Annotated in this window: 56 protein-coding genes (2 of these 56 only partly in view); 29 read left to right on the top strand and 27 right to left on the bottom strand. The window is 53.4% G+C overall.

Annotation, left to right across the window (positions count from 1 at the left end; translation table 11 throughout):
* From pdxR to IE054_RS13460, 4 genes are all read left to right on the top strand, one after another.
* Window positions 1-461, top strand: the final stretch of a protein-coding gene (pdxR, locus tag IE054_RS13475) for a MocR-like pyridoxine biosynthesis transcription factor PdxR (RefSeq protein WP_189407253.1). Its footprint begins 1,333 nt before the window's first position; 461 of the gene's 1,794 nt are visible here — the last part of the coding sequence; its start codon lies off the left edge, out of view; its stop codon occupies window positions 459-461.
* 160 nt (window positions 462-621) lie between these two features.
* Window positions 622-1,476, top strand: a complete 855-nt coding sequence (locus tag IE054_RS13470; RefSeq protein ID WP_189407251.1) for a carbon-nitrogen hydrolase family protein — start codon at window positions 622-624, stop codon at window positions 1,474-1,476.
* 91 nt (window positions 1,477-1,567) lie between these two features.
* Window positions 1,568-3,982 carry a TonB-dependent receptor gene (locus IE054_RS13465; protein WP_189407250.1) on the top strand — a complete coding sequence of 805 codons (2,415 nt, stop codon included), beginning with the start codon at window positions 1,568-1,570 and terminating at the stop codon, window positions 3,980-3,982.
* Between the two features lie 11 nt (window positions 3,983-3,993).
* The gene (locus tag IE054_RS13460) at window positions 3,994-5,340 is read left to right on the top strand and encodes a tetratricopeptide repeat-containing sulfotransferase family protein (protein WP_189407246.1); all 1,347 of its coding nucleotides are present in this window, start codon (window positions 3,994-3,996) and stop codon (window positions 5,338-5,340) included.
* On the opposite strand, the gene IE054_RS13455 is transcribed toward IE054_RS13460, so the two are convergent.
* The gene (locus IE054_RS13455; RefSeq protein ID WP_189407244.1) at window positions 5,337-6,275 is read right to left on the bottom strand and encodes a LysR family transcriptional regulator; all 939 of its coding nucleotides are present in this window, start codon (window positions 6,273-6,275) and stop codon (window positions 5,337-5,339) included. The genes IE054_RS13460 and IE054_RS13455 overlap by 4 nt on opposite strands.
* A gap of 97 nt (window positions 6,276-6,372) precedes the next feature.
* On the opposite strand from IE054_RS13455, the gene IE054_RS13450 reads away from it, so the two are divergent.
* Both IE054_RS13450 and gabT read left to right on the top strand, forming a co-directional pair.
* Window positions 6,373-7,812: an NAD-dependent succinate-semialdehyde dehydrogenase gene (locus tag IE054_RS13450; RefSeq protein WP_189407242.1), complete on the top strand. Its 1,440-nt coding sequence runs from the start codon at window positions 6,373-6,375 to the stop codon at window positions 7,810-7,812.
* Between the two features lies 1 nt (window position 7,813).
* Window positions 7,814-9,100, top strand: a complete 1,287-nt coding sequence (gene gabT / locus IE054_RS13445; RefSeq protein ID WP_189407239.1) for a 4-aminobutyrate--2-oxoglutarate transaminase — start codon at window positions 7,814-7,816, stop codon at window positions 9,098-9,100.
* Window positions 9,101-9,183: 83 nt separating this feature from the next.
* Here gabT and IE054_RS13440 read toward each other — a convergent pair whose 3' ends face one another.
* Window positions 9,184-10,065 (bottom strand): LysR substrate-binding domain-containing protein, encoded by an 882-nt coding sequence (locus tag IE054_RS13440; protein ID WP_189407238.1) that lies wholly within the window; start codon window positions 10,063-10,065, stop codon window positions 9,184-9,186.
* A 100-nt stretch (window positions 10,066-10,165) separates the two neighbouring features.
* On the opposite strand from IE054_RS13440, the gene IE054_RS13435 reads away from it, so the two are divergent.
* Window positions 10,166-11,293: an S-(hydroxymethyl)glutathione dehydrogenase/class III alcohol dehydrogenase gene (locus tag IE054_RS13435; protein WP_308428284.1), complete on the top strand. Its 1,128-nt coding sequence runs from the start codon at window positions 10,166-10,168 to the stop codon at window positions 11,291-11,293.
* Window positions 11,294-11,338: 45 nt separating this feature from the next.
* Here IE054_RS13435 and IE054_RS13430 read toward each other — a convergent pair whose 3' ends face one another.
* A complete protein-coding gene (locus IE054_RS13430) occupies window positions 11,339-12,421 on the bottom strand; it encodes a polysaccharide deacetylase family protein (RefSeq protein ID WP_229805154.1) in 1,083 nt (360 codons plus the stop codon).
* Between the two features lie 66 nt (window positions 12,422-12,487).
* Between IE054_RS13430 and IE054_RS13425 the strand changes: the two genes are divergently transcribed.
* Window positions 12,488-13,825 carry an MATE family efflux transporter gene (locus tag IE054_RS13425; RefSeq protein WP_229805152.1) on the top strand — a complete coding sequence of 446 codons (1,338 nt, stop codon included), beginning with the start codon at window positions 12,488-12,490 and terminating at the stop codon, window positions 13,823-13,825.
* Window positions 13,826-13,953: 128 nt separating this feature from the next.
* Here the strand turns inward: IE054_RS13425 and IE054_RS13420 are convergent, their stop codons facing one another.
* Window positions 13,954-15,291, bottom strand: coding sequence for a serine hydrolase domain-containing protein (locus IE054_RS13420; protein WP_189407234.1), 1,338 nt, complete (start codon window positions 15,289-15,291; stop codon window positions 13,954-13,956).
* A gap of 151 nt (window positions 15,292-15,442) precedes the next feature.
* Here IE054_RS13420 and IE054_RS13415 point away from each other — a divergent pair, with 151 nt between their 5' ends.
* From IE054_RS13415 to IE054_RS13405, 3 genes are all read left to right on the top strand, one after another.
* The gene (locus tag IE054_RS13415; RefSeq protein WP_189407232.1) at window positions 15,443-16,015 is read left to right on the top strand and encodes a DUF502 domain-containing protein; all 573 of its coding nucleotides are present in this window, start codon (window positions 15,443-15,445) and stop codon (window positions 16,013-16,015) included.
* A gap of 100 nt (window positions 16,016-16,115) precedes the next feature.
* A complete protein-coding gene (locus IE054_RS13410) occupies window positions 16,116-17,132 on the top strand; it encodes a cupin-like domain-containing protein (protein WP_189407229.1) in 1,017 nt (338 codons plus the stop codon).
* Between the two features lie 217 nt (window positions 17,133-17,349).
* Window positions 17,350-17,697, top strand: coding sequence for a DUF1428 domain-containing protein (locus IE054_RS13405; RefSeq protein ID WP_189407227.1), 348 nt, complete (start codon window positions 17,350-17,352; stop codon window positions 17,695-17,697).
* 51 nt (window positions 17,698-17,748) lie between these two features.
* Here the strand turns inward: IE054_RS13405 and IE054_RS13400 are convergent, their stop codons facing one another.
* Complete coding sequence (locus tag IE054_RS13400) at window positions 17,749-17,970, bottom strand: hypothetical protein (protein WP_189407225.1); 222 nt, start codon at window positions 17,968-17,970, stop codon at window positions 17,749-17,751.
* Between the two features lie 3 nt (window positions 17,971-17,973).
* Complete coding sequence (gene nfuA, locus IE054_RS13395; RefSeq protein WP_189407224.1) at window positions 17,974-18,552, bottom strand: Fe-S biogenesis protein NfuA; 579 nt, start codon at window positions 18,550-18,552, stop codon at window positions 17,974-17,976.
* A 123-nt stretch (window positions 18,553-18,675) separates the two neighbouring features.
* On the opposite strand from nfuA, the gene IE054_RS13390 reads away from it, so the two are divergent.
* The gene (locus IE054_RS13390; RefSeq protein ID WP_189407221.1) at window positions 18,676-21,288 is read left to right on the top strand and encodes a M14 metallopeptidase family protein; all 2,613 of its coding nucleotides are present in this window, start codon (window positions 18,676-18,678) and stop codon (window positions 21,286-21,288) included.
* Between the two features lie 4 nt (window positions 21,289-21,292).
* Here the strand turns inward: IE054_RS13390 and IE054_RS13385 are convergent, their stop codons facing one another.
* Window positions 21,293-22,084: a ComF family protein gene (locus tag IE054_RS13385; RefSeq protein ID WP_189407219.1), complete on the bottom strand. Its 792-nt coding sequence runs from the start codon at window positions 22,082-22,084 to the stop codon at window positions 21,293-21,295.
* A 25-nt stretch (window positions 22,085-22,109) separates the two neighbouring features.
* Here IE054_RS13385 and bioH point away from each other — a divergent pair, with 25 nt between their 5' ends.
* The 3 genes from bioH (at window position 22,110) to IE054_RS13370 (ending at window position 24,332) form a co-directional block, all read left to right on the top strand.
* The gene (gene bioH / locus IE054_RS13380; RefSeq protein WP_229805150.1) at window positions 22,110-22,916 is read left to right on the top strand and encodes a pimeloyl-ACP methyl ester esterase BioH; all 807 of its coding nucleotides are present in this window, start codon (window positions 22,110-22,112) and stop codon (window positions 22,914-22,916) included.
* Window positions 22,917-23,036: 120 nt separating this feature from the next.
* Window positions 23,037-23,369: a hypothetical protein gene (locus tag IE054_RS13375; RefSeq protein ID WP_189407217.1), complete on the top strand. Its 333-nt coding sequence runs from the start codon at window positions 23,037-23,039 to the stop codon at window positions 23,367-23,369.
* 18 nt (window positions 23,370-23,387) lie between these two features.
* Window positions 23,388-24,332 (top strand): putative metalloprotease CJM1_0395 family protein, encoded by a 945-nt coding sequence (locus IE054_RS13370; protein WP_189407215.1) that lies wholly within the window; start codon window positions 23,388-23,390, stop codon window positions 24,330-24,332.
* Between the two features lie 20 nt (window positions 24,333-24,352).
* Here the strand turns inward: IE054_RS13370 and IE054_RS13365 are convergent, their stop codons facing one another.
* Both IE054_RS13365 and greB read right to left on the bottom strand, forming a co-directional pair.
* Window positions 24,353-26,680: a Tex family protein gene (locus tag IE054_RS13365; protein WP_189407214.1), complete on the bottom strand. Its 2,328-nt coding sequence runs from the start codon at window positions 26,678-26,680 to the stop codon at window positions 24,353-24,355.
* A gap of 219 nt (window positions 26,681-26,899) precedes the next feature.
* The gene (greB, locus tag IE054_RS13360) at window positions 26,900-27,388 is read right to left on the bottom strand and encodes a transcription elongation factor GreB (protein WP_189407211.1); all 489 of its coding nucleotides are present in this window, start codon (window positions 27,386-27,388) and stop codon (window positions 26,900-26,902) included.
* A 296-nt stretch (window positions 27,389-27,684) separates the two neighbouring features.
* On the opposite strand from greB, the gene IE054_RS13355 reads away from it, so the two are divergent.
* Entirely contained in the window at window positions 27,685-27,954 is a 270-nt protein-coding gene (locus tag IE054_RS13355; protein ID WP_189407209.1) for a hypothetical protein, read from the top strand.
* A gap of 262 nt (window positions 27,955-28,216) precedes the next feature.
* Here the strand turns inward: IE054_RS13355 and fkpA are convergent, their stop codons facing one another.
* Window positions 28,217-29,026 (bottom strand): FKBP-type peptidyl-prolyl cis-trans isomerase, encoded by an 810-nt coding sequence (gene fkpA / locus IE054_RS13350; RefSeq protein ID WP_189407207.1) that lies wholly within the window; start codon window positions 29,024-29,026, stop codon window positions 28,217-28,219.
* A gap of 139 nt (window positions 29,027-29,165) precedes the next feature.
* Here fkpA and IE054_RS13345 point away from each other — a divergent pair, with 139 nt between their 5' ends.
* Both IE054_RS13345 and IE054_RS13340 read left to right on the top strand, forming a co-directional pair.
* The gene (locus IE054_RS13345; RefSeq protein WP_189407376.1) at window positions 29,166-30,161 is read left to right on the top strand and encodes a WD40 repeat domain-containing protein; all 996 of its coding nucleotides are present in this window, start codon (window positions 29,166-29,168) and stop codon (window positions 30,159-30,161) included.
* A complete protein-coding gene (locus IE054_RS13340) occupies window positions 30,154-30,390 on the top strand; it encodes a SlyX family protein (RefSeq protein WP_189407206.1) in 237 nt (78 codons plus the stop codon). The genes IE054_RS13345 and IE054_RS13340 overlap by 8 nt, the downstream gene beginning before the upstream one ends.
* A gap of 85 nt (window positions 30,391-30,475) precedes the next feature.
* Here the strand turns inward: IE054_RS13340 and IE054_RS13335 are convergent, their stop codons facing one another.
* The gene (locus IE054_RS13335; RefSeq protein ID WP_189407204.1) at window positions 30,476-30,682 is read right to left on the bottom strand and encodes a YheV family putative zinc ribbon protein; all 207 of its coding nucleotides are present in this window, start codon (window positions 30,680-30,682) and stop codon (window positions 30,476-30,478) included.
* Between the two features lie 125 nt (window positions 30,683-30,807).
* Here IE054_RS13335 and IE054_RS13330 point away from each other — a divergent pair, with 125 nt between their 5' ends.
* Genes IE054_RS13330 through IE054_RS13315 form a run of 4 tightly spaced genes read left to right on the top strand, consistent with a single transcriptional unit; the run spans window position 30,808 to window position 34,531 of the window.
* Entirely contained in the window at window positions 30,808-32,724 is a 1,917-nt protein-coding gene (locus IE054_RS13330) for an ATP-binding cassette domain-containing protein (protein ID WP_189407201.1), read from the top strand.
* Window positions 32,711-33,226, top strand: a complete 516-nt coding sequence (locus IE054_RS13325) for a TIGR02444 family protein (protein ID WP_189407199.1) — start codon at window positions 32,711-32,713, stop codon at window positions 33,224-33,226. The genes IE054_RS13330 and IE054_RS13325 overlap by 14 nt, the downstream gene beginning before the upstream one ends.
* Window positions 33,223-34,245 carry a hydrolase gene (locus IE054_RS13320; RefSeq protein WP_189407197.1) on the top strand — a complete coding sequence of 341 codons (1,023 nt, stop codon included), beginning with the start codon at window positions 33,223-33,225 and terminating at the stop codon, window positions 34,243-34,245. The genes IE054_RS13325 and IE054_RS13320 overlap by 4 nt, the downstream gene beginning before the upstream one ends.
* Window positions 34,246-34,303: 58 nt before the next feature.
* On the top strand, window positions 34,304-34,531 hold the full coding sequence (locus IE054_RS13315) for a YheU family protein (protein WP_189407195.1): 228 nt from the start codon (window positions 34,304-34,306) through the stop codon (window positions 34,529-34,531).
* Between the two features lie 213 nt (window positions 34,532-34,744).
* Here IE054_RS13315 and IE054_RS13310 read toward each other — a convergent pair whose 3' ends face one another.
* Window positions 34,745-35,296, bottom strand: coding sequence for an outer membrane beta-barrel protein (locus IE054_RS13310; protein WP_189407194.1), 552 nt, complete (start codon window positions 35,294-35,296; stop codon window positions 34,745-34,747).
* Between the two features lie 430 nt (window positions 35,297-35,726).
* Between IE054_RS13310 and IE054_RS13305 the strand changes: the two genes are divergently transcribed.
* Both IE054_RS13305 and mdoH read left to right on the top strand, forming a co-directional pair.
* Window positions 35,727-37,361, top strand: a complete 1,635-nt coding sequence (locus IE054_RS13305) for an OpgD/OpgG family glucan biosynthesis protein (RefSeq protein WP_229805148.1) — start codon at window positions 35,727-35,729, stop codon at window positions 37,359-37,361.
* A complete protein-coding gene (gene mdoH, locus IE054_RS13300; RefSeq protein WP_189407192.1) occupies window positions 37,342-39,291 on the top strand; it encodes a glucans biosynthesis glucosyltransferase MdoH in 1,950 nt (649 codons plus the stop codon). Before IE054_RS13305 ends, mdoH begins: the two co-directional genes overlap by 20 nt.
* Before the next feature lie 158 nt (window positions 39,292-39,449).
* On the opposite strand, the gene IE054_RS13295 is transcribed toward mdoH, so the two are convergent.
* The 3 genes from IE054_RS13295 to nudE are packed head-to-tail and all read right to left on the bottom strand — an operon-like array spanning window position 39,450 to window position 41,478.
* Window positions 39,450-40,034, bottom strand: a complete 585-nt coding sequence (locus IE054_RS13295; RefSeq protein WP_189407189.1) for a YceI family protein — start codon at window positions 40,032-40,034, stop codon at window positions 39,450-39,452.
* 55 nt (window positions 40,035-40,089) lie between these two features.
* Complete coding sequence (gene cysQ / locus IE054_RS13290; protein ID WP_189407187.1) at window positions 40,090-40,911, bottom strand: 3'(2'),5'-bisphosphate nucleotidase CysQ; 822 nt, start codon at window positions 40,909-40,911, stop codon at window positions 40,090-40,092.
* A gap of 3 nt (window positions 40,912-40,914) precedes the next feature.
* Window positions 40,915-41,478, bottom strand: a complete 564-nt coding sequence (nudE, locus tag IE054_RS13285; RefSeq protein ID WP_189407185.1) for an ADP compounds hydrolase NudE — start codon at window positions 41,476-41,478, stop codon at window positions 40,915-40,917.
* Window positions 41,479-41,546: 68 nt separating this feature from the next.
* Between nudE and yrfG the strand changes: the two genes are divergently transcribed.
* Both yrfG and yjjX read left to right on the top strand, forming a co-directional pair.
* Window positions 41,547-42,236 (top strand): GMP/IMP nucleotidase, encoded by a 690-nt coding sequence (gene yrfG / locus IE054_RS13280; protein WP_189407182.1) that lies wholly within the window; start codon window positions 41,547-41,549, stop codon window positions 42,234-42,236.
* 1 nt (window position 42,237) lies between these two features.
* Window positions 42,238-42,777 carry an inosine/xanthosine triphosphatase gene (yjjX, locus tag IE054_RS13275; protein ID WP_189407179.1) on the top strand — a complete coding sequence of 180 codons (540 nt, stop codon included), beginning with the start codon at window positions 42,238-42,240 and terminating at the stop codon, window positions 42,775-42,777.
* Window positions 42,778-42,850: 73 nt separating this feature from the next.
* Here the strand turns inward: yjjX and IE054_RS13270 are convergent, their stop codons facing one another.
* From IE054_RS13270 to gspC, 12 genes are read right to left on the bottom strand one after another with little or no spacing between them, the layout of a single operon-like run.
* A complete protein-coding gene (locus tag IE054_RS13270) occupies window positions 42,851-43,609 on the bottom strand; it encodes a type II secretion system protein N (protein ID WP_189407177.1) in 759 nt (252 codons plus the stop codon).
* On the bottom strand, window positions 43,606-44,085 hold the full coding sequence (locus IE054_RS13265) for a type II secretion system protein M (RefSeq protein ID WP_189407175.1): 480 nt from the start codon (window positions 44,083-44,085) through the stop codon (window positions 43,606-43,608). Before IE054_RS13265 ends, IE054_RS13270 begins: the two co-directional genes overlap by 4 nt.
* The gene (gene gspL, locus IE054_RS13260; protein ID WP_189407173.1) at window positions 44,082-45,281 is read right to left on the bottom strand and encodes a type II secretion system protein GspL; all 1,200 of its coding nucleotides are present in this window, start codon (window positions 45,279-45,281) and stop codon (window positions 44,082-44,084) included. The genes IE054_RS13265 and gspL overlap by 4 nt, the downstream gene beginning before the upstream one ends.
* Window positions 45,281-46,267 (bottom strand): type II secretion system minor pseudopilin GspK, encoded by a 987-nt coding sequence (gene gspK / locus IE054_RS13255; protein ID WP_189407171.1) that lies wholly within the window; start codon window positions 46,265-46,267, stop codon window positions 45,281-45,283. Before gspK ends, gspL begins: the two co-directional genes overlap by 1 nt.
* Window positions 46,264-46,881 carry a type II secretion system minor pseudopilin GspJ gene (gene gspJ, locus IE054_RS13250; protein WP_189407168.1) on the bottom strand — a complete coding sequence of 206 codons (618 nt, stop codon included), beginning with the start codon at window positions 46,879-46,881 and terminating at the stop codon, window positions 46,264-46,266. The genes gspK and gspJ overlap by 4 nt, the downstream gene beginning before the upstream one ends.
* The gene (gene gspI, locus IE054_RS13245) at window positions 46,881-47,255 is read right to left on the bottom strand and encodes a type II secretion system minor pseudopilin GspI (RefSeq protein WP_229805146.1); all 375 of its coding nucleotides are present in this window, start codon (window positions 47,253-47,255) and stop codon (window positions 46,881-46,883) included. Before gspI ends, gspJ begins: the two co-directional genes overlap by 1 nt.
* Window positions 47,252-47,875, bottom strand: coding sequence for a type II secretion system minor pseudopilin GspH (gspH, locus tag IE054_RS13240; RefSeq protein ID WP_189407166.1), 624 nt, complete (start codon window positions 47,873-47,875; stop codon window positions 47,252-47,254). Before gspH ends, gspI begins: the two co-directional genes overlap by 4 nt.
* Window positions 47,876-47,889: 14 nt before the next feature.
* The gene (gene gspG, locus IE054_RS13235; protein WP_189407164.1) at window positions 47,890-48,327 is read right to left on the bottom strand and encodes a type II secretion system major pseudopilin GspG; all 438 of its coding nucleotides are present in this window, start codon (window positions 48,325-48,327) and stop codon (window positions 47,890-47,892) included.
* On the bottom strand, window positions 48,327-49,547 hold the full coding sequence (gene gspF, locus IE054_RS13230; RefSeq protein WP_189407161.1) for a type II secretion system inner membrane protein GspF: 1,221 nt from the start codon (window positions 49,545-49,547) through the stop codon (window positions 48,327-48,329). Before gspF ends, gspG begins: the two co-directional genes overlap by 1 nt.
* A gap of 1 nt (window position 49,548) precedes the next feature.
* The gene (gspE, locus tag IE054_RS13225; RefSeq protein ID WP_189407160.1) at window positions 49,549-51,120 is read right to left on the bottom strand and encodes a type II secretion system ATPase GspE; all 1,572 of its coding nucleotides are present in this window, start codon (window positions 51,118-51,120) and stop codon (window positions 49,549-49,551) included.
* Between the two features lie 2 nt (window positions 51,121-51,122).
* Window positions 51,123-53,171, bottom strand: a complete 2,049-nt coding sequence (gspD, locus tag IE054_RS13220; RefSeq protein WP_373293895.1) for a type II secretion system secretin GspD — start codon at window positions 53,169-53,171, stop codon at window positions 51,123-51,125.
* A gap of 22 nt (window positions 53,172-53,193) precedes the next feature.
* Window positions 53,194-54,117, bottom strand: coding sequence for a type II secretion system protein GspC (gene gspC / locus IE054_RS13215; protein WP_189407158.1), 924 nt, complete (start codon window positions 54,115-54,117; stop codon window positions 53,194-53,196).
* A 125-nt stretch (window positions 54,118-54,242) separates the two neighbouring features.
* Here gspC and hslR point away from each other — a divergent pair, with 125 nt between their 5' ends.
* From hslR to IE054_RS13200, 3 genes are all read left to right on the top strand, one after another.
* Window positions 54,243-54,647, top strand: a complete 405-nt coding sequence (hslR, locus tag IE054_RS13210) for a ribosome-associated heat shock protein Hsp15 (protein WP_189407155.1) — start codon at window positions 54,243-54,245, stop codon at window positions 54,645-54,647.
* 32 nt (window positions 54,648-54,679) lie between these two features.
* Window positions 54,680-55,579 (top strand): Hsp33 family molecular chaperone HslO, encoded by a 900-nt coding sequence (gene hslO / locus IE054_RS13205; RefSeq protein WP_189407153.1) that lies wholly within the window; start codon window positions 54,680-54,682, stop codon window positions 55,577-55,579.
* A 312-nt stretch (window positions 55,580-55,891) separates the two neighbouring features.
* Window positions 55,892-57,331, top strand: the 5' portion of a protein-coding gene (locus IE054_RS13200) for a phosphoenolpyruvate carboxykinase (protein WP_189407151.1). 135 nt of this gene lie beyond the right edge of the window; only the first 1,440 of its 1,575 coding nucleotides appear in the window; the start codon lies at window positions 55,892-55,894; its stop codon lies off the right edge, out of view.

Below are 57,331 nucleotides of genomic sequence, written 5' to 3'. Positions count from 1 at the left end.
AACCGGTCGATCGCTTTTACAGCACCACTGAACGGCCGGAAAGTTATTTCCGGCTGGGAGTGCGCAGTCTGCCTAAAGACAAGATCCGGCCGGGCATAGAGCAACTGGCCAGACTGATAGATGATATTCGCGCCGATGGCGATCCGTCATTTGGTCAGCATCTGCGCGGCGACAAGCTAAAGCGTTTTCTGTCCGGCGTGACGTTCACTGGTCATACCGTGTTTGGTGATCCCTATCGCATCACTCTCTTTGCCGACGGCAACATGGAAGGGGTAGAGGGGCATAATGATGAGAAAAAAGACACGGGTACCTGGTGGCTCAAAGGAAATATCTGGTATCGCCAGTGGCAGCAGTGGTCTTACGGTGAGTTGCTGGGCTTTGATATCTATGTGACCGACAGCCGCATACACTGGGTGCGTGACGGCAAGCTGGTGGATGCGGCCAACTATACCCGGCCCTGATCGGCTTTCACTAATGCTGTTTGTTCAGCATCGATCCCTGCATAAGCAGGGGTAAGCCTGGCCCTACCTACAATACACAACTGGACCTACTCAGTCTGTCACCTGATGTTTACTCTGATATTCAGATAGTTGGATCCCCCTGATGGACAGGAGAGTGAACATGACAGTTATGAGTATCGCCGGGCTACAGCTTGCTCTGCCGGCGAACCAGGACAACTTCGATACCATTGCCCGGGAAGTGCGCAATGTCAAAAAGCGCTTCCCGCATATTGCCATGGTGGTGCTTTCTGAGCTGGCAACCTTCGGCCCGGCACCGCGTTATGCAGAGCCACTGCCGGGCAAAACGGAATCGCGTTACGCCGAACTGGCGGCAGAAACCGGGCTGTGGCTGGTTAACGGCTCCCTGTTCGAGCGGGCTGAAAACCGTGTGTACAACACCACATCCGTGCTGTCACCGGCCGGTGAGGTCGTCGCACGCTACCGTAAGATGTATCCGTTTTTACCCTATGAAGAAGGGATTTCAGCCGGCGACACGCCGTGTGTCTTTACCATTCCTGGCATGGGCACGCTGGGTGTGTCTATTTGCTACGACATGTGGTTCCCGGAGTCTATTCGCGCACTGTGCTGGCAGGGCGCTGAAGTGATAGTACATCCAACGCTTACTAATACCATTGACCGGGACGTGGAATTGTCCATCGCCCGCGCCAGCGCAGCCACAAACCAGTGCTACATGATTGATGTTAATGCGGCGTCAACGATGGGCGTCGGCCGCTCGTTGATTGTCGGGCCAGGCGGTGAAGTCATCCATCAGTCATCGGTTGAGCATGATGTGATGGTTTTTGATGTCGATTTTGACTACGTGCGCCGGGTCAGAGAGCGTGGCTGGCAGGGGCTGGGGCAGCCACTCAAAAGCTTTCGCGATCATCCGGTAGCGTGGCCGCAATACCAAAAAGATGCACATTCCGAAACGCTTGACGGACTTGGCGCATTAAAAAAGCCAGACAAACTGGCCTGACAAAAAAGCCAAACTGGCCCTAACAGGCCGATACCAAAATTCTTACAGTCAAACCGAGTAAAAAAATAACAGGTTGAAGGGGAACAGACTGATGAAACAATGCCAAACTAAACGCTTTGCACTGACACCACTGGCGGTGGCGATGGGCGCTGCGCTGTGCAGCCAGCTTGCACTGGCCCAGCAAAATGATGACGACGCGCCTGATGCCGGTGTTGTGGAACGTATCGAAGTGACGTCGTCGCGCCGCGTATCAACGGTAGAAGAAACACCGTATAACCTGTCAGTGATTAATGGCAGCGAGCTCAGTGAGCGAAATATTGTGGATACGGTCGAGATGATCCGCAGCGTCGCGGGTGTCACCGCGGTTGACCGTGGCTATCGCAACTCCGGTGTACTGAACAATATTATCATACGCGGTATGAACGTCGATTCATCCGGTAACGGTGACTTTGCCCTCAATGCGGCGCCCACGGTGTCTTCGTATGTTAACGATACGCCCCTGTTTGCTAACTTTATTCTGAAGGATATTGATGCGGTAGAAGTACTGCGCGGGCCGCAGGGGACCCTGTACGGCTCTGGCGCGCTGGCCGGAACGGTACGGTATCGGATGAAGCGCCCGGAACTGGAATATTTCAACGGCAGCGTAAAAGGCGCGATCAGCCAGACAGATGGGTCCGAGGGTATAAACCAGAATTATGACGCGCTGATCAACGTGCCTGTCAGTGACTCAGTTGCGTTTCGCGCCAATGTCGGCGTAATACGCAATGACGGCGTTGTCGATTACACCAATGTGTATGCGCTCAATGGTGAAGGTGATCCGGTGGCCGAAGGCGGTGACGTGGCTGAGGGTGATCCGGTATTCCGCAGCGTTGAAGATGCCGATACAGTGGATATCGATTATGGCCGGGCATCGTTGCTGTTTGAGCCTTCCGATACATTCAGCGCGCTGGTGTCGTATCAGTGGCAGTCAGATGATATTGGCGGACGGCGTCAGGTGACGACCGGTACAAACTGGGTGTCGGGTACCGAGCAAGCCTATGATGAGTACGAAAACGGGGCTATTCAGCTGGAACCCTCAGAGCGCAAGGTAGATCTGATGGCGCTTGAGCTGGAATGGAACCTGGGCTTCGCCACGCTCTCATCGAGCACCTCAGATTATGAGCACACCGGAAGTTCAGTCAGCGACAATACCGGCTTTTATGCCCAGAACAACTGGTTTGGCTGGTTTTATGGCGGCACACCTCGGCCTATGGCCAGTGCGCTTCGCTCCTACGAAGATGAAGGCTTCAGTCAGGAGATCCGTCTGGTCTCTGAGCCGGGCGAGACCTTTGACTGGATTGTTGGCGCATTCTACCTTGACCAGCAAACCCGCGCCACGCAGGACAGTGTAATGCCAGGCTTCAGCGAATGGGCACAGGCCAGCGGATTTGATGAAACATTGGCGAGCTGGGGTGGCACGCTGACCGATCAGGACTTCCTGTACCGTGATAATGGCGAGGTAAAAGACCTCTCAGTGTTTGGTGAGCTGACCTGGCATATTAATACAGACCTGGATCTGACCGTTGGCTTACGTCGCTTTGATAACGAAATTTCCAACGACACCCTAATTGAGCTGCCAATATATCCAGGCGCCTCTGAGGTGACAGCGTCAACCGAAGAGAGTGATACCTTGTTTAAGGCAAACCTCTCCTATGACGTCAGTGACGAAATGATGCTCTACGCAACGGTCTCCGAAGGGTATCGTCGTGGCGGAACCAGCGCGGTACCGCTGACCGGCGGCTTTGCGGAGAACCCGGAATACCTGAGCTACGACTCAGACTCGGTGACCAACTATGAGCTGGGGGTTAAAGGCAACACCGGCGAAGTCTTTTACGCCGTGACGTTGTACCGCATGGACTGGGACGACCCACAACTTAACGTGACAACGCCGAACTGGGGGTTTTATGCTGCCGTCAACGGCGAGTCAGCACGTACCCAGGGGGTAGAAATAGAAACCCGTGGTTATATCACTGACAACCTGGAATACGGGCTGCAGTACGCCTATACCGATGCCGAACTGACTGACGATCTCTACATTCCGGCGGGTACGCAGGATTCGCCCAGCGAGGTACTGCGGGCGGTTGACGGTGAGCGCCTGCCAAGCACGTCAGAGCACACCTTTAGCGCAAATCTGCAGCATTACATGGAAATGGAAGGCGAGTATTACCTGCTTTCCCGAGCCAGTGCCTATTACCAGTCTGATTCACGTAATTCACTGGGCGATAATCCGGTCTTCGACATCATGTTGCCGTCGTTCTGGATTGCTAACCTAAGTACCACTTTACATGCCACAGACTGGAGCGCTACTGTATACGTGAAAAACGTATTCAACGAAGAAGGCGTCACAGGCGTGCTGTCGGAAGGCTACATGGGTACGGATCCGGAAGAGAATTTCTACGGAAATGCGTCTAAGTCTTATATTACTCAGCCACGCACGATTGGTATTGCCTTTCAGTATCAGTTCTGAGGAGTCAGCAGGTGGAACACCTTATCCGGCCTCACCTTGAGGCCGGGCATTTTACGCAGGCGCAGCAGGCGATAAAGGCTTACCTGACATCGCTGCAATCGCCGACCCCACCTCAGGTGGCCGAGGCAGCGTTCTGGAGCTCCCAGGCCAACGACTTTGAAACCGCTGCAACCCTGTATCAACAGGCCTGTCAGGCACAACCTGATCACGCGACTCACCACTATAACCTTGCCACCGCGCTTAGAGTGTGTGGGGACATTGCCGGTGCCGAAGCGGCGCTGAATCGTCATATCGCGATAAATCCGTCGGACGCCGAAGCGCAATGGTTACGCATCAGTTTACGTACCCAGTCGCCCAGTTTGGCCCGCGAAAATGCGCTGAAGGCGCTTACCGCTGATGCACACCCGCCTAAACAGCGGGTACACGCCTGGTATGCGCTTGGCAAGCTGTATGAAGACACGCATCAGGATGATGCCTGTTTTGATGCCTATGCAACAGGAGCGGCATTGCGCCGTCGGTACCTTAAATATCAGGTCAGTCAGGATCAGGCCATTATGCAGGCCATCCAAACCACGTTCACCGCTAACTGGCAGTCGGATACTGCGTCAGGCACAAAAGGTCACAATCAGGTGTTTATAGTGGGTATGCCACGCAGCGGCACCACGCTGGTGGAAAGCCTGCTTGGAGCCCACCAGGGCGTGGCAATGGGGGGTGAGCTGAATACCTTTTCCGCTGCCATGATGGCAGAGGCGTCCCGCTTAAAAAAACCAGAGTCGGTACTTAGCGCCATCAGGCAGACGGCGCAGGCTGACTTTGCCGCAATGGGCGATGCCTACTGTCGGGAAACCGCTGAGCAACGTGGCACGCAGGCGGTGCTCACCGACAAGCTTCCGCTTAACTTTCTGTATCTTGGACTCATCCGAAAAGCCCTGCCTCATGCGCGGATCGTGCATGTAAGGCGACATCCTATGGATACCATCTGGTCGGTGTATAAACACCTGTTTACCCATGCTTATCCGTTTTCCTATTCACTCGATGAAATCACAGCGTACTATAAGGCTTACCGCACACTGATGTCGCACTGGCAGACCCTGCTGGGGGATAATCTGTACACGCTTGATTATGAGACGCTAATCCATCAGCCGGCTGAAGAAATGGCACGGCTGACGGCATTTTGCGGCATTGAGTATGATGCTGATTGTCTGGCGTTTTATCAGCGCGATGTCAGTATCACCACTGGCAGTGCCACGCAGGTCAGGCAGCCGATAAACAGCAACAGTGTGGGGACATGGCAGCGCTTTGCACCGCAACTCGCAGAGGTGTATGACAGCCTGACCGCTGACGGTTACCTTCCCTAAAGCCCGCCTGACCAGCCCTGCTCACTGTGTATATGGCGATTCAGCGCATCGCGAAACAGGGTGATTTTTTTGGGCTCGGCCGGTACCTGCTTATGCACCAGCGACTGCGCAAAATTATACTGGTAGCGCGCAGGCTGTAGCAGCCTGAAGGTGCCGTCGGTCACTTCTTTTTGCACATGGCTGCCAGGCAGATACCCGATAAACCGGCCCGATGCAATTAGCGCTTTGCGCGAATCAAACTGATAGGCATGAGCGCCGGCTTTGAGTTTTTTGAGCTGTTCCCGCCCTGCCTGACTGATTTCAACACCGGGTACCACCGCGGCGTGTGTGGCGATAAGCGAGTCGCTAATCTGTTCATCCGGCACACTGAACAGCGGGTGGTGCTGTGCGCAGCACAGGTAAATGGGTTCCTGCAGCGTGTCGCTGTAGGACAATCCCGCCATTTTGCGATAGCCCGGGAAAATGCCGACATGCGCTTTATCTTTCAGCAGTGCCTGTTCAATGTTCTCGATGCGGTCGCCATCTAAAGTGAGAGTCAGTCTGGGCGCCTGTTGAAGTAATGTATCGACAGTGCGTGCCAGCAGGGCATGACGGGCTTCATCCAGTACGTCGGCATGCAATACGACCAGCGGCCCACTGATCTCATCGCTTAACTGCGACACCGCATGTGAAAAATCACCCAGTGCAGAAAATAATGGAAGACAGGCCTGATAAACGGTCTGCCCATCCGGGGTCAGCACAAAGCCGCCACGTCCGCGGTGACACAGGGTGAGGCGCATGCGCGTTTCCAGGTTACTCATATGGACGCTGATGGTCGAGCGGGTAATCCCCAGTTCATCTTCTGCTGCGGCAAAGCCGCCGTTTTCCACCACAGACTTAAACACTTTCAGTAGCTTCAAATCATATTCAGTAATGGCGCGACCGGCAATTTTCAAAAGTTTTATCTCATCAAACTAAACGTTGAATGTTTGTTATTTAACGATCTTATGCCCGCTGATTCAATAGGTGCATACCAAAGACAGGAGAGATGTGATGACAACAAACACTACATCACTGATGATGCCAGGGTCGCTGATTAACGGCGAGTGGCACGAGAGTCAGTCGAGGTTTACCGTGCGTGACAAAGCCAGCGGCGCGGTGCTGACCGAAGTGAGTAACGCCCAGCCGCAGGACATGGCGCGCGCAGTCGATGCAGCCCATAACGCATTTGCGTCCTGGCGCCAGACTACCGGCAGTGAGCGCAGCAAGCTGCTGATGGCCTGGTACAACAAACTGGTGGCGCACCGCGATGAGCTGGCGGAATTGCTGTGCCGTGAACAGGGTAAACCGCTTGCAGAGGCAAAAGGCGAAATTGACTATGGCGCAGGCTATGTGCGCTGGTTCGCCGGAGAAGCCGAGCGCATTAATGGTGATATTCTTGATGGTCTGCATGCCCGTCAAACCGTGCAGGTAGTAAAAAAGCCGGTTGGTGTGGTAGGCGCGATCACGCCCTGGAATTTTCCCAATGCGATGATCGCCAGAAAAGCCGCTGCTGCACTGGCGGCAGGCTGCACTTTTGTTGGCCGTCCCGCATCCGAAACACCGCTAAGTGCGCTGGCGATGGCGGCCCTTGCCGAACAGGCGGGGGTGCCGCCAGGCGTACTGAATATGGTGACGGGAACCGACTCACGGGGAATGGGCGAAGTGCTCACGCAGTCGGAAAAGGTCGCCAAGTTTTCGTTTACCGGTTCGACACGGGTTGGGCAGCAGCTTATCAGGGACTGTGCCTCTACGGTTAAACGCGTGTCGATGGAGCTAGGCGGTAATGCGCCCTTTATTGTGTTCAGTGATGCAGACATCGAAGCAGCGGTGAAAGGCGCCATGCTGGCCAAGTTCCGAAATGCCGGCCAAACCTGCGTGTGTGCGAATCGCTTTCTGGTGCAGGCCGATTGTCATGATGCATTTGTTGATGCCCTGTCTGAAAAGGTAGCCGCACTGACCCAGGGTAATGGCCTTGAAGGTCCGGATTTAGGGCCGCTGATCAGCGAGCAGGCGGCAGCCAACGTGAATAACCTGGTAAGTCAGGCGCTGGAAGAAGGCGCTGACAAGCTGACACAAACAGCCTGGTCCGGCGGTGCCTTTTATCCACCCACGCTACTTACCGGGGTGACCGGGCGCATGGCGATTTTCAACGAAGAAATTTTTGGGCCGGTAGTAACGGTTACTCCGTTTACCGACGAAGATGAGGCTGTGCGTCTGGCCAACCAGACCGAATACGGCCTTGCCGCCTACCTCTATACCCAGGATTACACCCGCATGCAGCGGGTCGCAAGTCAGCTGGATTTTGGCATGGTTGGCATTAATGACGCGGCCATTTCAAACCCTGCTGCGCCCTTTGGCGGCGTTAAGCAGTCTGGCTTTGGCCGGGAAGGCTCCAGGTACGGCCTGGATGACTATCTTTCACTTCAGTATCGCTGCCTGGGAGGTTACTGACATGGCAACAAATCTATCACTTCAGCAACGTAAACAGGCAGTGTTTGCTAACGGCCAGGGCAATCTTTACCCGGTATATGTATCCCACGCGAAAAATGCGGAAGTCTGGGACGTGGAAGGCAACCGCTACCTCGACTTTGGTACGGGGATCGCGGTATGTAACACCGGACACGCACACCCTGCGCTGGTGGCGGCGGTGAACGACCAGATGGAAAAGTTCAGCCACAGTTGCGTGATGATCAACCCTTATGAAAGTGCAGTGTCACTGGCAGAAAAGCTCACTGCTCTGGCACCAGGTAACAGTGCAAAGAAAGCCATGTTCGTTACCACCGGCGCGGAAGCGGTGGAAAATGCCGTTAAAATCGCACGTGCGCACACCGGACGACGCGGCGTAATTGCATTTAACGGCGGCTTTCATGGACGTACAAACCTGACCATGGGACTGACTGGCAAAGTTACCCCGTATAAAGACCATTTCGGTCCCTTTGCCGGTGAGATCTATCATGCCCCCTACCCCAATGCACTACACGGAATTAGCGAGGAGCAAAGTCTGGCGGCACTGAATACGCTAATGAAAGTGGCGATTGCGCCCCGAGACGTGGCAGCCATTATCATCGAGCCTATTCAGGGCGAAGGCGGGTTCTATGTGGCCTCGCCTGAATTTCTTAAGGCGCTTCGCGCACTGTGCGACGAGCACGGCATTGTGCTTATCTGTGATGAAATACAGTCTGGTTTTGCGCGCACCGGCCATATGTTTTATACCGAGGCCGCAGGGATTGAACCCGATTTAATGACCATGGCAAAAGGTATCGCGGGCGGGATCCCCATTTCGGCGGTCGTTGGTAAAGCCGGGATCATGGACAGTTCACCGCCCGGGGGGCTGGGCGGTACGTACGGTGGCTCGCCACTGGGTTGCGCAGCTGGACTGGCGGTACTGAAAGTGATTGAGGATGAGCAGCTGCTGACGCGGGCAGGCATGATCGAGCGCCGGTTTAAAGAGGCACTGGGTGCACTGCAAACCCAGTTTCCAGAGGTCATTGCCGATGTGCGCGGCCACGGCGCCATGATTGCTCTGGAACTCATGTGCGACGGTGATCCGGCCAGGCCAAACCCCGCGCTGACCAAAGCCGTGATTGCAAAAGCAATGGAGTATGGGCTGATACTGCTGGCCTGTGGGTTTCACGGCAATGTGATCCGCTTCCTGCCACCGCTGACTATTCCGGAAGCACACTTACGCGAAGGTCTGGAGGCGTTCACAGAGCTGTTTCAGGAGGTCGCTGCGTCGTAAGAGTAGCGGTCAGGTCCGGTTAATTGCTTTTGACCGGACACGCCGGGTTGCCCCTGTTTCGGCAAGTCGGGGAAATAAAGTTATCATGTCTGTAACTGCGCCTGCAGATAGTCAAGCAGCAGGCTGACACCGGGCGCAACCCAGCGGGTTTGGGGGTACAGCCCCCAGATGCCTTCGCTGTCAGGCCGCTGGTCGATGAGAATCTCTACCAGTGTGCCGTCTTTAAGGCAGGGCGCGACATACTCTTCGGGCAGCTGAATAATACCTATATCCTGCAGCGCACAGTCGCGCAACGATAAGCCGCTATTACATCGCAAGCTCCCTGATACATTCAGGGTTTGCTCACGGCCGTTGTCGGCGAACCGCCAGTAGCCGAGAGAGCCAACCAGACAGTTGTGGCTGTCCAGATCGGATAAACGGGTCGGGCAGCCATGTGCAGCCAGATAGCCAGGTGACGCGCAGGTATGCACTTTACGGCTGGCGAGCTGGCGGTGGCGCAGGCGACTGTCCTGTAGTCGCCCCAGTCTTATCGCCATATCCAGACCCGCATCGACAATGTCCAGGCGCGCATTAGATAGCTCAATATCCAGATGCAGCTGCGGATAACGCTGCTGAAAGGTGATGAGCAGTGGCATCAGCACCCGTTCACCATAGTTTATGGGCGCGGTCAGTCGCAGTGTGCCGCGGGGACTGGCCTGTTGCTCCGTTAACGCCCGTTCGCAGGCATTAAAGCCATCAATTAACTGTCGGCACTGCTGGTAATAACGCTGCCCGGGTTCTGTTACCTTTACCCGACGTGTGGTGCGGTGCAACAGCTGCACGCCCAGCCGCTGTTCTAACTGACTCACCTGGCGACTGACCTGCGCATTGGACACCTGCAGCCTGCGGGAAGCCGCCGTAAAGGAGCCGCTTTCCACAACTCCGACAAACTCTGCAATACCCTGCCAGGTGTGGGTTGCTTTCATTGTTACACCACAGTAATAGTGAATTTATAATATCGATATTATCATTTTTAATGCAGTAATGTAGGCTTGCCTCATCATGGTTAACAGGAATGAGAGTTCGATGACAGCACAAACAATAACCTGCCGCGCAGCGGTAGCCTGGGGGCCTGGCGAGCCACTAAAAATAGAACAGGTTGAAGTTGCGCCTCCCAAAGCTGGCGAGGTGCGCATTAAGGTCATTGCGTCGGGTGTGTGCCACACCGATGCATTTACACTATCGGGTGATGATCCGGAAGGCATCTTTCCGGCCATTCTGGGGCATGAAGGCGGCGGCATCGTCGAAGCTGTGGGTGAAGGCGTGACCGGGCTGGAGGTTGGTGATCATGTGATCCCGCTTTATACGCCGGAATGCGGTGAATGTAAGTTCTGTAAATCCGGTAAAACGAATCTGTGTGGCAAAATTCGTGACACGCAGGGCAAAGGGCTGATGCCGGATGGCACCACCCGGTTCGCTGTTGATGGCAAGCCGGTTTATCACTACATGGGATGTTCGACATTTTCCGAGTACACGATATTACCTGAAATATCGCTGGCCAAAATCAATAAAGAGGCGCCTTTGGAAGAGGTGTGTCTGCTGGGGTGCGGCGTTACTACCGGTATGGGCGCTGTTATGAATACGGCTAAAGTGGAAAAAGGCGATACCGTGGCTGTGTTCGGCCTCGGCGGGATTGGTCTGAGTGCCATTATCGGGGCAGCGATGGCGGGCGCCTCCCGGATCATTGCCATCGACATTAATGAAAGTAAGTTCGACTTAGCGGCTAAGCTTGGTGCAACAGACTGTATTAATCCTAAAGCGTATGACAAGCCGATTCAGGAGGTGATTGTCGATCTCACAGACGGCGGCGTGGATTACTCTTTCGAGTGTATTGGCAATGTCGATGTCATGCGCTCGGCGCTGGAATGTTGTCACAAAGGCTGGGGAGAGTCTGTGATCATTGGTGTGGCAGGCGCTGGTCAGGAAATTTCAACACGACCATTTCAGTTAGTCACCGGTCGTGTATGGCGCGGCACCGCGTTCGGTGGCGTGAAGGGACGCAGTGAACTGCCCGAGTACGTCGAGCGATACCTGGACGGGGAGTTTAAGCTGAGTGACTTCATCACGCATACCATGCCACTGGATGACATTAATAAGGCGTTCGATCTGATGCATGAGGGCGAAAGTATTCGCACGGTGCTTCAGTACAACTGATAGGGATCTACAGCGCGCCGCCGGGCGCGCTGTGCAGTGACTGCTCTAGTCAGGGTATCTGCCATTCTTATCGGCGATAAAAAACGGCTGAGAGTACCAGTAGTAGCGGCCACTGTGCGCTTTTGACGGTGCCGTACAGTTAATCCGTGAACGACCCACCGGCAGCGTCATATCCAGTTCTGCTGTTAAGGTCATCCCGCTAACCTCGACCGGTAGCGCACTGCCCTGATAATAGCAGGCAGCCTGCGACAGGCGCACATCATCGCTGGTAATGTTGAGTGTCAGGGGTGTCTCTATTTCGCGACTGCTTCGCTGCGGCGGCAGACCCGAGTTTTCGTCCAGCGGCATTGCCAGGCTGTCGAGTTTAATTTTCAGCTTATCCAGGTCGGCATAAATCCCGGCGGCAGGAAAGCGCGGTAACGCAGCAAAGTTACTGTGTGGGCCCACGGCGCCGGAGTGTTGTGCAAAGCCCGTGTAGCCTTCCTGTGTGACTTTGTCTGCCAGCGCCTGATTAAACTCGCCAAACGGATAGGCCAGGTATTTCAGTGACTCGCCGGTTTTCTCTTTGAGTTTCTCTTCGGCCTGCGCCACGTTATCCCACACCCGAACCAGCCACGCATCGTCGCGTTCTTCTGCTGATTTTTCCAGCATATGCATATGGTTCAGTGTGTGATTGGCAAATATCGCACCTTCTTCCTGCATTTTCTGAACCTGTTGCCAGGTCAGCTGTGAAGGATTACTGCCAATTTCGCCCGGATTAATAAACACCGTGTAGGGAAACCCATACTCGCGTAATACCGGATGGGCATTTTCCAGAATATTCGCAAAGCCATCGTCAAAGGTGATCACTACTGTTCTGTCCGGCAGCGCCTCACCGGCTTTCAGTGATGGCATGACCTCCTTTAGCGACAGTACATTGTAGTTTTCATCAAGAAATGCCATGTGCTTTTTAAACGTGTCCGGTGTCACCGAGGTGCTCGCCGGCGTATCCTTTGCAACATGGTGATAAATCAGAATAACGGCATTCGATAGTGGCTCGGCTTTCGCCACCGTGCCGGTGCAGACAACAAATAACAGGACAAACAGCGCGGTGGCCTTGGCCTGTCCCCATCTCGTGATAGACTTCATGTTTTCTCCTGTGGCAATCAACGTAAAGGCGCGATACTGGCGCCGGGCCCGTATTTGGTAATCTGAATGACAGTACGCTCGACTGCTAAGCCTCACCCTCATCGTCAAATGCTTGCATTGGCTACGCCAATGATTCTGGCAAATATTACCACGCCATTACTTGGTCTGGTGGATACGGCAGTACTGGGGCATATGGATTCACCGGCCATGCTGGCGGGGGCGTCAGTCGGTACCCTCATTTTAACGCAGATTTACTGGGTCTGCGGCTTTTTGCGGATGTCATCGACCGGACTCAGTGCGCAGGCACGCGGCCATCAGCATGCGCAAACGCAGTCGGCGGCGGTACTCTATCAGTCACTGAGTATTGCGCTTGTACTGGGAATGAGCATTCTTCTGCTGCAATGGCCGATCCAGCAGGCAGGCATTTTTCTGGCCTCACCACCATCCGATGTCACCACTCACCTGTCGCAGTATTTTGAGGTCAGAGTCTGGGGCGCGCCGGCTGCAATGTTCAACCTTGTGCTGGTTGGCTGGCTGGTGGGGCAACAGCGTACCCGCACTGTGCTTATCATTCAGGTGGTGGGCAATGTCTTAAACGGGGCACTGGATATGGTGTTTGTCTACGGACTGGGCATGTCGGTCGGTGGTGTGGCACTGGCCAGTATCATTGCCGAGTACAGCATGGCAATTATGGCACTCACTGTCGCCTTAAAGTGCTGCTGGCAGGTTCCCATCGATCCCGCCTGGTTTAATCGTGCTGCACGCAAAGTGCTGCTGACCTTAAATGGCAATATGTTACTGCGTAATCTGGCACTGCAATTGTGCCTGGCCTTTCTTACCCTGCAAGGCGCGCGGCTGGGTGAAACACCGGCCGCCATCAATGCTATTTTAATGCAGTTTTTTGTGCTGATCGCGCTGGGTCTGGATGGCATCGCTTATGCTGTTGAGGCGCTGGTAGGGGAAGCCGCCGGAGCTAAAGATAAGGCAGAGATTAAGGCGCACACGTACCGGGGGTTATTCTGGTCGAGTGTTTTTGCCGTTGGTTATGCCCTGGTATTTGCTGTTTTTGGTGAGGAAATCATAGCGTTGTTAACCGAGCATTCGGCATTACGTCAGGCGGCGGGAGACTATCTGGGGCTGATGATCCTGCTGCCCCTGCTGGGGCATTGGTGTTTTCTTTACGATGGCGTGTTTGTTGGCCTGACCCGCTCCGGTGCAATGCGCGATACCATGATCGTCAGCGCCCTGTGTGTCTATTTTCCGGTCTGGTACTTCAGCCGCGAGGCCGGTAACCCGGCACTCTGGTATGCGCTGCTTGCGTTCTTACTTGCCCGCGGAATTACCCTTGGGGCAGTGTTTATTTTTGCAGACAAAAAACAATCGCTGGTAAAGGCTGACAGCTAGGGAGGATGCCAACAAGTCTACCATCACTCAGCGAGTCCTGAAGTGCGTAGTCGCAAGGCAGGTTTCGCAGGCAATGGCCGTCGTCCTTGGTAAGTAATACACCGACCATACACAGCCACGCTCAGCAGCTACTCTCTTGAAAACGGGTAGCTGCCTCCGGCTTGCTTCAGGGTGAACGCAGAATGATCAATGCCGTCATCATAGTCGTCGAACAGAATAACAATACCGGCCGGTTCAAAGCGGAATTCCCTCGCTGAATACGGCGTAAGCGGAATGGGTTGCTGGCCTGTCGCCTGGGCAGTGAGCTGGCCCTCTTTGACGCGCATGGTAATGTTAAGGGGTAATTGCTGCGAGGAATAGACTCCCTCATACTGGCTGAGGTCCTCCACTGATAACGAAATGGCGCTTTGGTCAAAGTCCGGGAGCTCGTAGGGGCGGCCATAATACATACTTAAGACGGCAACACTGATTTCGTTTATTGAATAGTTCATGCCATTCGCCGTGACTGCAAAAGCAACATCATCGCCGTCAATGACGGCGCTCATTGACTGAAACCCATCAATGCCGCCATTATGGCCATAGGCGACTTTATCGTAGAACGGGAATTGCAGTAAGCCATGACCAAAGCCCTGATTCATCTCTCTCATTTTAGTCAGTGATGCGCCGGACGTAAGCTTGCCATTGAGTAAGGCAGACAAAAATATTGCGACATCGGTAGGTGTAGATACGACTGCCCCCGCGCCACCCGGAATACTCAAATCGGTCACCGGAGCAGGTGACCATTGCTGGTCTTGGTAGGTGTATGATCTGGCGGCGGTGTTGCTGTCGTCCATCGCGCGGCCATAGCCGGTGTTCGCAAGGTTGAGGGGACGGGTAATGCGCTTTTTAAGCTGGCTGGCATAGGTGTCCTGCGTTATCGCTTCGATAATAAACCCCAGCAGCACATAACCACTGTTTGAATATTTAGCCTGACTGCCAGGGGAGAAGTCACTGCCGAGGCTTTCAATCAGCTTTATCATCTCACTGCGTGACTTCGCCTGCGTCATATAGTCACGGTAGTCAGGCGTATCGGTAAAGTTATGGATCCCACTGCGGTGGCTTAGCAACATGGCGACGGTTATGTCCCCGGCATTTTTTACTTCCGGATAAAATGTCGCCAGAGTGGTATCGAGTGACAGCGCTTCTTCGTCAATGAGTTGAAAGATCATCGTTGCCGTGAAGACTTTAGTAATCGAGCCAATACGGTATTGCGTGTGGATAGTCGCGTTTTGCTCTTCCCCGGCGTGCGCAACCCCCGTCGCCTTTTGGTAAACCGGTTTACCGTTTTTGACAATAGCCAGACTCAGCATGGCTTTGTCGTTTGCTTCCAGTGTCTCTAAATACTGATCCAGCCTGGCTCTGTCAAATGCCTGCGCTGAAGCCGTGCAAACAAAAAAGCAAAGCAGCGCGAACAATCTCGTTTTCATCAATTCATCCTTGTCATCATCGTAAATACAAAACGTGCAGATACCGTGTGAACAGTATACTGTTGTTTTCTTTCTGAATGTTCATTGCCAGATCGGCATGTTTCAGAGTAGCAGAGGCATGTGCACTATACGAATGGTTAAAGGAGTCACTATGAGTCAGCTGGTATCAAAAATGGTCAAAGGCTTACTGACAATATTGCCGATTGTTGTCACGCTGTATTTGCTGATCTGGCTGGGCTTAAGTACCGAAGCGCTGGTTAAGCCGCTGCTTGCGCCATATTATTACTTTCCTGGTCTGGGCATTATTACCACCATTATGCTGCTGGCCGTTACGGGGATTGCGGTCAACGCTTACCTGGTTGATGCCTTACTGAAAAAGCTGCAGTTTTATATTGAACGGCTGCCGCTGATAAAAACAGTGTACGGCGCCCTAAACGATGCCGCCGAACTGTTTAAGGCGTCAAAGGAACAGCAGCAACAGCGGGCGGTTCTGGCTGAAGTTATGCCTGACACCTTTGTGGTGGGTTTTATCACTGGCGAGAACGCCACCAGTTTGTTGTTTCCGGAAGGGAAAAAGGTAGCGGTCTACATCCCCATGAGCTACCAGATTGGCGGTTACACGCTGTATCTGGGTGAAGAGAAATTACAGCGCCTGGATATAGATGTTGAAACCGCAATGCGTATTGCCGTGACCGGCGGCAACTCGATCAATAAGCAGCGGTAGCCGCATTGCCCGCGCGCCTGTTGTGCGGGTAAACAGGCTTGTTGCAAAGTAGTCGGTGATGCTAGCCTGAGCAAACAGCAGACGAGTCAGTATACAACCTATGGCATCACAGCACTCCCTCCATCCGTCGGCGTTGCCCGAACCAGCCGAGTATCATAACGTCACGCCGGACGTGTTTGTACGTGAGATTGAGCCTGCCTACAAGCCCGCCGTGCTGAAGGGCTATGCGCAGCACTGGCCGGTGGTTGCAGAAGCAAAGCAGTCGGCGTTAATGGTGGCAGACTACCTGAAAAACGAAAACAGCCAGCAAGGTGTCAAACATATTACCCTGCCCGAGCATGGCAGGATGTTTTATTCCGATGATATGCGGGGCATGAATTTTTCGGTCGACAATACTGATATCAGTACTGCCATTTCGGCCATGCTGTCGCCTGACCAGACACGCCCATCGTGCATTCAGAGCACCGATGTAAAAACGCATTTTCCTGCGCTGCTGAAAAGCATTGATAATCCGCTGGTGCCGCAAATACCGCCGCATATCTGGATTGGCAATGCATTACGTGTCGCACCACACTTCGATGAGGCCCATAACATTGCGGTGGTCGTCGCGGGACGGCGTCGCTTTACACTTTTTCCGCCCGGGCAGATAGAAAATCTGTACGTGGGCCAGCTGGAATATACACCGGCCGGCCAGCCGATCAGTCTGGTGGATATCAATGAACCTGATTTAGCGCGCTTTCCCCGTTATGAAGAAGCCTTCCGGCATGGCCTGTCGGCTGAGCTGGAACCCGGTGATGCTATTTATATTCCCACGCCCTGGTGGCACGCGGTGGAATCGCTGTCACCGTTTAATGTGCTGGTTAACTACTGGTGGAGCAATCGCTACCTGAGCAGTATGCTGCCCTTTCCCATGCTAATGCACACCTTACAGTCGCTCAATAGTATGCCGGACAGTGAACGCGACGCATGGGTGGCGATGCTCAGCTACTATATGAATAACAATAGTAACAACGACACCAAATTTGCTCACATTCCAAAAGCCAGCAGAGGGATCCTTGATGATCCCGGCCAGACAACGCATCGATTGATTCATCGCTGGCTTGGCTCACAACTCTGAGCAAGCCTGCCTGGTCACACCTGGTTATGGAAAACCCCATGACGTTTCAGGCTCAGCCCGCCTGTACTGATGATCACAGATGCGCGTGTTTAGCCTACACTTAAGGAAGATGCGAACAAGCCTGTCATCACTGGGCAGCGACAGACCTGTTGGCACGTTCCTTACTGTATTTTTCACTGACTGACTGCGCAGTCACCAACCACTAAGCGAGGCCATCATGGACTATATTGATGCAAGCGTTGTCGCGGTTCCGACAGACAATAAAGACAAATATATTGAACACGCGAAAGCAGCTGCGGCCATTTTTAAACAGTACGGTGCCCTTCGTGTTGTTGAAAGCTGGGGCGATGATGTACCTGAAGGCAAGGTAACGTCTCTGCCTATGGCGGTGAAATGTGAGCAAAACGAGACTGTCGTGTTTTCTTTGATCGTCTGGCCTTCGAAGGCCATGCGGGATAAAGGCTGGGAGAATGTAATGAAAGACGAACGGCTAAATGATTTTTGTATGCCGTTTGATGGCAGCCGTATGATCTTTGGGGGCTTTCAGATGATTGTCGATGAATAGATGTCGTCCATGTCAGTGACGCGGTATCAACAATACCAGCGGGTGTGCAGCCTATTTCTTTGAGTTAAAGCGGTTGTTCTTCAAACCGGCAAAGCGGCTTAGGAAGATCCCGGCATAGCCCCACATAGCGATGGCAAAGCCAGTCAGTAAAATAGCGAGAGACAGGTAATACACTGCTGCAAGGTGGCCAACAGTGAGTAACAGGCCAACGCCGCAAATAAACAGGGCAAGTCCCCGTTTAAAGCGGCGCCAGCTGATGTAGAGGTCGGCCATGACTTAGTAGTACGAGTGCTCGCCAGCCTCGTGTTCGGTGGCATCTCGTACGCCGTTAAGTTCACCGGCAAACTGCTCAAGCATTTGTTTTTCAATGCCGTTTTTCAGCGTCACATCCACCATTGAACAGCCGTTGCAACCGCCGCCAAACTGCAGCACTGCATAGCCATCTTCGGTAATTTCGGTCAGCATTACTTGTCCACCGTGACTGGCCAGCTGTGGATTAATCTCTGACTGAATCAGGTAATTCACGCGCTCTACCAGCGGGGCGTCATCGGCCACTTTACGCGCTTTGGCATTCGGCGCTTTCAGGGTGAGCTGCGAGCCCATCTGGTCGGTGACAAAATCAATTTCTGCTTCTTCCAGAAAAGGCGCACTCTCGTCATCTACAACCGCGTCGAAGCCGTTGAAGTTTAGACGGGTATCGTTTTCTTCCACGGCATCAGGCGGACAGTACGATACGCCGCACTCGGCTGATGACGTACCGGGATTTACGACGAATACCCGAATATTTGTGCCAGACTCTTGTTTATCCAGCAACTTTACAAAGTGAGCTTGTGCTTCTTCTGATATAGTGATCATCAACAAGTCCTACAAATTGCGAATTTGGGACTATGATAACAAATTTACCTGAGTAAAGCAGTCAAGTATTGCAGGAAATTTACTCAGGAATCGTTTGGCACAATAAGAAAAGACAGGAATTTTATGAACTCACATGTATTCCCAGGTGCCTGCCGACAGATATGTCGGCTCGCCCTTGCGTCTCTCCTCATTTGTTTTGCCAGTGTCAGTGTGGCGTCAGGCGTCAGCGTTGATACTGGTGGACAGCCTGCTAAGGCGTATCTGCCAGATAATGTCAGCTACGATCCTGCCATTCCCACCCCTGAATCTGTGCTGGGCGCTAATGTGGGTGAGTGGCATGTGCGACACGACCAGCTGGTCAGTTACATGTACACCCTGGCAGACGCGTCTGATCGCATTACTATTGAGGAAACCGGCCGGACTCACGAGAACCGGCCGCTTCTGCTGCTGACGATCACCGCACCGGATAACCGCAGTAAACTGGATAGTATTCGCGAGCAGCATATTGCGGCCTATCAAAAAGGCGCTGAGGTCGATAGCAACGCCCCGCTTATTTTTTATATGGGCTACAGCATTCATGGTAATGAGCCCTCGGGTGCCAATGCGTCGATGCTGGTGGCCTATTACCTTGCGGCTGGTCAGGGCGAGGCCATTGATGCACTGCTGGGTAACAATGTTGTGTTACTGGACCCGTCATTTAACCCTGATGGTTTGTCGCGGTTTGCGCAGTGGGCAAATATGCATAAAGGCAAACAGCTGGTGGCCGATCCTGAGACCCGCGAGCACGAAGAAGGCTGGCCGTCAGGCCGTACCAACCACTACTGGTTCGACTTAAACCGTGACTGGCTGTTACTGACGCACCCAGAATCGCAGGCGCGCATCAAAAAATTTCAGCAGTGGCGTCCGCACGTACTGACCGACTTTCATGAAATGGGCACTAACTCGACGTATTTCTTTCAGCCGGGTGTGCGCTCACGCAAAAACCCTATCACTCCGGATGGCAACGTAACCCTTACCGAGGCACTGGCGGAATACCACGCTAAGGCGCTGGACGATGAAGGTGAATTGTATTTCTCAGAAGAGGACTTTGATGACTTTTATGTAGGTAAGGGCTCAACCTACCCGGATGTGCACGGCAGTATCGGGATCCTGTTTGAGCAGGCCAGCAGCCGGGGTCATCTGCAGGATTCAATCAATGGGCCGCTGGCATTTGCTGACACCATTCAGAATCAGGTAACGACCAGCCTTAGCACCTTTGCCGGGGCGCTGGCGAACAAGCCGGCCATACTTGGCTATCAGCGCCAGTTTGTAAAAGACACCAAGGCGCTGGCCGAAGAGGATGATATCGCCGGTTACCTGCTTGCGCGCCCGGATGATCATGGTCGCTTTAACGAGATGCTAAACCTGCTCGATCAGCATAGTATCGACTACGACGTGGTTAACAAAGACACAGATGTGGGCGGCTTGAACGTTACCGCCAATAACGGGATTTATATTCCTGTTGACCAGCCTCAGTACCGACTCGTTAAATCGCTGTTCTCCACGCAGCAAAACTTTGAAAACAATACCTTCTACGATGTGTCGACGTGGAATCTGGCCATGGCTTTTAATCTGGAATATCAGGCCGTCAGTGCGCGTAAAGCGCGCAGTATCAATACCGCTGCTAACGCTACGTTACGTAAGCCTGACACCGGCACCGTGCCGGCCGATGCGTATGCCTATGTGATTGACTGGCAGGATTACTATGCACCGGCCATGGTACAGGCGTTACTGGAAAACGACGTGACCCTGCGCAGTGCGGGTAAAGCCTTTACCGGCATGTTGTCCAGTGGTAAAGAACGCGACTTCGCGGCCGGTAGTATTGTGATCCCAACTGGCCTGTCACAGCCAGATAACCTGGCTGACATCCTCAGTGAGCAGTCGCAGGCGCTGAATATTCCGGTGCTGGCACTGCAAACCGGTATGACCTCGCGCGGGATTGATCTGGGCAGTCGCAATATGGTGCCCGTTACACTGCCTAAAGTGTTGCTGGTTGGTGGCGAAGGCACCAGTGAGTATGAAATGGGTGAAATCTGGCACTATCTGGATACCCGGGTAGGACTGCCGGCGACACTGGTCGAGCAGCACCGGCTGGAACGGGTAACGCTTGGCGATTACACGCATATCATTATGAGCAGCGGCGATTATTCAAAGCTTAGTGAGATGGTAACCGATATGATGGACAGCTGGGTCAATGAAGGTGGCGTGCTGATCGGTCAGAAGTCAGCGCTTGAGTTGTTCGCTGACAAGCAGTGGCTGGATATTGATATTGTGTCTGACGATACCATCGACGAGGCTTTTGATACGTCTGCCATGCGCTACGGTGACCGTGATGATTTGTATGCACGTAAACTGGTCGCAGGCTCGGTGTATAATGCCAGCATTGATACCTCACATCCGCTGTTTTATGGCTATCAGGGCGATACGCTGCCCATGTTTAAAACCAGCAACATGGTGGTGGAAAGTGATAACTCACCGTTTACGACCGTAGCCCGTTACACACCGTCGCCACTAATGGCAGGTTACAGTGCCAGCGAGATGCAGAAGCTGATTGGTGACACAACAGCAGTCATTGCCGAACGTCAGAAACGGGGAGTGGTGATTGGCTTTGTCGATAACACCCAGTTCCGTGGTTACTGGTATGGCACCAGCAAACTGATGGCAAACGCCATTTATCAGTCTGCCCTGCTTAAGTAATCTTTCATACTTTCTCTAACGACAACCGGCGCTGTCCTGGCGCCGGTGTCACTGCCATCACCCAGACCTCTATCGCAAGCCAGGGGTAACGCTGTCTGAGCTTAGCGGCTAATACATCCACAGTCACCCCGGTGGTGAGCACATCATCAACAATAGCAACACACTGACCGGCCGCCCCCTTCTCAAGGACGCTATCGAGACACGCGTTTGACAGTACAAATGCATCGCGGGCCGCGAGCAACCGCTCGTGACGGTTTCGGGTATGCTGTGCACCTTTGCCGCAACGCCTCGCCCAGCTTTCGATGACGGGCACGGCCATGTTCCTGCCTATAGGGTATGCGATTTCTGCGGACTGATTATACAGGCGCTGCTGCAGTCGTCTGAAATGCAGAGGCACCGGCAAAATACATTGAGGCGCGGGGCGATCCCTGTGCCTGAGCACATGCGTAATAAACCAGTCAGCTAAAATTGTGGCGGCAACAGGTTTGCGTTTAAATTTCAGGGTGTGAACGAGCGTCGTGAATGGCCACTGGTAATTGCCACAGGCATACAGGTAGCGATAGTGAGCATGACGGATATGCGAAGCAACAGCCGGGCGCAGCAACAGGTTTATCGGTAAGGCGTCCTTATCGTAGAATGCGCTGTCGCTTTCACAATACGAGCATACCGGTGTCCGGCTGGGTTCGCCACAAAGCAGACAGGCAAGATTAGGCAGGCAGCGCTGAAGCCACCGAGTGCACTGCGCTGCCGCCAGACAAATGGGGTGTGGTGCGTAATTGGGTCGTGATACACTCATAAAAATCCGTGAACAGGAGATGCTTGTGATAGCGTCGCAGAACTCTCAACGTCTTGTCAGCCGTACGGTTGGAACAGGAAACGATCTGGTTTTATTGCATGGCTGGGGCATGAACAGCGGTGCATTTTCCTCCTTTATCCCTTTCCTCAGCTCGCATTTCAGGGTCACCACAATTGATTTACCCGGGTTTGGCGAAAATGCCACCGTGTTGCCTGCACGCTATGATCTTGCATCGCTGACTGCGATGATCGCTGCACATTTGCCCGCGCACGCTATTATCGCTGGCTGGTCACTTGGTGGCCTGGTGGCACAGTCGCTGGCGCTGGAGGAAACAGAGTTGCGGGGCGTGGTAACATTGGCGTCGAGTCCCAAATTTGTTGCTGGACCAGGCTGGCCGGGCATTGATCCCGCCTTACTCGATGAGTTTAAGTCGCAGCTTAAAGACGATTATCAAAAGACTATCGACCGCTTTCTGGCGATTCAGGCCATGGGCAGTGACTCCGCCCGTCATGATATTAAACGAATCAGACAGCAAATAACCGATTACCCGGCACCAGCTGAGGCGGCGCTGCACGGCGGTCTTGGTATACTTGGCGATGCTGATATGCGCGAACGAATTGGCCGGATTCAGCGCCCGTCGCTGAGAATATATGGCCGTCGTGATACGCTGGTGCCAAGCAGTGGAATTGACCGCATCTGTGAGTTACATCCGCAGTCTGACACCGTGGTTCTTCCGCACGCATCCCACGCACCGTTTATGTCTCACCCCCAGCAAACAGCGAACATTATTCTGAACTTCGCAGCGTCACTTGATCAGAAAACGCTGGCCTGAAGGGCCAAATAAGTGTGCCGCAGTCTGCTGCCGCTGCACGTCATTTCGCTCAGGCCTTTATCTTTTACCTGATATGGTTAATAATTAACCGCGAGGTATGAGATAAATTAGGGTAGTAGTATGTCCAGCTTTGTGGATAACAGTATCAACTCGGCGATCGTGTCGGGTTATGTTGGCCTGCAAAACGCAAGTCAGGGGATCACCCAGGCTTCGCAGAATATTGCGTTGCGGAGCGCGCAGCAAAACATGGCTGAAAACGGGCCAGAGGGTGTGCTGGCCAGTGCGTCCCAGCGTAACCTTGAGAACGTCAGAGAAATGCTGCCACAACCGGCAAACAATCTGACGTCTGATATTTTATCTCTGCAAAATAACAGCATTAATGCCCAGGCATCAGCCAAAGTGCTGGATACCGCGTTTGATACCGTGGGTACGATAATCGACACGCTGGCTTAAGATTACGATCACGCGCATATGAATATTGTCTTGCCCATCCCCACTACGCTGGTGACACCCACTGCGAACGTCAATACTGAAGCAGCGCGGCGGGATAATATTTTGCGTGAAACTATTCCCCAGACTACGGAATCCGATCAGAGTGCTTCGCAAAAAGGGTTGGGCTCAGAGTCTGATCGTGTCCGGACACCGGGTCAGCAGCCAACACCGCTGACCTATGAACGGCCCCAGATTCAGGGTGGTGCGGGCGCTCAGGGTGGTATTTCTGCAGACAACCGCAAAGACAATGCCAGCGACGAAAGTGCAGGCAAAGAAAATGCGAAAGAGCAGCAAAAGGAAGCGAATAAGCAGGAAATTAAAGAGCTTGAAGCGCGCGACCGTGAAGTACGCAGCCACGAGAAGGCGCATGCGGCTACCGGTGGCCAATATGCCGGCGCGCCGAAGTATGAGTATACTCAGGGACCGGATGGCAAACGCTATGTGACCGACGGAGAAGTCTCTATCGATATCTCTGAAGCGCAGACGCCGGAAAAAACACTGCGAAAAATGGAGCAGGTACGAGCCGCAGCGCTGGCACCGGCGCAGCCTTCGGCACAGGATTTACAGGTTGCCGCAGAAGCCAGTCGGAAAGCGTTCGAGGCGCGCAGTGACATTGCCAGAGAGCGCACCGAGTCGCTTTCAAATAGTGATTCAGAACAAACTGTCGACGCGGCCAGTATCACCCCGCCGAGCCTGGACGATTTGGTTGACCGGGGTAATATCAGCCCGCCAACACGGACGCTGAATGATGTTGTGCTATCGGCCCGCGAGACGATCCGCGAAGCACGTGAGCAGGTTCAGCCAGAGCCAGGACAGCGTTCTTTGGACATTGACGATCAAAGCCGTGCCCGGATTGACCGCATTCAGCAGTTCTATTCGAGCACGGTAACCCCATCAGACACTGGCTTTAGCGCCAGCGCCTGAAACATTCATACCTGTTTGTCTTACTTTTGTTTCGCTTTGGCAAAGGCGTCTGCAAAGGCATTACCCATGGCACTGTTGCCCGACTGAGAAGGCTTTTGCTGGCCTTTTCGCGGTGCAGACTGCGCCTTGCCCTTCGTCCGGTTGCGCTCGGCTGGGCCTTTTTTGCCGCCTGATGCAGCGGGGGTATCATCCAGTCGCATGGTAAAGGAAATACGTTTACGCGGGACATCAACCTCCATCACCTTCACTTTGACGATGTCGCCGGCTTTTACCACATCACGGGGATCAGAAATAAACTTGTCGGTCATAGCGGAAATATGGACAAGTCCGTCCTGATGGACACCCACATCCACAAACGCCCCGAAGTTAGCCACATTGCTCACCACACCTTCGAGGATCATGCCGGGTTTCAAATCATTCAGCGTTTCAATGCCCTCTTTAAACGCGGCTGTTTTAAATTCCGGGCGCGGATCACGCCCCGGCTTATCCAGCTCTTTAAGGATATCTTCCACGGTCGGCAGGCCGAAACTGTCACTCACAAATGTTTCTGGCGACAGAGATTTCAGCAGTTCGGTATTGCCGATAATGTCGTTCACCGCCACGGCAGTGGTATCGACGATGGCATCCACGACCGGGTATGCCTCAGGGTGCACGGCAGAGGCGTCCAGCGGGTTACTGCCATTGACGATCCGCAGGAAGCCAGCCGCCTGCTCAAACGCTTTCGGGCCAAGCCGTTCGACATTCAGCAGCGCCTTGCGGTTATCAAAAGCGCCATTGCTGTCACGGAAGCTGACGATATTGTGCGCGAGTGTTTTATTAAGACCGGAGACATAGCTCAACAGGGCGGGTGACGCGGTGTTCAGATCCACACCAACAGCATTCACGCAATCCTCGATAACCCGGTCCAGCGACTTGCCCAGCAGACTCTGATTAACATCATGCTGGTACTGACCGACACCGATGGCTTTAGGTTCTATTTTAACCAGCTCTGCCAGCGGATCCTGAATGCGCCGGGCAATCGACACGGCGCCGCGCAGTGACACATCCAGATCAGGCAGCTCTTTGGCAGCCAGTTCAGACGCGGAGTAAACGGACGCGCCTGCTTCACTGACCATGATCTTCTGCGCATTCACGTCATCATTGTTTTTAAGCATTTCTGCGACCAGCCGGTCAGTCTCACGTGAGCCAGTACCATTGCCAATGCTAATCAGCTCAACCTTATGCTGTTTGCACAGGGTAGCCAGAGTGCGGGAGGATTTGTCCCATTGATTTTGCGGGGCATGCGGAAAAATCGTATTGGTGGCCACCACCTTACCCGTGGCGTCGACCACGGCGACTTTTACACCGGTACGCAGGCCTGGGTCCAGCCCCATGGTGGTTTTGGCGCCAGCGGGTGCCGCCATCAGCAGGTCATTGAGGTTTTTTGCGAATACGTCAATGGCTTCTTCTTCTGCACGCTCCCGTAGACCGGCAAAAAACTCGGTTTCCATATGCAGAGCAATTTTTATTTTCCATGCCCACTGCATGACCTGTGCAAGAAAGTCATCGGCGGCGCGCTGCTTGTGCTGCCAGTTGTAGTGCTGGGCAATCAGGTATTCGCAGTGTGAGCCAGCTGTCGGATCCTCTTTACCGGGGTCGGCGTCCATCTGAATATGCAGCATGCCTTCATTGCGGCCGCGGAACATCGCCAGTGCCCGGTGAGAGGGGGCGTTCTTCAGCTTCTCAGCATGATCAAAATAGTCTTTATATTTGCTGGCCTCTTTTTCCTTACCTGGCGCGACTTTACTGACGATATACGCATTGTTATTCAGGTACTGACGAATGGTTGCTAATAATGTCGCATCTTCCGCAAACTGTTCGATAAGAATGTAGCGCGCACCCTCCAGCGCTTTCTTGGTATCGTCGATGCCGGCATCAGCATTGAGGTAGTCACTGGCCAGGCTGTCCGGGTCCTGCGTGGGATCATCAAACAGGCTTTGTGCCAGCGGTGCAAGCCCTGCTTCAATGGCGATCTGGCCCTTGGTTCGACGACGCGGTTTGTACGGGAGATATAAATCTTCCAGCGTGGTTTTACTGTCTGCAGACAGAATATCCTGCTTCAGTGCCGGTGTAAGCTTTTCCTGCTCGTCAATGGATTTGAGGATCACCTGACGGCGTTCTTCAAGCTCACGCAGATAGGTGAGTCGCTGCTCCAGCGTACGAAGCTGTGTATCATCCAGGCCCTCGGTGGCCTCTTTCCGGTAACGTGCGATAAACGGCACAGTGGCGCCGCCATCCAGCAGAGCGACCGCAGCGTCAACCTGCTTGGTACTGACTGAGAGTTCGTCGGCAATTTTGTTTGTAATCATAGTTAACTCTGAAGGCATCGCCACGTCATGCGTTACTAAACGGATGTGCGTCGCGAGAAAAATTAAAAAATAAAGTGGCGCGAGTATAGCATTGTTAAACGTATCAAAAACCTTCGTTTAACCCCTTAAGCCATGTGCTTAGCGCATTCTGACAAACACGCCAGGCATGCTATCCTGCACCGGCTTTTCAGGCACTGCTAACGGTCGCAAAAGCACACGTTACAGTAACCTGTCATCGGTGTTGTACCAGATTTTGTTGATCCACCAGGTAAACTGCCCGGCCTCGGTCTTGACATCAAATTCGTCGTCCTGCGCTTTTCCCACCATGGCCCTGGCCATGGGCGAGTCGACCGAAATATGGTCATTACGACCGAAAATCTCGTCATAACCGACGATGCGCAGCGTCAGCTGTTTGCCAGCGTCGTTTTCAATCTCGACCCAGGCACCAAAAAAAACTTTGCCCTCCTGCTGCGGGTCATAATCAACAACTTTCAGGCGCTCAAGACACTTGCGAATGTAGCGCACGCGCCGGTCAATTTCGCGAAGTTTCTTTTTATTGTACTGATAGTCTGCGTTTTCACTACGATCGCCGAGGCTGGCGGCCCAGGTCACTTTACGTGTGGTCTCCGGACGTTCCGTCCGCCACAGACGATCCAGTTCATCGCGTAGCTGATTGTATCCGCTACGGGTTACTAATGGCGTTTTCACGTGCCCATTCACCTCACACTCGTTACTGACACTTTGTCAGTATCTGGGCGAAGCACATGTTTTTAAACATGGTTCAGTCAACTGAGCGTCAATTTTTTCTGTGACAGGCTGATGCAGTATGCACGTCTATCGTTCAAACAGAGCGTAAAAGCATAGATGCAGCCGGTGGCGGACATTTGCGTACTGGCATAATGACAAAATATCGCTGGATTACGCTAAATTAATGAACAAATGTAACCGTTGCGCGGTCCTAACCGTATACAGGTAATACTTTTGAGTGGGAAACCGGTGAGCAAATGATTGATGAACTGGCAAGGGTGCGGCGAACGCAGAATAAACCAGGGGCCTGTACTACCAGTGCAACCCTGATAGGTTTTGTTCTGTTTCTTACCGGCGTTATGTTCGTGGTGCTGGGAATGCTGGATTTACTTGTGCGCATAGAGAGTCTGCGGACCGCTCTGTATTTTGTTGTTGGCTATGCCATGTATAAACTGGGGCATGCTATCCTGCGCCACTTCGCCACCTTCAGGTCGCAGCGCGAGCGACGCCGAAATCAGCCCCGGTAGCAACTTATACAATACTTCGGACTATCAGTTATTCCGTTAGTCCAAATTGATCCTAAAACACTGTCGCATGACGCGTATTCTTAACTACACTTAAAGAGCAATTCGGAGAATTGTTATCAACGAATAACCCGGATAGCGATTCGGGTACGCGCATCGTCTATAATCTGTGGCACAGCGCGATGGATACACTTAGGCAGGGAAATGCTGAACATACAAAAAAGCCGACGGTCTCCGTCGGCTTTCTCTTATCCGGGAGTCGCGCTTAGCTGTCCTCGGTTTTAGGTGCTTTCACGCCCTCGTCTGCCTTATCTACCACTTCCATCAGCTCAACTTCAAAAACCAACGTTGAGTGCGGAGTGATGGCGCCCTGAGCACGTTCGCCATAGGCCAGATCCGACGGAATATGGAAACGGTATTTTGCACCTTCCTGCATAAGCTGTACGCCTTCTGTCCAGCCTGAAATAACCCGGTTAAGCGGGAATACGGCCGGTTCGCCGCGTTCATAGGAAGAGTCAAATACGGTACCGTCCAGCAATGTGCCTTTATAGTGCACTTTTACGGTATCAGTCGCTTGTGGGCTGTCACCCTCACCTTCTTCGAGTACTTCGTACTGCAGGCCACTGTCGGTGGTTTTTACGCCGTCTTTTTTGGCATTCTCAGCGAGATACGCTTTACCTTCGGCTTTATTTTCTTCAGCTTGCTTGGCGGCCACTTCCTGCTGCTTGGCGCGAAGAGCCTGCTCGCCCTGCTGAGCAAACTGCTGAATTTCCTGTTGTGTGAATTTCAGCGTGCCGTTCATGCCATCTTCGAAGCCTTCTTTCAGCGCTTCTTTGTCCATTGTGCTACCAAGTTGCTCCTGCTGCTGGGCACGGTTTTCAACAAACAATCCCATGCTGGCACCCATTGCATACGCCTGCTTTTGCGCGTCAGTCATCTGCGAAGTATCAGCAGACGATGCGGTATCAGCAGATTTATCTTCTGCACCTTTGGTTTCGGTATCGGTTGTCTGAGGCTGACATGCGAACAGGCCAAGCGCTGCAACGGTTGATAAGGCGACTAGCGACTTATGCATAAAAACGTCTCCATAGTTGTTTTTTTAATCGTGCAAATAACGCAGAACTGCTACCGCAATCGTCATCTTGCACGATAGGTCAGATGCGATTTCCATGCTATGGTAAACGCAGCAGTCTCAAAGCGAAACCCATTTGATTATGTTTAAGGCGCAATTGTTCCGTGCTTCACTGTTATTTGTCCTGGTAAGTTGTGTATTAAGCGGATGTACAATTCCGGAGACTACACCGGTAGCCCAGTGGCGGCATGTGAAAGACGGCGCGTACGCAGCGGACATTTCTGCAGATGGGCAGCTAATTGTTGCCAGCGGTGTAACTAACGGAATCAATGTGTGGCGTCTGGGCAATGATGAGCCCGTTTACCACTGGGCACAGCAGGGAGAAGGCGAAAACCTGGTTATCGCGGTGCATATTGCTGCGGATAAAAGCCATGTGGTAACGGCTGACCGAGAAGCGTTTGCGCTGTGGAGTATGGCGACGGGAGAACCGCTCGGCTTCTGGCGTATTGATGAGTCGACAATCCGCGATGTCGCGGTTGCCAGTGGTGGCAGGGGCGTACTGGTGGCCCGATCCAGTGGACAGGTCATGTACTTTGAGCCTGAATCACAGCGCCGCCTGGAATTTCTGGGGCATACCGAAAAAGTAAACAGCATTGATATTTCACCTAACGGCAAATATGCCTTAAGCGGCGGCAACGACTACACCGCGTACCTGTGGAACACCGATACCGGACAAATTATCCATACCTTCACCCACCCGTCCCGGGTCACCAAAGTTGCGTTAGATGATCAGGGGCGCTATGCGTTTACCGCTGACAGCCAGGACAAGTCGCAAATATGGGACGTACAAACAGGTGAACCTGTCAGTCAATTGCAGTATATTGCGCGCCAGAAAATTTTTACCGATGCTGTCTTTTCAAAAGAGGGTGACTTTTTACTGACCGGATCGCCGTCGCGGCGCGTATTTCTCTGGGACGTAAAAACAGGTGAGAAAATCGATGCCTGGGAAGTGGCTGTTCGCGAATCGGTTTCGCCGCCAACAGCCGTCGTCTATGCCGTTGGTTTTCCGCGGGATGGGTTTATCCTGACCACCAGCAGCAGCGGACTGACCGAACAATGGGAACGGCGTAATGAGTAGACATCAGGACACTTCGCTGACAAAGGCGCTGGCAAGAATTGACGAACTGGAAACCAAAGTGGCCTTTCAGGAACATACCATCGAAGCACTGAATGATGCGCTGGCTGCGCAGCAGCAGCGACTCGATGATATTGCGTTTAAGCTTAAACATGTGATGGACAGAGTGAAAACCATTGAGCCATCTAACGTGGCGCGCCAGTCTGAGGAAACACCACCACCGCATTACTGAGGCAGGTCATTACAGGCAACAGAGCGAGTGAGCACACACTTCCCGTACAGGTCTTGGGTAACAGGGGTGGTCGTGGACAGGCAAATCATTCCGGTTTGAAAATACCAATGACGTCTTCATTCTTTCGCGTCGCTGCACCTGTGGTTCCACCTGTCTGTGACTCGCTGTAGCCACAGGCTACACATTCCAGCTTTTCGATATTATTTTCAAAAAACAGCGAAATGGTATCCAGTGCCTGACACTTCGGGCAGGTCGCCCCGGCAATAAACCGCCGTTTTGTTCTTTTTTGCATAGAACCTTCTTTCTCTTGTTCACCTCTTTTCTAGTATACAGATAATCGCAGCCGTGATCAGAAGACAATATTGACCGCAGGTTTGCTATGATACGCGCGTTATTTTCATCAGTACTGGAAGGGGAATGATAAAACTTACCGACATCAGCCTCATGCGTGGCAGTAAAGTCTTGCTCGAGAACACGTCAGCGCAGGTGTTTCCCGGCCATAAAGTGGCTCTGATTGGCAGCAACGGCTGTGGCAAGTCCAGTTTATTTTCGCTGTTACGAGGTGAATTGTCGCTCGACGCCGGAGAATGCTATCTGCCCGCAGACTGGCGCATTGTCAGTGTGGCGCAGGAAACGCCCGCCACTGACCGCAGCGCAATCGAGTATGTGATTGACGGCGATCGGCACCTGCGCGACCTTCAGGCCCGGTTAGCCGTGGCCGAGCGTGAGGAAAACGGTGAAGCCATTGCATTACTGCATGGTCAGCTGGAAACTGCCGGCGCCTACGATGTCGATGCCCGGGCCTCGACAATTCTGGCCGGGCTGGGTTTCTCTGTATCGCAACTCAGCGCGCCGGTCACGGATTTCTCAGGGGGCTGGCGAATGCGTCTGAACCTGGCTCAGGCACTCTTATGCCCGTCTGATCTGCTGTTACTGGACGAACCGACCAACCACCTTGATCTGGATGCTGTGATCTGGCTGGAAAAGTGGCTGCAACGGTATTCAGGAACCTTGCTGCTGATTTCTCATGATAAAGCGTTTATTGACAGTACCGTATCGACCATCCTCAGTGTTGAGCATCAGCGCCTGATCACCTATACGGGTAACTATTCTGCGTTTGAAACGCAAAAAGCTGAGCGCCTGCGACTGCAGAACATTGAATATGAAAAGCAGCAGGCGAAAGTCGCCCATCTGGAATCTTTCATTACCCGCTTCAAGGCAAAAGCCAGCAAGGCTAAACAGGCCCAGAGCAGGATCAAGCAACTGGAGAAAATGGAATCACTGATGCCTGCGCATGCGGCCAGTCCGTTCAGTTTTGAGTTCGCCGAGCCCGCCGCGCTGCCTAATCCGCTGGTTCAGATGGAGGCCGTACTGCTGGGCTATGGCAGTCATATTGTGCTCAGTCAGGTGAAACTGAACCTGGTACCGGGCAGCCGCATTGGCTTGCTGGGGCGCAACGGCCAGGGTAAGTCGACCCTGATCAAACTGCTTGCCGGCGAACACGCCCCGAAACAGGGAACATTTACTACCGCCAGGGGCCTCAAAGTCGGCTATTTTGCCCAGCATCAGCTGGAAACCCTCGATCCGGCAGCTTCCCCTCTGTTGCACCTGCAGCGCCTCGACGGCCGCGCAACCGAACAGCAGTTACGTGATTATCTGGGCGGCTTTGGCTTTCATGGCGACGAGGCGCTGGCACAGGTCGCGCCAATGTCCGGTGGTGAAAAAGCGCGTCTGGTTCTGGCGCTCATCGTCTATCAGCAGCCTAACCTGCTGTTGCTGGATGAGCCCACCAACCATCTGGATTTAGAAATGCGCCATGCGCTCAATATTGCGCTGCAGGGCTTCACCGGTGCCATGGTTCTGGTGTCACACGATCGCTTTTTGCTGTCTGCGGTGTGTGAAGACTTTTATTTGGTTGACGCCGGTCAGGTCGGCCCGTTTAATGGTGATCTTGGCGATTACCGCGACTGGATTTTAACGCAGCAGGCAACACCTCAGGATTCGTCAAAGCAAAATGCTGACGAGGCGACACAAAAACCGGACCGTAAAGAACAGAAACGCCGCGAGGCCGAGTTTCGGCGTCAGGTTGCGCCCATTCGTAAAGCACTGGAAAATCACGAAACGCAAATGGACAGGGTGTCGCGACAGCTTGAAGAGGTAGAAGCCAGGCTCACCGATGCCTCCTTGTATGAAGAGGACAACAAACCAGCACTGATGGCATTACTGGATGAGCAGAAAACGCTTAACGCCAGCATGCAGGAACACGAGGCTGCATGGCTGGAGCAACAGGATGCCCTGGAAACTGCACGGGAGACGTTTGATGCACAACGCTGAACCGGGTTATGACGAATTCTGGCAATTCAGCTGCGCCTGCTACGCGCATAAGGATATTGCCCTGCACGCACTGGCGCTGCAGGACAAACATGATGTGAATGTGAACCTGCTACTATTGCTGTGCTGGTGCCTTAAGCACGGTGCCGTGATTAACCTGGCGCAGTTCAGACAGCTGGCGCAGGCCCTGTCAGACTCTGAAAAAGCACTGGTTGTGCAGCGTCGCAAACGTCGCGAGATGCATCCGGACAACGGCGGTGATGAGCAATCCTATAACGCCTGTAAGCAGCAGGAACTGACGCTTGAACGTGAGCAGCAGCGGGCGCTTATTCGTGCTTTTCATGATCTTGATGAGGTCACTATGGTTGCAGCCGACGGCCAGAACGCGGTACTTAATGCCAGCGTGGCTGCGTTTATTCACTGCTATGGACTGCGGGACAGCAAACCTGCGCGCCGTCACATTAGTACTATTGTCGGCCAGCTTGCAGGGTTTAATGAAGCATGACCCAGCGTAACCGTTCTCATGGCGTGATAACCCGTAGCGATTTTCGAGCCCCTTGGTGGGCACGCAACCGTCATGTACAGACTATCTGGCCGCGCTTTATTCAGCGCCGGCTGCCGGTCTCGTATCAGATGGAGCGTCTGACTCTGCCGGATGAGGATTTTGTGGATGTTGCGTACGGGCCGTCGCCCGCTAAACCCACTGGGATTGTTGCCATGTTTCATGGACTGGAGGGCAGTATCCGGTCACATTATGCGCACGACATGATGGCCGCGTTATCAAAAAATGGCTGGCAGGTTGTATTGATGCACTTTCGCAGCTGTTCGGGTGAACCAAACCGTCAGCCGCGGGCCTATCATAGCGGTGAAACGGGCGACCCCAGTTACTTTCTGAATGATCTTGAAAAGCGCTTTCCGGGCTTGCCCAAGGTTGCTGTCGGCTTTTCACTGGGCGCCAATATGCTGCTTAAATTGCTGGGCGAGAACCCGGCCCAAACATGGCTAAAAGCCGCCGTTGCCATTTCACCGCCGTTTAAACTGTCAGAATGCGCGGCATCAATTAATCAGGGCTTTTCCCGGGTGTATCAGAAATACCTGCTGAAGAGCATGAAGCATACCCTGAAGAAAAAAATGGCCGCTATTGATTACCGTCATCATATTCAGCTAAGCAGTGACGACGTCGATTGTATTAAAAGCTTCAGAGAGTTTGATGAAAAAGTGACGGCGCCGCTGCATGGGTTTGCCGATGCACAGGACTATTACGAGAAGTGCAGCTCTTTTCATTATTTGAGCGCCATTCACTGTCCGACGCTGGTATTGCACAGCATAGATGATCCGTTTATGAATCACCTGATCATCCCGGAAGAAACCGATCTGGCCCGACCGGTACGGGTAGAGTTGAGTGAACGCGGTGGTCATGTGGGCTTTATGCAGGGTAATCCGTTTCGGCCCCGCACCTGGTTACATGAGCGCGTCACGCAATTTATCAGTGACTTTCTGCCCATGCAAAAACACGCAGACTAAGACAGCCATTCTAGCCGGCAGGCTTACGCCTGTGCTGGCCGATAAAACAGGAGCAGATATGATTATTCCCCTGGATGCCCTTTCGCCTGATACCTTGCAAAGCATTGCCGAGTCTTTTGTATTGCGCGAAGGTACCGACTATGGCGAGCAGGAAGTGGCGTTTGCAACCAAGGTTGAGCAGGTGATTGCGCGGCTTAAGTCGGGCGACGCGGTACTGGTGTATTCAGAGCTGCACGAGACCGTTGATATACGTCATCCTGATGACGTCGGCAGTGATGAACACTAGGGAAGATGCAAACAAATCTATCGTCACTTAGCGAGTCCTGAAGTGCGTAGTCGCAAGGTTGGTTTCGCGGGCAATGGCTTATCCCTTGGTAAGAACGTTCCCTGGCAGACTGCCTGGTGTGAAACGCCTTTATTATCTTTGTCCGGATCTAAGCGCACCGATGCGCTAACTACCGCAGCGAGCAGCGCCGTCGCCGCTCGCCCGGTAATGTGATTAAAAGCTGTAGCGTGCTGTCAGTGCCACCGCGTCCAGATCACCGATGCTTTCGTAACTGGCACCGACCGCCCAATTGGCGGTAAGGGAATAATTGGCGCCCACTTTCACCGTCGCTTCACCATCGACGACATCGTAATAGCCCACCTCGCCAAGTAGTTCCAGTTGAGGGGTTAACTTGGTGCGCAGGCCGGCATTCACACTGTAGCCGTTTTCATCATAGCCTGAGCTGTCAATACGTTCGAAATTCGCCCCCGCATACGCATCGGTATGGTTATTCAGTGCAACACGATAACCACCACCTAATGTAAGCATATCAAGATCAAAGCGGCCTTCTTCGGTCATTTTATACTCGCCGGTTACATAAATATTCGGGGTGGTCAGATAGGTGCCTGCTACGACAATACCGTCGGGATCAAACTCATCGTTGTCATCTACACCAAGTTGCGTATAGCCACCTTCGACATATTGCCAGTCCAGGTCGCTTGCCAGTGCTTTAACAGGGGTGGCAGCCAGTAGACTCAGACCAAGTAGTGTAACGACTTTTTTCATTGCTTCTCTCCGTAATAAACATCTTTACGCTGTGACGATACAGCGGGCACAGCCCCAGCAAAGGCTTTGCCAGATGTTGCTGATATTAAGGTAAAGGTTAAAAAAAACCAGGTTTTTTAGAGAGTTATAGCCATGTGGCTTGCCATTTTAAAAAGGCTGGCCTGGCAATGCGACGGGAAATCAGGTCAGTTCGTGTAAAAGTGTCGCAAAAAACCAACAAAAACAGCGAGGATTTACGCACTGTACCTGCATTGTTTAACCCCAATAAGACATCGACAAGGCGTAGAGATATACCTAAAAGATTGTTTTTAAATTAAAAAATATTTTTTTTGATACGGCTGACCGGGATGGAACAGGTTTTGCGATAGCGCTTATCTCAATTGCGCGGGTAATCCACGCGCCCGAAAAGGACGAATGAGGTGAACAAAGCATGACAGGTAAACGCGGGATCAGGTTTATAACTGGCGGCAGCGCTGGGTTTTTTCAATTCTCATCGGTGGCGGGCATAAAGGCAGCAGGCGTTGTTTTGTCAGCGCTGATGGCAACCGCCATTGTTCTTATGAGCACCCAAATGGGCTATGCGCAATCGTCTTCATCGCCGCCCAGCGCTGACAGCTCATTACTCCAGTCCATTATTAAAGACGCAAAGCAGTCCGCCGGACAGGACTACACCCTTACCGACCACAAACTGCATGAAAAGCTGGCAGGCATGGATTATCAGCAGTATCGGGCGATTCGTTTTCGCCCGGAGCAAAGTCTTTGGAAAGAGACTTCGCCTTACGACGTGCAGCTATTTCACCCAGGGTTTCTCTATGACAAGCCAGTGACAATTTATACAGTCGGCGACGACAACGAGGTTACCCGGCTACCCTTCAGTGCAGAAAAATTTCGCTACGATAAAGGCGCACAACAATTTGCGGGACTGACCAATGAGAAAAACGGGTATGCAGGTTTTCGCCTGCATTATCCAATAAACCGCGACGATTACCGCGACGAGTTTGTGGTCTTTCTTGGCGCGTCGTATTTTCGCCTGGTTGGACAGGATCAGGTGTATGGGTTATCGGCGCGGGGGCTGGCACTGAATACCGGCTCACCTGAAGGTGAAGAGTTTCCACACTTCACGGCATTCTGGCTAAAACAGCCCGACGAGGAAGGCCCGGTAACGGTGTATGCCCGGTTGGAGAGTGAGTCTGTCACTGGCGCATACCGCTTTGTCATCACTCCTGGTCAGGACACCACTGTTGATGTGAAGAGCTGGCTTTTTGCCCGCGAGGACGTGGAAAAGCTAGGTATTGCACCATTTACCAGTATGTATCTGTACGGTGAAAATTCTGCTACCCGTCCGGACGATTACCGTCCCGAGGTGCATGACAGCGACGGTGTTCTGATGCACACCCATGCCGGTGAGCGTATCTGGCGCCCGCTGACCAATCCGGCAAATCTGCAAATCACCTCGCTCAGTGACACCGCTCCACAAGGGTTTGGCATGCTTCAGCGTGATCTGAACTGGCAGAGCTATCTGGACAGTGAAGCCCTTTATCATCAGCGCCCTGGTCTTTGGGTTACGCCCGAGGCGGGGTTCGACAAAGGAAGGCTGGAGTTAGTCGAAATCCCGACAGACTCCGAAACGCACGACAATATTGTGGCGTACTGGGTACCGGCTAGTCCCATGCAGGCAGGTGATGAACGTTATTTTGCCTACCAGCTCAAGACAGTGAACGGAGCTGAACTCGACACCAGTGTCGCACAGGTGGTTCGGACCCGGCATGGCAGTACCGTGTTGCCCGGCGAGGAAGCGACGGATGAGTCTGCCAAACGTCGCTTTACCGTAGATTTTAGTGCGCCGGACACTGCCGCGGCACTGACAGACGCCACGCTGGTGGCCGAGGCTGCTAATGCCAGCGTGTCAGAAACCCGTGTGTTTGCCGTCAACGGGGGCAAAGAATGGCGAGCGACATTCCTGGTAACACCGAAAAGCGACAAACCGGTTGATATGCGTGTGCATATCGCCTCTGCAGGTAAACGACTCAGTGAGGTATGGAATTATGTCTATCAACCTAAGTAACCAATCACAATCTGTCCCACCGGCCCGCGACCTTGCCGCTCGGTTTGCCTGCGTGAAAGGACAGCTTCGGCTACTTGTTATGGCGTTGCTGGTGATCCCGAGTACCGCGCTGGCGGGCTGGAGCCTGTATGATATTTTTGCGGCAAATGGCCTCAACACTCTGGAAAGCGTGCAACTTGGGCTGGGCGTGGTCTTATTCGCGTGGCTCACGATGGCGTTCTGGACAGCCGTCATTGGCTTTGTGCTGTGTCTGCTCAGACGGGACCCGCTCAGCCTGGCAAAACAACAGCCAAGGCCTGATCAGAGCGTTGCTCTTAAGGCCCGCCATGCTGTGGTCATGCCGGTGTATAACGAAGACACCGCGCGTATCATGGTGGGCTTTGAAGCCTGTGTTCGCGAACTGGCCGGTACGCCTGAATTTGAGCATTTCGACTTCTATATGCTCAGTGATACGCAAGAAAGTGCGCTGGCAGAGGCAGAGCTTCGTGGCTGGGCCAGGCTGAAGGCGCGACTGGGCCGTGCAGGCGAGCACATATTTTACCGGCGCCGGGAAAAGAATACGCAGCGTAAAGTGGGCAACCTCAAGGATTTCTGTGAGCGCTGGGGAGCGCATTACGAGTCAATGATCGTGCTTGATGCTGACAGCATTATGTCGGCTGAGCGAATGCTGGACCTGGCCCGGCGTATCGAGCAGAATGCAGATACTGCGCTTATCCAGACCATTCCTATGCCTGTACGCCAGCGTACACTGTTCGGACGATTCGTCCAGTTTGCTGCCCAGTTGTACAGTCCGATGCTGGCAACCGGTTTATCCTTCTGGCAAACCGACAGCGCCAACTACTGGGGCCACAATGCCATTATCCGTATCTCTGCGTTTGTGTCACATTGCGGACTCCCATCCTTATCGGCTCCTGGCCCGTTTGGCGGTGAAATTTTAAGTCACGACTTCGTCGAGGCAGCCCTGCTTCGCCGGGCTGGGTGGAAAGCCTACCTGCTGACAGACACGACAGGGAGTTATGAGGAAGTCCCTGCCAACATGGTGGACTATGCAGTACGTGACCGGCGCTGGGTACAGGGGAATATTCAGCATCTTGGCATGCTTGGCACCAAAGGCTTGTCCCTGCGCAGCCGCCTGCACTTTGTGTTTGGTGCCTTTGCCTATATATCGTCACTGATCCTGTTTAGTATGCTACTGCTGGGCACCGCTGATGCGCTTATCAAAGCGACGACAGCGCCACAGTTTTTTGTCTCTGACTATCAGCTGTTCCCAAGCTGGCAGGTGGCGAAGCAGGATATGATGCAATTTACACTGTGGGGGACCGCCACTTTACTGATCCTGCCAAAACTACTAGGTATTGTTCTGGCCCTGCTGCAGCGCCGGGATTACTTTGGCGGCGCCTGGGCTTTGCTTAAAGGGGCCGCGCTGGAGTTGCTTGCAGCGGTCATGATCGCACCGCTGATGATGTTCTATCACAGCTTTTTCGTACTCAGCGTTTTTGTCGGCCACAAAGTCAGATGGGAGGCGCAGGCAAGAGACGGAGAAACGGTGCCCTGGCGGGCCGCCATCAAATATACTCAGCTAATGTCTTGCCTGGCTGTCGTCTGGGGCGTGACCACCTGGTACTTCACCCCGGCTCTGTTTATGTGGCTGTTACCGGTGCTGTTGCCGATGGTGCTGGCAGCGCCCATCATTCGGCTGTCAAGTCATCAGCACATCGGGTCAATTGCCCGTCGCACTGGCATTTTTGTCACTGGCGACGAGTTGCGTCCCTGCATGGCAATTAAGCGAGTTGACGTGGGTATTGCCTGCTTTGCACTGACACACCGGCTGCCCGCAACACCTGCGTTACCTGCAGAGCGTCGCCAGCGTATGCCAGTACAATGCCTGAACCGGCCTGCTGCTTTGCAACCTGCCCTGAGTGGTCAGTAGGTACTTACTTTCCTGGTAATGATGATCACGGTGCGGCGGTATGATTAGTCACACTGCCGTACCGCATGCCCCGGTAATGCTTTTCGGGGGACAAACCTTTGTGTTTCGCTCACCGTTACGACAACAGCCCCTTCGGTGAGCATGGCGATTCGTCGTAATTATTGAGAAAAGACCACAGAAAAAGTGACGGGTACGGTGGTCGTAATGCTGTTTAATCCTGCGATAGACTGCAGTTCTTTCAGTCCTTTTACCAGACTAAAGTTATCGGCTTCGATCAGGGTCGGCGCAACGGTTGAGACGGTTAATGTTTCATCCGACAACTTACTGGCTCTGACCATAAAGCTCGCTGGCATTGACTCGCCATGCAGTGTTAGCGAGCCCTTCACTTCACCTGTCATTGTGTCACCGGCTTCCATCGCCATCATCGGCTGCGGCAACGCAGCGGTGAAGGTGGCGCGCGGGTTATCAGCAACCTTGAACAGCAACTCTTTCATCCGCGTATCACGGATTTCGATGGATGTATCCACAGACGCCAGATCAACGTCCACGTTAAGCTTCCCGTCTTGTGAGACCGAGCCACTTAGTGAGTGAAACTGATGGACTTCAGTTACCTGCGCGTTTTTGGTCGACAGAAAGTGCAGGCTGCTCTTATCACTTGACAGCGACCATTGTGCAAAGGCCGGCGCAGATAAACCCAGCGCCAGGGCGGTCGCTGCAACGACACGCTTGCAAGAGTGTTTCATGGTTGAACTCCTTAACTAGAGAAGATTCGAATGCGTCTGACGAGGGCCAGAAGCATTACTCATACTGAACTATATCGCGCCACGGAACTCTTGGATCACCGAGTACGATAAAGTCAGGATTTTCCAGGGTATGCCGCTGGTTGTAAGTGAGCGGGTCGAAGGTGGCGGCGAGAATACTGCCACCTGCTTCCTCGACGATGCACTGAGAGGCACCTGTGTCCCATTCACCGGTTACACCCAGGCGCATAAAGACATCGGCTTTACCTTCAGCAATAAAGCAGGATTTCAGTGAACAGCTGCCAAGTGGCAGCGTCTGGTAGACACGTTTGGCGCTTAACCGGGATATTACTTTTTGACGTGACTGACGACGGCTGATGGCAATCATCACCACACTCTGGTGAGGATCCTCCAGCTTTCTGACCCGAATACGCTTCTCTTCATCCGGACAGTGCTTGTATGCCCCTTCGCCTTTAACGGCATAATACATGGTTTGTCCGGGCGGCCAGAAAATCACGCCAATGACGGGGCGATTATCTTCAATAAGCGCAATATTGATAGCAAAGTCACCACTTCGGGCAATAAACTCCTGAGTTCCGTCAATGGGATCAATTAACCAGTAGCGATCCCAATGCTTGCGCTCGTGCAGGCCAGCATGTTTGTTCTCTTCTGATAAAATAGGAATATCCGGGGTCGCCTCACGCAGACGTTGATTGATGATGTCATTCGCCAGATAGTCGGCACTGGTGACCGGTGAGTCATCTGCTTTCTGATATTCATCAAAACTGCCTTTTTCATAGATAGACAATACCGCTTCACCGGCCTCTCTGGCTGCGTCTTTAGCGAGTTCCAGTAGCGCTTTATGGGTGTCGTCAGGCATCCTTTATTGCTCCGTGAACCATTTTTGTGCCAGTAACAGTGCCGCAATGCAGCGTGCCTCTACAAAATCCTCACGGCGCAGTAAGGCGTCCGCCTCAGACAGCGGCCAGTGGATCACTTCCAGTGGCTCAGGCTCATCGCCGGGCAGGGTCTGCGGATACAAATCCTGGGCAATCACAATATTCATGGTGGCATTAAAAAAGGTGGGGGCCATGCTTACCTGCTGAATGTCGTGCAAGGTGCGTGCGCCATAACCGGCTTCTTCTTTTAACTCGCGATTGGCCGCTTCCGACACTGATTCGCCCGGATCGATCAGGCCTTTTGGAAATCCAAGCTGGTAAGAATGGGTACCCGCAGCATACTCGCGGATCAGCACCATGGTGTCTTCGTCGAGCATAGGGACAATCATTACTGCGCCACGATTGGTGCCCGCCATGCGCTCAAATTGCCGGGTGGCACCATTGGAGAATTCTAAATCGACCTGCTCGACCCGGAATAATCGGCTGCGGGCGACGATTTCACGGCTGTGAATAAGTGGGAGCGGCTTGTCAGGGTCGATTTTATGCATGTCTCTGCTTACAACTTTCGTTATCATGTCCAATACCAATAAGCTTACTGTATTATAAGGATAATCGCTTGCCAATTCTGCCCTGGCACGAAATCGACACGGTCCTGCTGGATATGGACGGCACCTTGCTCGATCTGCATTTTGATAACACCTTCTGGTTAGACCATTTGCCAAAAAAAGTCGCACAAGCGACCGGCGAACCTTTCGCCGACTGTCGTGCGCGCATGCACCAGCACTACGCCCGCTTAAGCGGCCAGATCCAGTGGTATTGTCTGGACTACTGGGCCGAAGAACTTAACCTCGACATCATGGCGGCCAAGCGGGAGATTGAGCATCTCATCGCGCTACGCGAAGATACCCTGCCGTTTCTGGATGCATTGCACGCATCGGGTCGCGAAGTGGTGCTGGTCACTAATGCACACCCCGACAGTCTGGCCCTTAAAATCGAGCATACCAAACTGGACACCCACATTGATACGCTGATTTCGACGCATGAGTTTGGTGTGACCAAAGAATCGCAACAGCTCTGGCAGCAATTACATCAAAGGCTGGGCTTTGATCCTGCACGAACCCTGTTTGTTGATGACAGCCTTGGTATTCTGCAGGCCGCCGAAGAATTCGGCATTGCCCATCTTCTGGCGGTCAGCAATCCAGACAGTCAGCAGCCACCACGGGATATTGCACGCTTCCCGTCAGTTACTGACTATCGCACTATCACCCCGGCTATCCTCGCCAGTCCAGTCACAAAGGAATGCTGAAATGTCACAGTTAATTGTTGGTTCCACGAATCCGGTTAAAGTAAATGCCATCGCGGTGGTCTTATGCGACATGCTGGAAAGTGAGTTTGAAGTGATCGCCGCCAGTGTCCCTAGTGGCGTACCGGATCAGCCCATGAACGAAGAAACCACCCGGGAAGGGGCGATTAACCGGGTTAAGGCCTGCCTGAAAGAGTTTGAGGATGAATCGCCGACGGCCTGGTATGCAGCCATCGAGGGTGGTGTTGATGTCCTTGATGATGGTCCCGCCACGTTTGCCTATGTGGCGCTGTATCACCAGGGACGCTGGTCGGTGACGCGCAGTACCAGTCTGCCATTACCGGCTCAGGTTTATCAGGCGCTGGAAGCGGGGGAGGAACTCGGCGATGTAATGGACCGTTTGTTTGCCACCGAAAACGTCAAGCAAAAGGGCGGTGCCATTGGGTTATTCACGCACCATTATGTAACCCGCCAGGACGTTTACGAACTGGCTGTGTCACTGGCCATGGCCCCCTTTCATTTTCCTGACCTGTACACCGGGTAAAGGCTGGCAGGCGGCCGGGCTGGCTGTCGCCTGAGTCATCAGCCTGGCCTTCGGCTGGGTCTCACTTTAGTGGTCAGTCGAGCTGAATCGGAATATAGCCACTGGCATCGGGCTGGCCAAAGAATCGCGCCGCCTGATGGACCTCGTCAGGCAGGCTGTCATCCGGCTTTACTTTGCCGCTCACACGAATACCACTGAAGTCGGGCTGGATCACGGCGTCCATACTAAGACCCAGCATATTAGGCTCTTTCACTTCGACACCAATTGCCTCGCCCTCGCAGCGAAGCGTGGCGTTGTAGCTGCCAAAATCGATGGGCCCCTGGGTACCGGCCACCGTTGCATTGAGCCAGTCACCGGTTCCGGTCAGCGACTCGCAGGCCGGACCAAACGACAGACTGTCCAGGCTAACCTTAAAACGGCCGCCGGCGTTGACCGGTAGTGGCAGAGAGACTTCTGCCAGCACACGGTCGACTGGCAGGTACAGCAGAAAGTTCTCTGACTCAACATGCTGCATGGAAAACAGGTCCAGCGAGAACGGGCCCTGAAAGGCAATACTGCTGGCATCGCGTATATTGCCAGCCTTAATGCTGCCGCTCAGGTTGCCAATCAGTAACGACCAGGGACTTAGCTGCCATTCGGTGTTATTAATAGTCAGGCCATTGGCTACCACGGTGCGGGCACGGCCTTCCCACAGCGTACCTGACACGCCACTGATGGCGATATTAGCCGGTAGTGTTATGCGTCCAATGACCTGCTGCGCCGGTAGGTAAGCCAGCAAAAAAAAGAGAAAGGCTGCGAGGCCGCCTGCGCACCATAAAATCCGTGACTTCATGCTTTTCCTAATTGTAAGCGTCGTATTTTAATGTAGCCCGCGCTATCCGCTTCGGTAATGTCAGCCTGCAGTATTATAATGCCCATCTGCTCCATACTCTGCAGCCAGTCCAGCACGCTGTTAAACGGTGCCTGATCGACCCATACCTGAAGCTCGTCGCCCTGCGGCTGCATGCGGGCAATCGCAATGCTGTGTTGTGCCGTTGTGCGGTTCACAGCCTGTGGCAGCGAGCCAGAGAATGCAGAACTGGCACCCTGGCTGCGCCGTAACTGCTGGGCCCGCTGGGCACTGTCTTTCACCCACACCAGTAATTCCTGCTGGCTGTCGAGCAGCGCCCGCTGCTGCGCGACACTCGTGCTCAGTGGCGACCAGATGGCAAAATAAAACAGGGCAATAATAATGACAATGCCGGATAACAGCACCAGGTACTGCTCACGCTCTGTCAGCGCACGATATCTTTCCATTACCGCATTCATGATGTACTCCTGATTGAAACGGTACCGATAACCTCATCATCACGGTTATTAATGGCGCCCTGCTCGACGACAAACCCGGCATTTTCAGCCTGACGCCGAAACGACTCCAGTGCTTCGAAACTGCTGCCAACGGCCTGTACCCTGATCTCGGTGCGGGAGGCGTCAAAACGTAGCGTCTGAGGCCGTACCTGCGAGGCTGAGAACGGCCCTGAAAGTTGTTCCAGCATGACCAGCATTGATGCCGAGCCGCCAGATTGCTCTAACCGCGCCAGTTCTGACTGGAGCTTGCGTTTAACATCACGGTAGGGGCCAATATTGGGAAAACCGGCGTCTACCGTCTCTTCAATCTGTGCGCGCAGCGCCTCATTTTGTTGCTGTAACTGATACAGGGTCAGGCCCTTGTCAACAAGGCTGGCACCGATGGCGACCACCGCCAGGGCTGCTGCCAAACGCCAGCGATGCCAGGCGCTACGGGTATTACGTTTTATCTTATAGCTGCCCTGAAACAGGTTGAAACGACAGGCCAGCGCTTCTTTGGCAAGCACCTGCATAGGTAATTCTGCGGGCGGTGCGGTGACAGTGACGCCCGGCATTTCAGGCAGGGTGACATCGGTGTAACTCACCAGCGTAATTGGCTGCTCAAGGTGATCAGCGTAATGCGCAAGGGTTGGCAGCAGCCAGGTCGACTCGCCCTGCATCCCACGCCAGCTGTCTTCCCGCAAAATCAGTTGTTCGCCAAGCGTCAGCAGGGTCCAGCCGTCCGGATTATGCGGCACCGACAGAACATCTGGCAGCAGCGTGTCGCAGTAAAGCCCGGCATCGTCCAGCCACTGTTTCCAGGTGCTCATCTGTGCATGACTGACCACTGCCACGGCCTGCTGATTACCGACTTTTTCGCCGTAGGCAAAAAACTGACTTTCAATATCGGTGGCCAGTTCATCTTCCAGCATATACGGAATTGCCGACAGCACTTTACGTCCGGCCCGGGGAGGCAGGTCTACCCATTTGAGCAGAATGTCACTGCCCGGGGCCAGCGCTATCACGCTGCGATCACCGGCGCGCTCGGATAACGTTGACAGCTGCGATGCATCCGGCAGTTCACCGGAGGCAATAATTTCGCCCTCGTTATCTGACCATACCAGCCAGTGAATGGGGTCGTCGGCGCGCGAGCCGAGTCGGACGATAAGTTGTTCCATTAGTCTACTCCTCCATATTCACGCCGCATGACGCTGACGTTATTGTCACCGTCGACATGGAAAATGGATGACATTGTAAAATTCGCTTTATTGTAGCGGGTCTTTGTGTGCAACATAAAATACTCGGTGGTCACGGTAAACCACTGCAGCTTATCCTGCGGCAGGTTCAGTGCCTGCACCGCTGGCTGGCTTAAAAAGTCCTGTGGATCGTCCCAGCCTTCCTGGGGGCGACTGCTGATCAGATTTTCTGCCTGCGGCTGGCTTATTCCCGTCAGACCAACGAGCAGGGGCACACGCTCTTCTGTCAGGGTATTCACATTGATGCGCAGGCTTTGATTGTCCGGGATCACGCACACCAGTGGCAGAATAGCATTCAACCAGTCGGCCGACACGCCATTTATCAGCCGTAGTTCTGACTGCGCACTGAGCAGGCCATTAGCTGCAAGGTAAGGATTTTCAAGTCCTTCATAGGTGCTGTCCTCCGCCCCATAGGGACGCATTATATCATCCTCATCCAGCCAGTCTGCCAGACTGTCACGCACAGTCTCTGCGGTGTAATTATCCAGCGCATCAATCTCTGTGGCCAGCAACATGTTCTGAAAGGCTTCCATCGCCAGTGTCTGTTGCCGGGGATTATTCGGGTCGGCACCCTCCAGTAAGGCATTCAGGTTAAAGCAGCTTTGCATATCTTCCAGCCTGGCTTTCAGGCCGCCGCCATCCAGCGGATAGGTAAATTCCTGTGACCAGGGCTGATTAAGGGTAATTTTTTCTTTGGTTTCTTCCATCAGCGTGGTGATCGACTTTCTGGCAAACGCTTCGGCGCCCATGGCATACCAGTAGGCCTGATTACTGTCGGTAATATTCATGGTGCGCTGTACCTGAAGCTGCAGTCGCGAGCCCATTTCCGTGGCCAGCACAGATACCAGCGCGACAATCATCAGCACGATCATCAGCGCCACGCCCTTTTGGCGACCTGGCCGGTTCACAGCGTGCCTCCCAGGGTAAACTCGCGGCGGATCAGGCCAAAGTCCTTCGACTCAAATTCGATGGCAATGGCATACGGCAGCGTCTTCTCGGCATATCGTTCAGACCAGCGTCGTTCATCGTCATCGCTGTTGTTCTGAGACGGCTGGGCAATAAAGTCCACATTCAGTGATGTAACGTCTTCCATCAGTACCCGTACTTTAGGTTCAAAGCCAATGACATTATCCACATAGTTGCCATACAGCCGTTCCAGCTTTTCATCATTGAGTCGGTACGCCACATACTGCAGGGTGCTGCGAGGCAGCATCATTTGCGGGTTTTGCCAGCCCGCGCGGACAAATCCCAGCCCGTCGTCATCGCTGCCATCGGCGGGGCCGCCAGCCATGACCACTTCCCGCTTCTGGCCATCTACCCGCACCGGACGTGGCACGGCTTGCTGAATATCGCGCTCAATGGTGATCATCGCCCGCTGCAACTGCTGTAAACGTTCGAAGCGTTGTTCTGACAGCGCATTACTGTCAATCACCGTGGTCAGCAGGCCGGTGGAGGCCAGTCCGATAAGGGTAAAAATGGCCATGGCAATGAGGATCTCAAGCAGCGTAAAACCGCGTTGCATCAGCGCTCCCCCGGCTTGGCGACGAAGGTGGTGACCGACGTCAGTGAACTGTTGTACTGCTCATCCAGGCCCACAATGACAGTCACTGACCGCAACTCATCATCATTGGTTTTGCTGACCTCCTGCTGCCAGTACCAGGTGCGATCCGCCATTTCCATACTGCCGCGCTTTTTCTTGGGTGGCCACTGACGCTCGCGCTGTAACTGACTCATGCGGTTACTGGCGACCCAGTTGGCAAAGGTGATTTCCTCAACCTGGCCGACACTGCTTAAGTGATCGCCCGCGGCCTTTAAAATGGCACTGCCGGTGAGTGCAAAAATAGCCAGTGCCACCATCACTTCAAGCAGTGTCATGCCATGTTGGTACCTGTTCATAGCGGTGGCTGCTCCAGCGGACCGGCAAGTTCCAGTGGTGGCATATCACGGTTACTCAGCACAAAATAGACCGGCTCATCATCAAAGCCGCCTTCAAAATTAAAGGTCAGGGTAAACGGCGTGATTTCACCGCTCGACATGATCAGAATTTGGGGGGGTGGCAGGCGTTCTTCCTCTTCACCAATCTCGACTCCCTCTTCCGACACACTGAGATTTTCATCAAACAACTCGCGGTCGAACAGGCGGTCCTCCTGCTCCCAGGGCAAGTCGTCCAGATTCAGGGTAAAGGTAAAGGGTTCAGGCAGGGTGTGACTGGCATAAATGTCTTCGTCTTCTATGCGCTGCCACTCATCGTCTTCGTCCAGATAAACAAAGAAGTAGGTGTTGTCTTGTTCTTCAATGCGAACGCCCAGCTGCAGCTGATTGAGTACCGCATAGTCGCTCGCCATGTCGGTCAGTACCTGTAACCGTGAGGCCTGCGATTTCAGCAAATCGCTCTGACTGGTACCAAAGGCGTTAAAGACCACATAGCCAGCAGCCAGACCCATAAGCAGCAGAACCAGCATCACCTCGAGCAGGGTGAAGCCGTTTGTCACTGAGGGCCTGGACATAGCGCGCATACAAAGCTGATGCCTTAGTTCAGGTATTCGTTGATATTCCAGTTCCCAATATCGTCGTCTGTTCCGGGTTCACCGTCCGGGCCGCTGGAATAGATATCTACCACACCCAGTTCGCCGGGGCTGATCAGGGCATACGGGTTACCCCAGGGATCTTCCGGCAAACGCTTGATAAAGCCAGCTTCAGGATAATTACGCGGAATCGGTTCGATGGTTGGTGCGCTCACCAGCGCTTCCAGGCCCTGTTCCGATGTCGGAAAACGGTTATTTCTCAGCTTGTACATTTCCATGGCACTTTCCAGTTGCTGAATATCTACCGCGGCCTTTTTAAGCTGTGCCTCTTCCTGGTTACCAAGAATTTGCGGCGCTACCATTGAGGCCATGATACCGATGATAAGCAGCACCACCATGACCTCAATCAAACTGAATCCAGAGCTACGAGTTAAGGTTTTCATTAAATGTTCACCATGTTGTTAAGTGCAAGTATAGGTTGCAGGATCGCCATCACGATAAATAGCACGATGCCGGCCATTGATACAATGAGCAACGGCTCAAAGACTTTAAGTGAGACACCAACCAGCGCCTCAAATTCCCTGTCCTGATTATCGGCGGCGCGCGCCAGCATTTGCTGTAACTCACCGGACTTTTCACCACTGGCAATCATATGCATCATCATCGGCGGAAACATTTTGGTGTTGTCCAGTGCAGCGCGCAGGCTGCTGCCTTCTTTGACATTGACCGCCGCGTCAGCGACCTGATTCTTAATGTGCTGATTTTCCAGTACATCGCTGGATATGCGCATGGCCTCCAGTAACGGTACCGCACTGGCGGTAAGAATGCTTAAGGTACGCGCAAAGCGTGCGGTATTCAGTCCGCGCGAGACTTTGCCAAGCAGTGGCATCGACAGTAGCAGCCGGTGGTACTGCAGGCGCATCGCCTTTTGCTGCAGGATGCGCTGAATTACGACGACAAGGATCGCGATAGCGCCCAGTAATAGCAGCCCATAATTCTGTAACCATTCACTGACGCTGATAAGCACCTGTGTGATGGTGGGCAAATCCTGGCCCATATGATCAAACTGACCGACAATTTTCGGTACCACGACAGTCAGTAGCAAAAGCACAATGCCCAGCGCGAAGAACATCATCAGCGAGGGGTAGATCATCGCCTGAATAATCTGACTGCGGGTTTGCTGGCGGCGCTCTGTGTAATCGGCCAGCCGGGTCAGAACGGTATCAAGGTGACCGGACTTTTCACCGGCGGCCACCATGGCGCGATACAGCTCGTCAAAGACACTGGGAAACTGTGCCAGCGCATCGGCCAGCCCATGGCCTTCCACCACTTTGCTGCGGACCGCCATCATCATATTCTTCTGGCGTGGTTTCTCACACTGCTCAGCCACGGCCAGCAACGCTTCCTCAATGGGCAGCGCAGATTCAATCAGCGTGGCCAGCTGACGGGTTAGCAGCGCCAGATCGGCAGCAGAAACCCGTGGCTTGAATAGCGAAAAGCCGGCTTTACCGGCGCTGGCGCGCTCGGCAACCTGTTCGACTTCGAGCGGGATCAGGCCTTTTTCACGCAGTTGCTGACGAACCTGACGGGGGTTGTCGCCTTCAAGTACGCCGCTGGAATTTCGGCCTCGGTCATTGACGGCCTTATATGCAAATGCCGCCATACTAATCCTCTCGGGTTACCCGCAGCACTTCTTCCAGTGACGTGATCCCGGCCAGTACCTTGCGGCAGCCATCGTCACGAATACTGGGTGTACTTGTGCGAATATATCGCTCAATGGCCTGTTCGCCATGCCCTTCGTGGACCATTTCGCGAATTTTTTCATCAACCAGCAGCAGTTCGTGAATACCAGTCCGGCCTCGGTAACCGGTCTGATTACAGGCCGCGCAGCCGCGCGCCGTATAGATGGTCGGCTCGCTGGTTAAATCAGCGGTACCCAGGATCTGTGCTTCCTGTTCATTAGGCGTATGCGGCTCTTTGCAGTCGCTGCATAAGGTGCGCACCAGGCGTTGTGACAGTACGGCCAGTAAACTGGACGAGAGCAGAAATGGCTCAATGCCCATATCTTCGAGACGGGTGATGGCACCAGCCGCCGTATTAGTATGCAGCGTAGAGAGCACCAAATGCCCGGTTAAACTGGCCTGCACGCCAATCTGAGCTGTTTCAATATCGCGGATCTCGCCCACCATGACCACATCCGGATCCTGACGCAGAATAGCGCGTAACCCGCGCGCAAAGGTCATGTCGACACGCGGGTTAACCTGAGTCTGGCCAATGCCGGGCAGATCAAATTCAATGGGGTCTTCAACGGTAAGAATATTACGGTCGCGGCTGTTTATTTCACTTAAGCCAGCGTACAGCGTGGTACTTTTACCCGAGCCAGTGGGGCCGGTCACCAGAATAATGCCGTGCGGTTTGCGGATAAGGGTTGAGAACGCATCCCGGTTGCGCTTAGTCATGCCTAAGTCTTCCAGATTCAGGCGCGCATTGTTCTTATCCAGCAGACGCAGTACCACGCGTTCGCCGTGACTGGAGGGCATGGTTGATACCCGCACATCCACCGCACGACCGGCTATACGCAGCGTGATACGACCATCCTGCGGCACCCGTTTTTCGGCAATGTCCAGTTTCGCCATTACCTTGATGCGGGATACCAGCATCGATGACAGCTTGCGGTTAGGGCGCAGAATTTCACGCAGCACGCCATCAACCCGAAAGCGCACCACTAACTGGTTTTCGAAGGTTTCAATATGAATATCTGAGGCGCCTTCTTTGATAGCTTCGCCGAGCATGGCGTTAATCAGCTTGATGATGGGCGCGTCATCTTCGCTGTCCAGCAGATCTTCGGTATCGGGTAAGTCTTCAGCCAGCGAAAACAAATCACTTTCGTTGCCTAAGTCTTCCATTAACTGCTTGGCGGCGGAGCTGTCACGCTGGAACGCGCTGGTCAGAACATTTTCAAAATCATCGTCAGGAATTTGTTTCGGCACAAAGGGCTCACCGTAAAAGCGGCGCACTTCGGCAAACACTGAAAAAGGCGTTTGCGAGGTGTAATACAGCACGGCCGGCGATTCATTGGTTTCCAGCAGCACTTTGTTGCGCTTGGCAAAGCCGAAGCCCAGCTGACGGGGGCCGGCCTCCTGGTTCTCCAGGGCCTCCTCGTCGGTCATCGCCTCCAGCGCCTCTTCCTGCGCGGCTACGGCCTGCGTAAGCTGTTCATCATCGTGCCCGGCCATAATTACTCATCGTCCTTGTTTTCGCCGAGATTTTCTTTATCCATGATGTATTCCTCAAACGACGGCGGCAGCGCCAGTTTGTCGTCCCAGGCTGGCATGCTTGGGCCTTCTGTATTTGGCATCAGGGGCACACCCTGCTGCATGCGTTTGAGCTGCAGTGCACGGATATAGTTGTACTTACGGTGACTGATTTCATTCATGGTCGCGCCGTCACGCACAATGGTGGGGCGGATAAAGACCATCAGATTGGTTTTACGTTTTGATGTCGAGGTCGATTTGAACAGGTGTCCCAAAATAGGAATATCGCCCAGCAGCGGTACCTTAGACACACTTTCCTGTACATCTTCATCAATCAGACCGCCCAGTACGATGGTGCCGCCATCATCCACAATCACCGTGGTTTTGATTTCCCGTTTGTTGATGGAAATATCCACCGAGGTCGCCCCGCTGACACTGGACACTTCCTGTTCAATCAGCAACTGAACGGCGTCACCTTCGTTAATTTGCGGTGTGACTTTCAGTTTTACCCCGACTTCCTGCCGATCCACCGTCTGGAACGGGTTGGAGTTGTTATCGCCGGTGGTTGTACCGGTAATGATAGGAACTTCCTGACCCACGATAAAGAATGCCTCTTCATTATCCATCGTCGTCAGATGTGGCGTGGCCAGAATGTTGGAATTGGTATCGTTACTGACCGCCTGCACCACGGCGCCCCAGCCATCTTCAATGACCCCGGCAATCAATCCGTTGGCGCCGCCCAGCAGGTTCGCCAGGGGCGTCAGATTACCTTCAATGGTTTCAGTAGACTCGACCACTTCACCATTGGCCGTTACATTGGTCCGGTTGACTTCCCGATCTTCGGCCTGACGCAGGGCCACACCCAGCGCACCAACCGGCACCACGCCATTGTTAAACTGTGTACCGCCACCGGCTTCCGAGACCCACTGTACGCCCAGGGTACTGCCATCGCCTTCCGATACCTCAACGATGATAGCTTCGACCTGTACCTGCGCACGGCGTACATCAAGCTGACGGATGACTTCTTCGAGTGAGCGCATCATGTCGGGTTCGGCAGTAATTACCACGGCATTCGAATCTTCGTGGGTTTCGATGCTGACTTCGCGGTTAGAGGAGCTACGACGCTGATTACTGCCGCCGCTTTGCTCTTCGGCCTGAATACTGGCAGATACGCCACGCAATACCTGTACGATATCTTCGGCCTTGGCATAATTCAGAAATACTACGCGGGTATTGCCGTTGGTTTCCAGCTCCTGATCCATACGCTGGATAAGGTTAATTAGACGCTGGCGGGCTTTCACATCACCACTGACAATCACTGAGTTGGTGCGATCATCCGCGACCACGCGAGGCTCAGATTTACCGGTATTGGCCGCTTTGCCCTGCGAATTGTTAATGCTTTCAACAATTCGCACCATTTCAGAGGCCGAGGCATATTTCAGTTTTACAATTTCGACTTCTTCGTCACCGGCGCGGTCGACCCGCTCAATAATTTCCACCAGACGGTTTACCACCGCGGCCCGTCCGGTCAGCATCATTACATTTGACGGATCGTGGCTGACCACATTACCGCCGCCGGCCTGGTCGTTCAGCTGACGTAATATTGGGGCAAGTTCGCGTACTGGTACGTTGTAAACCGGCACCACGCGGGTGATCATTTCATCGCCGTCTTTGAGCGCGCCTTCTACCACCGGAATGTTAGAGGTTTTGGCGTCTTTGGAACGCACCACCTTAAGGATACCGCTGGGCATTTCCACCACGGCAAAATCATAGACCTGCAGTACGTTCAGAAAGAACTGGTAATACTGATCCTCATCCAGCATATCGTAGCTGCGTACGCTGATTTTACCCCGTACATTCGGATCGACAATGATGGTCCGTTCAAGGTTTTTACCGACAATATTAATAAATTCATTGATGTCGGTATCTTTGAAATTGGGCATGTATTCGGCAGCGTTTACCGACACACACAGCAGTGCCGCACACAATACGGTGCTTATGCGTGAAATCAGGGTCTGGCGGGCTTGCCTCATAATATCTGTTTTCCTATAGTTCTCACTGTGCCGCAGGCTCGGGTAAATCGAGATACACGGTGTCGTAACTGCCATCGCGCAGGATAGTCAGTTCGATGCTCTGAGCGCTTCGCAGTTCCGTCAGCGCTTCCTGTGATTGTTGTAAGTCAGTCAAATCCAGCCCATTAATCTGGGTGATGACGTCGCCGGCCTGTAAGCCAGCCGCTTGAAACAGGGTGGCATTTTTGCCGGGCGCAACTTTATAGCCGACCAGCTGGCCACCTTCAGTTTGCGGTGATATGGATATAAAGTCGGTAAAATTGGCCGGCTTTTCGCGCAGTGCCGCGGTCGCTTCTACGGCCTCGTTGCTAAGCTGGCGCTTATCATTCTGATTTGCTGCTGCTTCTCGCTGCGCGTTGCGCTCGCGACGACGGTTGGCTTCTTCAAAATCGACCCCGTCCAGCATCAGTGTCTCACTGCGCGCACCATTGCGGATAATCACCCGGTCGCTGAAAACCTGCTGCAACGTGGCATTGGTTTTTTCTATCTTGTCGCCCAGCCCGTAGACGCTTTGAGACCCGCCGTTTTCCACGATAGCGGTTGCGGCATTTTCGTCACTGCTCACCACAACCCCGGTCAGGGTCAGGTTAAGGCGGGTTTCAGGCGCATCGGTGACGGGTTCTTTCTCGACCGGTTTGGGTTTAGCTGTGGCATTTCCAAACAGGTTCAGCTGTTGTATTTTTCGAAGGTTGACCCCACCTTGATTGCTGTTAGCAGGCGTCGACACACGGTTGACGGCTGTGGGTGGAGACGAAAGCGCAGGCTGAGGTACAATTCGCCAGATAAGCTCGGCTGCAAAGGCAATAAGGTACAGGCTCAGCACGACTACAACCGCCAGATGAAGGTACTTCTGGTGTTGGTTCGCGGCACTGACGAGCGCCTGTGGAGTGAGTTTATCAAATGTCATGCGATTAGGTGATACAGCTGCTTTTTCGTTATATTTATAAGAATTTTTGCGCTTTAGCCGACTCATCATAGCCTAGTCAGGGTAGGGGTCACAATACTAAAGGGCACTAGTGACAAAATTATTACATGAGCCAAAAGCGAAGCGACAATACATCACAAAATGTCAGACTCGACAAGTGGCTGTGGGCAGCCCGCTTTTATAAAACACGGGCGCTTGCCAGAGACATGGTACAGGCCGGAAAAGTTCATTATAACGGTCAGCGCGCCAAGCCCGGGCGTGCGGTAGAACCTGGTGCCATGCTGAAGATCACGGCCGGCTGGGACGTCAAGGAAGTGGAAGTACTGGGCTTGAGTGACAAGCGCCTTGGCGCGCCCCAGGCGCAGGCACTGTATCAGGAGACCGAGGAAAGTCAGGCGCAGCGTGAGCGTAATCAGCTGGCAAGAAAAATGAACACGTTTCACAATCCGCACCCCGATGGCCGGCCCGACAAAAAGCAACGTCGTGAAATTATCAAAATGAAACAGCGCTGAACAGCGCCGTGCACACAAGTTAAGGATCCCTTATGAGTTCGTTTGATCAACTACACCGCTTTATTTTTCCCGACGCCAGTGTGCGCGGAGAGCTAGTAAAGCTCAGTGACAGTTTACAGCACATCGTGCACAACTATGAGTACCCGGTTCAGATCCAGCAATTACTGGGTGAAATGGCGGCGGCTGCGTCACTGCTGACGGCAACCCTGAAAATTGAAGGCGAAGTGGGCCTGCAAATTCAGAGTGAAGGCGTGGTGCGCTACGCAGTGGTCAATGCCACCCATGAACAGACATTACGCGGCGTTGCGCGCTGGGATGAGTCGCTGACCAGTCTGCCGGAAAGTTTTGCTGAACTGACGGATAAAGCCATACTGGTGATCACCATCACCCCACACGAAGGCGAGCGTTATCAGGGGGTTGTTGCGCTGGATAAACCCTCATTGTCTGCGTGTCTGGAAAGTTATTTTGAACAATCTGAACAGCTGCCTACCCGGGTTCGACTGATGACCGACTTCTCTGACCCTGAGAATGTGCGCTCTGCAGGGATGCTGCTGCAAGTGCTGCCGAAATCTGCCAGTACCTCTGAGAAAGACAGTCTGAGTGAGTTTGAGCATATCAGTACGCTGACCGATACCCTGACCAGTGAAGAAATGTTCAGTCTGCCGGTACAAGACATTTTATACCGGCTGTATCATCAGGAACAGGTTGAAATGTACCCGGCGCAGGCCGTCAGCTTTGCCTGTACCTGTTCGCGTGAACGCAGCGCCGCAGCCCTGAAGAATGTTGAAAAAGCGGAGCTGGAAGCCATTATCGCTGAAGAAGGGGCAATTAAAATGAATTGTCAGTACTGTCATACCGAATACCGCTTCGACAGCATTGATGTGGAAGCGATTCACAACGGTCACGCCGGTGGCGCTACGCAACCACAGTAAGTCGCTTTTTTCTCCCGCAGCATCACCTTTCAGACCCATGCTACGTGTAGCGGTACGCCTTTAAGGGCGTACCGCTTATGCATTCCCGCTGTAAAAAATTACGTTTCTTAATCTGAAATATTTCATGATTAGGCACAGAAATAACGCATGGTGACTACCTTTTTAGCATACCCGTCTTTGTATGTTTGATACTGATCAATCTGTCATTTTAATAATCATCAATAATTTACAATTAACCGATTGCGGCGGCGCGTGTTTTCCGTACAATCGAACTTCGATTACAAAGATGAAAACTTACAGGTGGACTTTCAAATGACGGCGGCAACCAGCATGGATTCGGGAATCGTAGTGACCCCCCGAGCCGACTTATCCAGTGCAGCTCTGATTGAGCTGGCGATTCAGCGCGGCGAAGGCCATTTGGCCGACAACGGTGCATTAGTTGTTGAAACTGGTGCCCGTACCGGGCGTTCACCCGCCGACCGGTTTATTGTCAAAGAACCTGGCACAGAGGCTGAAATCGAATGGGGCAATGTAAATAAACCCTTCGATGCAACGCAGTTTGACGCCTTATGGCAGCGTGTTGAAGCGTACCTCAATACCCAGGAGCACTTTTTGTCGCATCTGCAGGTCGGCGCCGATCCAACGCATGCTCTGCCTGTTGTAGTACGCACCCAGACCGCCTGGCAGCAAGTGTTTGCCCGTAACCTGTTCATTGTGCCAGATAACTGGAATCCAGCCTCAGAGACACCCTGGCAGGTGATGAATGTGCCAGGTTTTGTGTGTGAGCCGAAGCGTGACGGCACCAACAGTGATGGCTGTGTGATTATCAACTTCGCTGAGAAAAAAGTCCTGCTGGCCGGTATGCGCTACGCCGGAGAGATGAAAAAAGCCATGTTCTCTGTGCAGAATTTCCTGCTGCCAGGCAAGCAGGTATTGCCCATGCACTGCTCGGCAAATGTGGGCGAAGCCGGCGACGTGACCCTGTTTTTCGGCTTGTCCGGGACGGGAAAAACCACCCTGTCAGCCGATCCGACACGCTTTTTAATTGGTGATGATGAGCATGGCTGGGCACCAGGCAGTGTGTTCAATATAGAAGGTGGCTGCTATGCCAAATGTATTGATTTATCGCAGAAGAACGAACCGGTCATCTGGGACGCCATTCGCTTTGGCGCCATCCTTGAAAACGTGGTGATGAACGCGCAGCGCCAGCCGGATTACAGCGATACCTCGCTGACGCAAAATTCCCGCGCGGCGTATCCGCTTGAGCATATTAGCAAACGGGTCGACGCCAATATGGCCGGTGAACCGCGCTCGGTGGTGTTTTTAACCTGTGACGTTAGTGGTGTGCTGCCACCGGTGTCGATACTCAGCGAGCCTGCGGCCGCCTACCATTTCTTAAGTGGTTATACCGCCAAGGTTGGATCAACCGAGATAGGTGCCAGCGCAGAAATTGAATCCACCTTTTCTACCTGTTTTGGTGCCCCGTTCTTCCCGCGTCCCGCGCGCGTATACGCCGAGTTATTAATGAAGCGCGTAAAAGACTTTGGTGCGCGTGTTTACCTGGTGAACACCGGCTGGACTGGCGGCCCGTATGGCAAAGGTCAGCGCTTTGATATTCCAACGACCCGCGCCATCATTGATGCCATTGTGACAGACCAGTTACGGGATGTGGAAACCCGCCATATTGACGGGCTGAACCTGGATGTGCCGGTGGCCGTTCCTGGTGTCGACAGTCAGCTACTTGTGCCCCGT

This window comes from Alteromonas halophila (assembly GCF_014651815.1).
GTDB lineage: Bacteria > Pseudomonadota > Gammaproteobacteria > Enterobacterales > Alteromonadaceae > Alteromonas > Alteromonas halophila.
This window is presented reverse-complemented; position numbering and strand designations above follow the sequence as displayed.

Coding starts and splice junctions, on each gene's coding strand:
- gspH (WP_189407166.1), bottom strand. CDS start 47,875: ATGCGCGCTATGTCCAGGCCCTCAGTGACAAACGGCTTCACCCTGCTC.
- IE054_RS13420 (WP_189407234.1), bottom strand. CDS start 15,291: ATGAAAACGAGATTGTTCGCGCTGCTTTGCTTTTTTGTTTGCACGGCT.
- fkpA (WP_189407207.1), bottom strand. CDS start 29,026: ATGCATAAGTCGCTAGTCGCCTTATCAACCGTTGCAGCGCTTGGCCTG.
- IE054_RS13375 (WP_189407217.1), top strand. CDS start 23,037: ATGTCCAGCTTTGTGGATAACAGTATCAACTCGGCGATCGTGTCGGGT.
- IE054_RS13330 (WP_189407201.1), top strand. CDS start 30,808: ATGATAAAACTTACCGACATCAGCCTCATGCGTGGCAGTAAAGTCTTG.
- IE054_RS13325 (WP_189407199.1), top strand. CDS start 32,711: ATGCACAACGCTGAACCGGGTTATGACGAATTCTGGCAATTCAGCTGC.
- IE054_RS13435 (WP_308428284.1), top strand. CDS start 10,166: ATGACAGCACAAACAATAACCTGCCGCGCAGCGGTAGCCTGGGGGCCT.
- gspJ (WP_189407168.1), bottom strand. CDS start 46,881: ATGCAACGCGGTTTTACGCTGCTTGAGATCCTCATTGCCATGGCCATT.
- IE054_RS13410 (WP_189407229.1), top strand. CDS start 16,116: ATGGCATCACAGCACTCCCTCCATCCGTCGGCGTTGCCCGAACCAGCC.
- IE054_RS13270 (WP_189407177.1), bottom strand. CDS start 43,609: ATGAAGTCACGGATTTTATGGTGCGCAGGCGGCCTCGCAGCCTTTCTC.
- IE054_RS13400 (WP_189407225.1), bottom strand. CDS start 17,970: ATGGCCGACCTCTACATCAGCTGGCGCCGCTTTAAACGGGGACTTGCC.
- IE054_RS13465 (WP_189407250.1), top strand. CDS start 1,568: ATGAAACAATGCCAAACTAAACGCTTTGCACTGACACCACTGGCGGTG.
- gspG (WP_189407164.1), bottom strand. CDS start 48,327: ATGAAAACCTTAACTCGTAGCTCTGGATTCAGTTTGATTGAGGTCATG.
- IE054_RS13385 (WP_189407219.1), bottom strand. CDS start 22,084: ATGAGTGTATCACGACCCAATTACGCACCACACCCCATTTGTCTGGCG.
- IE054_RS13345 (WP_189407376.1), top strand. CDS start 29,166: ATGTTTAAGGCGCAATTGTTCCGTGCTTCACTGTTATTTGTCCTGGTA.
- IE054_RS13415 (WP_189407232.1), top strand. CDS start 15,443: ATGAGTCAGCTGGTATCAAAAATGGTCAAAGGCTTACTGACAATATTG.
- nfuA (WP_189407224.1), bottom strand. CDS start 18,552: ATGATCACTATATCAGAAGAAGCACAAGCTCACTTTGTAAAGTTGCTG.
- gspF (WP_189407161.1), bottom strand. CDS start 49,547: ATGGCGGCATTTGCATATAAGGCCGTCAATGACCGAGGCCGAAATTCC.
- IE054_RS13365 (WP_189407214.1), bottom strand. CDS start 26,680: ATGATTACAAACAAAATTGCCGACGAACTCTCAGTCAGTACCAAGCAG.
- IE054_RS13390 (WP_189407221.1), top strand. CDS start 18,676: ATGAACTCACATGTATTCCCAGGTGCCTGCCGACAGATATGTCGGCTC.
- gspE (WP_189407160.1), bottom strand. CDS start 51,120: ATGGCCGGGCACGATGATGAACAGCTTACGCAGGCCGTAGCCGCGCAG.
- gspD (WP_373293895.1), bottom strand. CDS start 53,171: ATGAGGCAAGCCCGCCAGACCCTGATTTCACGCATAAGCACCGTATTG.
- IE054_RS13430 (WP_229805154.1), bottom strand. CDS start 12,421: ATGAAGTCTATCACGAGATGGGGACAGGCCAAGGCCACCGCGCTGTTT.
- nudE (WP_189407185.1), bottom strand. CDS start 41,478: ATGCATAAAATCGACCCTGACAAGCCGCTCCCACTTATTCACAGCCGT.
- cysQ (WP_189407187.1), bottom strand. CDS start 40,911: ATGCCTGACGACACCCATAAAGCGCTACTGGAACTCGCTAAAGACGCA.
- IE054_RS13340 (WP_189407206.1), top strand. CDS start 30,154: ATGAGTAGACATCAGGACACTTCGCTGACAAAGGCGCTGGCAAGAATT.
- yjjX (WP_189407179.1), top strand. CDS start 42,238: ATGTCACAGTTAATTGTTGGTTCCACGAATCCGGTTAAAGTAAATGCC.
- IE054_RS13315 (WP_189407195.1), top strand. CDS start 34,304: ATGATTATTCCCCTGGATGCCCTTTCGCCTGATACCTTGCAAAGCATT.
- gspL (WP_189407173.1), bottom strand. CDS start 45,281: ATGGAACAACTTATCGTCCGACTCGGCTCGCGCGCCGACGACCCCATT.
- gabT (WP_189407239.1), top strand. CDS start 7,814: ATGGCAACAAATCTATCACTTCAGCAACGTAAACAGGCAGTGTTTGCT.
- IE054_RS13370 (WP_189407215.1), top strand. CDS start 23,388: ATGAATATTGTCTTGCCCATCCCCACTACGCTGGTGACACCCACTGCG.
- hslO (WP_189407153.1), top strand. CDS start 54,680: ATGAGTTCGTTTGATCAACTACACCGCTTTATTTTTCCCGACGCCAGT.
- IE054_RS13425 (WP_229805152.1), top strand. CDS start 12,488: ATGACAGTACGCTCGACTGCTAAGCCTCACCCTCATCGTCAAATGCTT.
- IE054_RS13305 (WP_229805148.1), top strand. CDS start 35,727: ATGACAGGTAAACGCGGGATCAGGTTTATAACTGGCGGCAGCGCTGGG.
- gspI (WP_229805146.1), bottom strand. CDS start 47,255: ATGAACAGGTACCAACATGGCATGACACTGCTTGAAGTGATGGTGGCA.
- IE054_RS13320 (WP_189407197.1), top strand. CDS start 33,223: ATGACCCAGCGTAACCGTTCTCATGGCGTGATAACCCGTAGCGATTTT.
- IE054_RS13470 (WP_189407251.1), top strand. CDS start 622: ATGACAGTTATGAGTATCGCCGGGCTACAGCTTGCTCTGCCGGCGAAC.
- gspC (WP_189407158.1), bottom strand. CDS start 54,117: ATGACATTTGATAAACTCACTCCACAGGCGCTCGTCAGTGCCGCGAAC.
- IE054_RS13295 (WP_189407189.1), bottom strand. CDS start 40,034: ATGAAACACTCTTGCAAGCGTGTCGTTGCAGCGACCGCCCTGGCGCTG.
- IE054_RS13440 (WP_189407238.1), bottom strand. CDS start 10,065: ATGAAAGCAACCCACACCTGGCAGGGTATTGCAGAGTTTGTCGGAGTT.
- IE054_RS13310 (WP_189407194.1), bottom strand. CDS start 35,296: ATGAAAAAAGTCGTTACACTACTTGGTCTGAGTCTACTGGCTGCCACC.
- IE054_RS13335 (WP_189407204.1), bottom strand. CDS start 30,682: ATGCAAAAAAGAACAAAACGGCGGTTTATTGCCGGGGCGACCTGCCCG.
- mdoH (WP_189407192.1), top strand. CDS start 37,342: ATGTCTATCAACCTAAGTAACCAATCACAATCTGTCCCACCGGCCCGC.
- IE054_RS13265 (WP_189407175.1), bottom strand. CDS start 44,085: ATGAATGCGGTAATGGAAAGATATCGTGCGCTGACAGAGCGTGAGCAG.
- IE054_RS13450 (WP_189407242.1), top strand. CDS start 6,373: ATGACAACAAACACTACATCACTGATGATGCCAGGGTCGCTGATTAAC.
- hslR (WP_189407155.1), top strand. CDS start 54,243: ATGAGCCAAAAGCGAAGCGACAATACATCACAAAATGTCAGACTCGAC.
- IE054_RS13355 (WP_189407209.1), top strand. CDS start 27,685: ATGATTGATGAACTGGCAAGGGTGCGGCGAACGCAGAATAAACCAGGG.
- IE054_RS13405 (WP_189407227.1), top strand. CDS start 17,350: ATGGACTATATTGATGCAAGCGTTGTCGCGGTTCCGACAGACAATAAA.